We start from the raw sequence: 57,671 nt of genomic DNA on the forward strand, positions 1-57,671 counted from the left end.
CTTGCTCCGCTTGAGCGGCTAAACAGATTCCTGCAGTTAGACTCAACCAACAAAGGCTAACGATTGATATTAGGTTTCGGACTGTCACTAGAATCTCTTTCTCCACACTGATGGCATGTTCACACTCGAATAACGCATTGACGACACGTTAAATAGAGCCTTTAAACAAAGCATAACAGCTAGATTGGTAAAACCACATTTGTTCTAGATCAACTTTGATCTGGGTATGTGGAAATCCACAATACCCCGCGTACGCCCAAAATCTGACAATGAGCCCAACAGATAGAATACCCATTTATAGGTACCAACATGGACTCATTGAAAAGACGGTTTCTCAGCCAATTCGGCAAGGTTTCCGCTGGTGCTGCGCTCATTCCCATCACCGGAATCAACACCGTAGTCGCAAGCACAGCCATTCGCAATAACAACCAACCTGACCGCAAAGGCGAAGTAGGTAAACGCTACGCCATGGCGGTTGATTTACGTAAATGCGTTGGCTGTCAGGCGTGCACCGTTGGCTGTAGCGTTGAAAACCAAGCGCCAATTGGCCAGTTCAGAACCACCGTAAAACAGTATGAAGTCTCCCTTGATGATGGTTCGACTACTCAACAAGAGGTGAAGTCATTCATGTTGCCTCGTCTGTGTAACCACTGCGACGATGCTCCGTGCATTAAGGTTTGTCCTGTTCAAGCGACCTTCCAACGTGAAGACGGCATTGTAATGGTCGACAACGAACGCTGCGTAGCCTGTGCTTACTGTGTTCAAGCTTGCCCTTACGACGCTCGATTCATCAACAACGACACCCTTACCGCAGACAAATGCACCTTCTGTGCACACCGCCTTGAAGACGGCTTACTGCCTGCTTGTGTCGAAACCTGTGTTGGTGGTGCTCGTGTGATTGGTGACCTCAAAGACCCAAACAGCGAAATTAACCGCCTGCTCAATGAAAACCAAGACGACATAAAAGTGCTTAAACCAGAGCAGAATACCAACCCACATGTTTTCTATATCGGCATGAATGAGCGATTCGTTAGCCACATTGAAGGCCAACCTGCGATTTATGATCCAGCCGCCATCGATAACTCATCCTCTAGCAAACAAGAATTGGCAATCGCGACACAAGGCAAACAAGGAGAGACAGCATGAATATCACTGAGGTGTTAGTTCCCGCTCAAGAGATCGCTTGGCTACCGTGGGCGGTTCAATATTTCTTCTACATTGGTTCGGCTTACGCGGCCGCTATTCTGTTTTTGATTGCACTGATATTCAAGAACTCAACCAGCCACCAATTTCGTTCTGCCCTTGTGCTTGTGATGGCCATCGGCGCGATTGTTGGGCCATTAGCACTTACTGGTGACTTGCATCAACCCGGACGTGCGTGGCACTTCTATGCTCACATCACACCTTGGTCATGGATGTCATTGGGCTCTCTGTTTCTACCTTTATTTTCTGGTCTGGCTGTCACGACGGCTTGGGTTTACCTGCGTGACGACATCGCACAGCTTAAACAAAGTGAAAACCCATTTCTAAAACGTTTGTCTTGGCTGACGCTAGGTAAATGGCAAATATCATCAAAGCTGATGATTGCACTCGCTGCTGTGACGGCTATTTCGGGCCTAAGCATCGCGCTTTATACAGGCGCAGAGATTGCGATTTTGGCGAGCCGACCGCTTTGGCATCAACCGGCTTCTCCACTACTTTGGTTCACGACCGCATTCTTTGCTGCTACAGGTTTAACGCTGTTGATTTGGGCTCTACTGCCTTCAAGCAAGCCAAGCTTAAAACCAACAGACCTCGCTCTAGTACAAAGAACCATTACCTTAACGGGTGGCCTTACCATCATTCTTACGTCGATTTGGGCATCTAACCATGGTCACTTCAGCCTGTATGAGAACGACGCTTGGGGCATCAATTTAGGCATCATGACCACCAGCATTTTGCTGTGCATGATCTTGGTTCTTCCGCTGCAACGCCTATCGCAAAGTAAGCTAGGAATTATCTGTGTTGCGCTTGCGACCATTATTTCAGCATGGGCGGTACGTTGGGTCACCATGATGGAAGTTCAAACCATTCCTCGTTTTGATGTGGGTCCATTCCCTTATGAACTGCCGATGGGTAGTGCAGGATTACTCGGCATCGTTGGCATGTGTGGCCTGTGGCTTGCGCTTGCGTTGTTTGCTTCTGAAATCGTGTCTGCTGGATCGACAAGAGCAACTGGCTCTGCACCAAAGACAACATCGAATACAAACCAAAATACATCGTCACCACTTAACCGCTCACATAGCTTGTAGTCTGAGGAATCATCATGGATAACAAACGTCGTCAATTTTTGAAAACAGGCCTTGCTGCCGGTGGTGTTGGAGCTTTTGCTGCAGGTTATGCGACAACCACAAAGCACATGGTTCACGGTGCTATCGATGGCACCGCAGGTAAGAAAACCAATCACATTCATCACGGTAATTCGTTAGAGACGGAATACAGTGTCGATGAGCAAGGTAAGATCTCGCCGAATCCAAACCAACGCGTTGCACCATCAATGTGTTTTGGTTGCTGGACACTGTGTGGATTGCGTGTACGTATCGATAATCGCAATGATGAGATCTTGCGTATCTCGGGCAACCCGTATCACCCGCTATCAAGTGACCAACAGATCCCATTCAAAACACCGGTAAAAGACGCCTACATTGGCTTGTCTGGTGAATCAGGCATCAATAACCGTTCGACAGCCTGCGCCCGTGGCAACGGCATGTTAGAGATTCAAAACAGCCCATACCGAATCACTCAACCGTTAAAACGTGTTGGTAAACGAGGTGAAGGCAAGTGGGAGCCGATCAGCTACGAACAACTTATCTCTGAGATCACCGAGGGTGGTGACTTATTCGGTGAAGGTAAAGTTGAGGGCTTACGATCGATTCGTGACATCGAAACACCACTCGATCCAAACAACCCTGAATACGGACCAAAAGCCAACCAACTGCTTGTGACCAATGCCGGTAATGAAGGCCGTGACGACATCTTGAAGCGCTTTGCATTTAACAGCTACGGCACACGCAACTTTGGTCACCACGGCTCTTACTGTGGTTACGCGTTCCGTGCGGGTTCAGGTGCGATCATGAACGATCTAGACAAGTTCTCGCACTTAAAACCAGATTTCAACAACGCAGAGTTCATTCTTTTCATCGGTATGTCTCCGGCTCAAGCGGGTAACCCGTTCAAGCGTCAAGCAAGACAATTGGCTGAGGCTCGTACCAACGGAAAACTCAGCTACACCATAGTGACACCAAGCCTTCCGGCAGGATCGTCAAGCCTTGCGGCGGGCGATCGCAATAACTGGCTACCGATCAAACCGGGCACCGATTCAGCATTAGTTCTTGGCATGATCCAATGGATCATCGAAAACCAACGATACAATCACGACTTCTTGTCTCGCCCAAGCGCACAAGCGATGCAAAAAGCAGGCACCACACACTGGTGTAATGCATCTCACCTTGTGATCAGTGACGAGTCGCACCCACAAAATGGGCGTATGCTTCGTGCATCGGATATAGGGTTGCTAGAAACAGGCGAACCGATGTCTGACGATGACGGATTCATCGCACTCAATGTGACAACGTCACTATTATCATCGCATATTCAGGTGAATGAAGCGACTCTGTTCGTCGATCAAGATGTAGAAATCGATGGTCAGACTGTTCGCGTTAAATCTTCTCTGCAAAGATTGAAAGAAGAAGCCTTCAAATACGACCTTGCTTACTACAGTGAGCAGTGTGAGATCCCACAAGACCAGATTATTGCACTGGCAAAACGCTTCACCAGTTACGGTACAAAAGCAGTCGTGGATACTCACGGTGGAAACATGCACACCAACGGCTTCTACAACTCGTTCTCTATTCTGATGCTGAACGCGCTGATCGGTAACATCAACGCGAAAGGCGGTGCGATGGCGAAAGCGGGCGGCTACCCGACTTCGGTTGCTGGTCCACGTTACGACTTTACCAAGTTTAAAGGTAAGACTAAGCCTCAAGGTGTATTCTTGTCCCGCAGCAAGTTCCCGTATCAAAAAACTAGCGAATACAAACGTCGCGTTGCCGCAGGCGAGTCACCTTACCCGACCCGCGCGCCGTGGTACCCAATATCAGCTCCACTTTTAACTGAGCACTTATCAGCTGCGATTGACGGTTACCCTTACCGTGCAAAAGCGTGGATCAACCACATGGCGAACCCACTATATGGTGTCCCAGGCTTAGACAACCTGCTAGGCGAGAAGCTTAAAGATCCCAAACAGCTTGGCTTGATCGTGTCTATCGATGCCTTTATCAATGAAACGACTGCCTTATCGGATTACCTAGTGCCAGACACAGTGACCTACGAGAGCTGGGGCATGGCAACACCTTGGCATGGTGTCGCGACCAAAGCGATCACCGCTCGTTGGCCGATTGTTGAGCCTAAAACTTCCCGCACTCAAGACGGACGTGCCATCAACCTAGAGAACTTCTTTATTGATCTAGCGAAAACGCTTGGCCTAGGTGGCTTCGGCGACAACGTAATCAAAGACAATCAAGGTAACTGGCACGGTATTCATAGCGCTGATGACTTCTACCTGCGCTCGGCTGCTAACTTAGCGTTCGTAAAAGGTGGCGTGCCGAATGTGGATGCGGAAGATATTGTTTGGTCTGGTCTTGAGCGCCTAGTGCCTGTGATGAACAAAACGCTCAAGCCTGAAGAGATGCTCAAAGTAGCGTACATTTTTGCGCGTGGCGGTCGTTTTGAAGACGCAACCAATGCCTATACCAATGAAACCATGAAGTACAAATGGACCAAACCTTTGGCTATCTGGAATGAGAAGCTGGGGACCTCTCGCAACACCATCAGTGGCGAACAGTACATGGGTTGCCCGACATGGTATCCACAGAAGCTGGCAGACGGCACACCTTTAGCAGAGCAGTTCCCGACCAAAGATTGGCCATTTACTCTGACCAACTTTAAATCCAACATTCACAGTGCGGTGTCTAACTTATCACCACGCTTAGAGTCGATCAAAGGAGTGAACCCAGTTTACATTCACCCGCAAGACGCCTCTTCTGCTGGTATCAAAACAGGCGACGTATTTGCCATTGAAACACCGAGTTCAACCACACACGCGTTGGCGATGGTGATTGATGGCATCAAACAAGGCACATTAGGCTTTGAACACGGCTTTGGACACAAAGAACTCGGTGAGCGTGCACACTGGATTGGTGACGCACAACAACCGGTGAAAATGAAGTCAAACGATGGCGTTAACATCAATGATATTGGCTTGATTGATCCGACGAGAGAAGGCAAAGGTGTCATGTTAGATTGGGTTGTGGGCGCAGCAGCCAGACAAGCGCTTCCGGCTAAGATCTACAAGGTCTAGCTTAAACTCAGCAAGCTATAACTTAATCACTCATTCAAAACACTTCCTTATCTGATTTGCAGATGAGAACACAACAGGGCAACTTCGTCATTCGAGGTTGCTCTGCTTTTTCGTCCCCTTGATCTAGAAAAGCAGGCTATTTGGATAAACGTCCAATCTACATAAAGTACCCAATCTAGATAAAGCATCCGCTCTAGATAGAGTAATCAACCCAAAGCCATTAGGTAATCTTCATTTCACCACAACTTTTTTAGCCCGCATCCATAAAGCAGCTATGCTTATACAATCGGTGCCATAAAAGAGCCTTAACAAGCAGTTATACCGAGGCGAACATGGCAGTTCCCTTGCATTTCATAAACGGCAGTTGGATCAACCTATAGAAGTTCACATCAATACCATTATGGTGATTGAGGTTATTAATGTGAGACTCACCTCAAGTTCCAAGTGAATTAATGTGGAAATCCACAATAGCGCGAACAACCAATTATGTCGAAAATGCGTGCATTACAACCAATAGCGACGCCTCATGACTAAGCTGACAATTAAAACTCAAACTCTAACGCTTTGCATCGCTGCTCTAGGAAGCCTTTCTTTATCCGCTTTTGCACAAGCAGCACCCAATCCAATGCCAGAAGCCGCAGAAACTTGTAGCGGCTGCCATCAAGCCGACGGTAAAGGCATGCCCAACATTGCCCCTATGCTTGCAGGGCTCAATGCTGACTATCTAGAACATCAACTGGTTCTGTTCTCAAGTGGTGAGCGTCAAAGCGCGATCATGAAGGGAATGGCTGACGGTGTATCTGATCCCGCTGTTCGTCGTGAGGTCGCAGAATACTTTGCATCACTACCTTCATACGAATTTACCGATTTAGAGCAGCGCGGCTCACAGGCTGATATCGATAACCCCTATCGTAAACTTGTATTCCAAGGCGATTGGGATAGAAACATTCCAGCCTGTGCAACCTGTCATGGGCCAAGCGGTATGGGCGTGGACAAATTCCCGCGCCTAGCAAGCCAGCATGCCGACTACATTCAAACTCAGCTCAACGCTTGGAAAAATGGCACTCGTAAGGGTGATGATTTGAACATGATGGGTAATATCGCGGGCAAGTTAACCGACGATGAGATCAAAAACCTGTCTTACTACTTCGCCTCTTTCCGATACTAAAGGGCTCGCATGAAAACATTACTTCTAATTACCGCAACCCTTGCCTCTGGAATCGCTTATGCCGAAGCAGAGTTGCCCGATCGCCAAACCGAACTGCCAGCCGTTGAGAAGCCTCAAGATAACAAATATCTGGTGCCACGAGACTTGGTTGATATCCCTGCTGGGGAATTTGGCGACAAAGTAAAATTGGGTTATTCGCTGTTTGTCGATTCACAACAGATGCGTGGTACGTTCGTCGGCAATGAACAAAACTGTGTCAACTGCCACATGCAAGCGGGCATGAAGCCTAACGCTGCCCCTCTTTGGGGTGCGTACATGGCCTACCCTGCGTATCGTTCTAAGAATGACAAGGTAAACAGCTACGCAGAACGTATCCAAGGTTGCTTCACCTACTCAATGAATGGTCTGCCACCGGCTGAGGGTTCAAAAGAGATGGTCGCACTGACGGCGTATTCATACTGGCTGGCGATGGGCGGCATCTTAGACAAGAACGGCATGCAAGATACACCCGTTCCTGAGATTAGCGATGCCGACTTACAAGTCGGTGGTAAAGCGGAAAGCTTCCCTCTCCCTGAAGAGCTGTTAAGCAAATACCCAATCGATGGCCGCAGTAAGTTGGCAGGGCGTGGCTATCCTAAGATTGATAATCCTGAACAAGAGCCATCGATAGCGCGTGGTGAAAAGGTTTACCAAACCAACTGCCAAACCTGTCATGGTCAAAATGGTGAAGGTATTAAAGGGGCTGACGGACGTTCATACTTTCCACCATTGTGGGGCGAAAACGCGTATAACTGGGGCGCGGGTATGCACCGGGTGAACACCGCTGCCTATTTCATCTATGAAAACATGCCGCTTGGAAAGAGCCAGCAACTTTCGATTCAAGATGCATGGGATGTGGCTGCATTTGTGAATAGTCATGAACGCCCACAAGATCCTCGATACAAGGGTGATGTTGCTAGCAATGCTAAGCGCTACCACAATCACCAAGGTTACTATGGCAAAGAAGTTGATGGTCATGTACTAGGTACCAAAGCTTATCCGAGTGGTAAAGAAGTGATTCATGAGCATTAATAGGTATTAGTGAATATGAGCCGTTCACGCCAGCTATAGCTAAGCTTTACATTGTAAATCAGTGATAGCCGGAACAATTAAAAAGGAGCCAGATCGTGTGACGATCTGGCTCCTTTTTAGTTTGAACTATTAGAAACACAACTAACCTTGCTGCATCTTCTCCCAAATGGTCGGAGAGCCAATATAATCTTGAACTGTAGTAATAAACTCTTTGACCAGTTTGGTCTGCTTACGGTGCGGATAGACAGCGTAGATTGCAGTATCGATTGTAGAAATCGGGTAATCTGGAAGCAACGTAACCAAGCCCAGATCTTTCATTGAGGCATACAGGTTTGATTGGTCAAGGAAGCCATAGCCTAAGCCATCTTTTACGCAAGAGACCATGGTGCGAACATCACTCACCTTATAGTTGCCACGAATCGTCAGGCTCTGGAAGGTATTACCTCCCGGCTCTTCACTAATGCGCAGATGGTCGACCGTCATATCACCATTGGTATAAATCACCGCAGGTAGAGCGAGTAGATCTTGTGGCGTTTTCGGTTCACCGTGCTGCTTCACAAAATCGTTTGACGCGACCAACATGAAATTACTGTCGGCAATCTTCTTCGCAATCAAATTCGATTCAACAAGCTTACTGAAGCGAAACGCGATATCAAACTGCCCTGCAATGATGTTGGCGATCTTATCGTCTAGTGAAAGTACGATCTGAACATCTGGGTACTTTCTCATGAACTGAGTGATGATAGGTTGCAAATATTGCTGCCCAAAATAGATCGGTGAAGTAATTCGTAGCACACCTTTGGGTTCAGACTGGTATGAATCTGCAATTCCTTGGATCTGATTGATAGTGTCTTTCAGCACATAGGTTTGTGCGAGAATATCTTCCCCGGCCGACGTCAACGAAAACGAGCGTGTAGAGCGGTTAAGCAGCTGAACACCTAAATCTTGCTCAAGCTTTTTGATCTGTTTAGAGAGTGATGAGTTGTCCATGTCATGTAAGGTTGCCGCTTTGGTAAACGACCCTTGTTGAACCACATCTAAGAACAATAACAACTGATTGGTATTTGGCACTGTGCCTCTCCTGAATTAAAACTCGACTAGCGTTCGTCTTTGGGTGTATCCATCACAACCATGGTCGTAATAGATTGCACCTGAGCACATTCCCCAAGCACATCGGCATGAAACTTCTTATAGCCCGGTAGATCTTTGGTTTCTACCCTTAGCAAGTATTCGTTGGCACCGGTAATGTTGTGACACTCCACTACCTCCTTTTCCATACTGACGTGCTGTTCAAACTCCAGCTGAGCCGCTTTGCTGTGGCTTGATAACCCAATCGAAACATAAGCAATAAAACCAACCCCCATCAGTCCATTATCCAGAACCGCACGGTAACCTTGAATGATACCTTTACGCTCAAGATCTTGTACGCGCCTTAAGGTCGCAGAAGCCGACAAGCCAATCCGTTCTGAAAGCTCAATGTTGGAGATTCTGCCGTCCAATTTAAGCTCTTGCAATATCCTTTCGTCAAATCTATCCATAAGTACTTATTATTGTGCATTAAGTGATAATTGAGGAAATAAAAGCACATAATTGCCTCACTTTCCACCTACTATGTTTCTCAACACGTGAAAGTCATGACCGGTCAGTCACTTCGTTCATTTTACTGCTGGAGAACCATAATGCCTTTAGAACAACTTAGCGCACTTGCCTTGTTTGCGTTTGTCTCGACCTTCACACCAGGTCCAAATAACATCATGCTCATGACATCAGGAGCCAATGTTGGCTTTGCCCGTACTATTCCGCACATGCTGGGCATTGCTCTAGGGTTTGCTGCCATGTTGCTGCTGGTTGGTTTCGGTTTAATGGGCATTTTCAACGCTTATCCGGTTACTCACCAAATCTTGAAATACCTAAGCCTTGCTTACCTCGTGTACCTTGCAATTAAGATAGCATTGAGCGGCAAAGCCAAAAGCACCGAGGCTTATAAGCCAATGACCTTCATCGGCGCGGCAAGTTTTCAGTGGGTGAACCCGAAAGGTTGGTCGATGGCGCTGACGGCAATTTCAGTCTATAGCAGCGGCAGTTCATGGTGGGAGCTTGCGATCATCGCAGGTATCTTCACGCTCGCCAACTTACCATCCGTGACATTCTGGACAGCGGCAGGTAAACAACTGCAACACTGGTTAACAACACCAGTCCGTATCAAAAGCTTCAACTACGGTATGGCAGGCTTGCTTCTAGCATCGACCATTCCGATGCTCTAGTCGAATAACTTCTGTATTTTAACGGTTGGTACTCCTGTGCTAACCGTTATTCTCTTTATAAATAACCCACAAGTTCACTAAGCCAACGACCAAACATCGTCTGCCCGCTCGGCGTTAACGTCCACACAAACGCCGCAACATTCACTGCCACTGTCACCCAATATATGGCTCTGAACGGCTGCTTCTGCGTTTTATGACGCAGCTTATCTTGAGCGATCAACGCCCCTAGCCAGCCACCAGCAACAGAAAAAATATGCAGAGTTTTCTCTGGCACACGCCAATTGCCATTGATCGCTGCTCGCTTGTCCTTCGCGTACACAAAAAACGTCACGAAACCGATAACCAAATACCACACCAACAGCGCTTTAGAACTTTCCGCAAACAACACAGACACCGCCACCAGAACCAAATAAGTGATAACGATTTGAATAGATGAAGACAACATGACTCCTTTTGAGCAACAGCTCACATACTGTAGCAATTACGCCCTGTAGATTTTGATAAGGATGAGTAAGGCATATTGTAATTCGGTTAGCCTGCAAAGAATAAACAAGCCCTTTCATCCCTACATAACATGGTGGAAGTTAAAGGAATTATAAATATGTACAACCAAAAGTACGCCATCTACCAAGTTTTTACGCGTTTATTTGGCAATAAAAACACCCAACATGTTCCATGGGGCACAATCGAGCAAAATGGCGTCGGTAAGTTCAGTGATTTTACCGACAAAGCGCTGTCTGAAATCCGCAAACTCGGTATGACTCATATTTGGTATACCGGAGTGCCACATCATGCGCTCATCAATGACTACAAGCACCTTGGTATTTCAGACGATCACCCTAGCGTGGTAAAAGGCCGTGCGGGATCACCATATGCCGTCAAAGACTACTATTCCGTAAACCCAGATCTCGCAGACAACCCTGAATGCCGACTAGAGGAGTTCGAGGCACTAATCAAAAGAAGTCACGACAATGGTTTAAAAGTGATTATCGATATCGTACCGAATCACGTTGCGCGTCATTATAAAGGCTTAAACAACCCAGAAGGTGTCAGTGACTTCGGCGCTCAAGATGACACAACGCTGGAATACCACAAAGACAATAACTTCTACTACATTCCCAACAGCACCTTTGAATTGCCAGACATAGAGCCCGCCTTTACGCCGCTAGGTGGTGAACAGCATCCCAACCTAAACTCCCCGTTTATAGAGACGCCCGCCAAATGGACAGGTAACGGCTCACGTTTAGCCAAGCCTAGTTTCGATGATTGGTATGAAACGGTGAAAATCAATTATGGCATGCGACCAGACGGTTCAAAAGACTTCCCTGAACTACCGAGTGACTATGCTCAACGCAATTACATGGATCATTTCCGTTTCTGGGAATCTGTTTATGTGCCTAACTCTTGGGCTAAATTCCGAGATATCGCCTTGTTTTGGTTGAATAAAGGTGTTGATGGGTTTCGCTACGATATGGCTGAGATGGTTCCAGTCGAATTTTGGAGCTACCTTAATTCATCTATAAAGATGAAAAACCAAGATGCCTTTTTAATGGCTGAGGTGTACCAACCGGACTTATATCGCGACTATATCCACTTAGGCAAAATGGACTACCTCTATGACAAAGTAGATCTGTACGACGGTCTAAAAGACATCATGCTAGGCAATACTTCCACGGCTATCATCCCCAAAATCCAACATCAAATGATGGATATTGAACATCACATGCTGCACTTCTTGGATAACCATGATGAACAACGCATCGCGTCTCCTGAATTTGTAGGTGACCCAAATATAGCGAAGCCTGCAATGCTAGTCAGCGCGTTATTGAGTAGTTCTCCAACCATGATCTACTTTGGGCAAGAAGTCGGCGAACCGGGCGCGGAGAATGCAGGCTTTGGACAGCCCTCACGAACTTCCATATTTGACTACATCGGAGTCCCACAACACCAAAAGTGGATGAACCACGGCGCATTCGATGGCGGGCTATTAGACGAAAACGAAAAGCAGCTGCGTCACTTCTATCAAAAGGTAATGAACTTTTCGCTAGAGCACTCATCGATAACAGGTGATTACCAAGACTTACACCAGTGCTGTAACTTAAGTGATTCAGTCTACGCATTTCTGCGCTCTGACCACCAAGAGCTAACCATTGTTGCAGCTAATTTCAGCCAACATACCACTGAAAATATTCACTTAAAGATTCCAAGTGATGTAATCCAAAAACTCAAATTAGTTGATGGTCGTTACATACTCAATGAATATATTGAAGGCATAGCGCAACAAGTGCTCGACATTGAGAACAGTGTTGGCAGTTTTAATATTGAATTGAAACCGCTGGCGTCTTTGGCTTGGGTGTTATCCTTAAATGGATGATATACCTATCAATATAAATTACCGAACAGCTCGCTTTTAGCTAATTGATAAATAACTTAATTTCCACATTAAATTAACACTCTCTCAATTCGATATATTACTCACAATAATAAGGATGAGCTCTCATCCTTATTAACTACGCCTAGCCTCTACGCCTTACATTATTGATATTATGCAAATGAGTCATTGATCCAATTAATTTAACAATAACCAAATACAAAGCGTGATATTGACACTAGGTTTCCTATATTTACGAATTTAAAATAACTTTATACATTGCCATCACAAATAGTTGACCTTGGTTAAAGCTAGGATATTCATCTTCATAAAAAGTGAAATATGGATATCAAAACGTGAACAACATAAATATTAATAAAATTATCTCTCTACGAAATACCTTCAACAATACCAAAAAGAAGAGCTTCAAACGCTCTACATTGGCCAAAGCAATGTTACCGCTCTTCACCGCTACTTTGATCGCGGGTTGTGGTAGTGATAATGATAGCGACAACGGTACAGCCCCTGGCAACAGTGGTTTATACCCTGCAGCTGAAAACGAAGTCGTTATTTACTACAAACGCGATGTTGCCGCTGCCAGCTCATCTGGCTCAACTTACGACGGTTGGGGATTGCACCTTTGGAATGGTGAAGGCTGTACCAGCACAGATTTAGTCGGCATGGGATTAAGTGAAACCGGAACCGACTGGAACAGCCCTTACGAATATGATGGTATCAGCGATACTTACGGTGCCTATTATGTGTTGAAAGTTGACCCAGATGCCTCTGACCCACACAAATGCATGAACTTCATCTTGCACAATGGTGATGAGAAAGCATTTGGCAGTGCGAACTCAAAAGTCGAGTTAACTAAGCTTGGCGATTCACAAGGCGTATTTGGTTTCCATGGCAGCAGCGAGTTGTACTACGACCCTATTTCAGAGCGACCAGTCAATATTGATGGTCAAAAAGCACACTGGCTAGATGCAACCACAATTGGTTGGGAAGCGGCTAGCAATGCAGACTCTGTGAAGCTTTTCTATGCACTAGACAACAGCATCACAATGAACGATGACAAAGAGATTGTCGGTGGAACTGCAATTGAACTAAGCAAAGACGGAGAACTATCTTCTGAATTGAAAGAGCGTTTCCGACACCTTGCAAGCTTACCTGCCCTAGCTATCGATGTTGACGACAGCACACTTCGCACTATTTTAAAATCTCAGATAATTTTTGTTGCCTACAATGCCAATGGCGATGTTATCTCTTCAACTGAGGTTCAAAAACCTGGTGTGCTTGATGCGGTATTTGCTAGCGAAGATGCTGGTAATGCAATGGCTGAAGAACTAGGCGCAATTGTTGAAGGCAGTGCGGCGACCTTCAAGCTTTGGGCACCAACCGCGCAAGATGTAGAACTCGTTCTATACAGTGAAGATCTGCTAAGTTCACAAGTAATCCCGATGACGGAAAACACTGAGACAGGCATTTGGGCGACTGATGCCGTGTCTAATGCAGTGAACAGTTATTACCGTTACCAAGTGAAGGTTTATCACCCAACCACAGGCAATATCGAAACTCGCCTTGTGACAGACCCATACTCTCTCAGTTTGTCAAAGAACTCAGCATACTCTCAAGTGATTGACCTGAATGATTCAACCTTGAAACCAGCGAACTGGGACAACTACCAACGACCAACCGTAGAGAAAGACGAAGACCACGTACTTTACGAATCACACCTACGTGACTTTAGTTTCAGCGATAAGCTCGGCACAGCTAGCCTAAATGGCAAGTACCTCGCTCTTACAGAAGCCGATCGTGAGTCGGTCAAACACCTACAAGCTCTCCAAGAAGCAGGTTTAACTACGCTGCATATCTTACCAGCATTTGATATCGCTACCGTCGATGAAGATGCCGCGAGCCGTGTTGATATCACCGACACCGTAGGAAAACTGTGTGATGTAAAACCGACAGCTACCTTATGTGGAAGCGAAGACGAAAACAAAGTCATCGAAGACGTACTCGATGGTTATGACCCTTCAACGGGTGACGCACAAGCATTAATGAATGACCTTCGTATGCTTGATAGCTTCAACTGGGGCTACGACCCATTCCATTACACAGTTCCTGAGGGAAGTTACGCGACCGATCCTAATGGTTCTCAGCGTATTCTCGAATTCCGTCAGATGGTCAAAGCTACGCACGACATGGATCTTAAGCTGATCATGGACGTGGTATACAACCACACCAATGCGTCTGGTGTGAACGATAAGTCGGTACTGGATAAGATTGTCCCTGGGTACTACCACCGTCTTAACGTCAACACTGGTGGCGTAGAAAACTCGACTTGTTGTGACAACACTGCGACCGAAAACCTGATGATGGGTAAATTGATGGTTGACTCACTTAAGGTGTGGGCTGACGACTACAAAGTGGATGGTTTCCGTTTTGACTTGATGGGCCACCAGCCAAAAGATGTAATGGTCGAAGCATTGGAAGAAGTGCGCAAAATCGACCCGAATACTCTGTTCTACGGGGAAGGCTGGGACTTTGGTGAAGTCGCCAACAACGCCCGCTTCGATCAAGCGAACCAAATCAACATGGCAGGTACAGAAATCGGTACCTTCTCAGACCGTTTGCGTGACGCCGTTCGTGGTGGTAGCCCATTCGATGGTGGTGTCGACTCAGAAGGGAACCACCCACTTCGCTTTAACCAAGGCTTTGGTAACGCAGCGATTGCCAACGAAGAAACCAAAGTTGATCAAGATTCGATCAATGGTCGTTTACATAACCAAGACCTTGTTCGTTTAGGTATGGCAGGTAACCTCGCAGAATACGTACTGATTGATTACAAAGGCGATACCAAACTGGGTAAAAACGTTGATTACAACGGCGCGCCAGCTGGTTACACCAAGATGCCTTCCGAGAACATCTCTTACGTTTCCAAACACGATAACCAAACACTTTGGGATAACAACGCTTACAAGATCGCCACTGGTACTAGCTCTGCAGAGCGTGCGCGTATGCAGTCTGTATCGCTTTCTACCGTGATGCTAGGCCAAGGCATACCATTCATCCATATGGGTTCTGAACTGCTACGATCTAAGTCTATGCAGCGCGATTCTTACGATTCTGGTGACTGGTACAACCGCGTCATGTTTGATGGGACGGACAACAACTGGAATGTTGGCTTACCTCGTGAAGATAAAGATGGTGCGAACTGGGATCTGATCAAAACAATCATTGCTGACAGCGCGGCTAAACCAGACTCAGACGACATTGAGCTGACTAAGCAGCAATTCCTAGAGCTATTAAAGATCCGTAGCTCAAGCGAACTGTTCCGCTTAGATACAGCTGACGAAGTTATGAAGCGTGTCGACTTCCGTAACGTTGGCGAAGATCAAGTCGAAGGCCTGATTGTCATGTCGATCGATGATGGCGTGTCTGCGGGCGACGATCTTGACCCTGCAAATGATGCGATTGTGGCAGTTGTAAACTCAACTAATAAATCTCAATCATTCAAAATCACAGGAGCAACCGGCTTTGCACTGCACACCGTTCAACAAAATTCTGAAGATGACATTGTAAAAGGAGCAAGCTTCGCCGCTGAAACCTTCACAGTACCTGCATTAACCACCGCTGTATTTGTACAGGCACAAGGCGATGCGCAAGGTGTCGGTCTGCCAGTCGATAACTCAGATAAAGATGTATCTAGCATTCCGCCATACGGGCAAACAACGGTTTACGTTAAAGGTGACATGAATGGATGGGGCGCAACGGATGATTGGGCAATGAGCTTTGTTGCTAATGGGGTTTACTCTGTAACGGGTACTTTGGAAGCGGGAGACTATGGCTTCAAGTTTGCAGATGCAGATTGGAAAACACCTAACTTTGGTTGTGATTCAGTTGAACTTGCTGATGGATCAATCGACCTAGGTACTGATGCTGATGGTAACTGCCAACTAAGCGTAACAGAAGCTGGTAGCTATACATTCACTCTGAATGCGATTCACGAGCTGGATGACGACGTAGATGGCCCAGTTGTTTCAGTAACCAAGAATTAAACTATAAAGCTTAGATTCTAATAAAAAGATAATAAAACCAGCGAAAGCTAGCCTTTGGGAGACGTCAGTCTCCCTTTTTTACAACTATTGAACCCAGCAGATTTAAGCAAATAATAAACAACTGCATCGCCCATTAAAATTCGGGGCATTTCCAACCATACTTTATAGCCCCTACATTCGATTACATGGCTGAAAACTTAGAACTAAAGGGAAAGGATATTCCTTAGAACCATTAAAACCAGATCTTAACGATATATCATAGTAGGAATGCCGCTCTCCCTTAAGTGAACAGAATTAATCCTGGCAGCCTTTTTTGAAGGGTTACGCCCTACAATTACGATTAAAATACATTCAATTCTCGATGTAATATTCTATCAACAGCAAAACACCGCAGTTGTTTGCGGTGTCGTTAAATTTTGATTAGGAAAACTTCCATGAACCGTAAACATATCATCAAAACCATCCAAATGGGCATCGTGACTACAGCATTGATGGGCGGGATGGCTTTGGCTAATACCACTGATCTTGTAGAATCTACCGACGCTGCTCGCGCCCTGGCACATACTCCTAGCACTGCAACAACGCAACAAATACAAGCTGAAAATGCCGCGCACAAACAGGCACTGCAAACACTTGAAAGCAACGGTAATGTTGATCAATATATGGAAACGGATAAAGCAGGGGAAACGACTACTGGTCACGTATCAAAATGCGAAAATACAGAAGTCCCTTTAGGCGAGAAAGTTGCTGAACATTGCAAATAAAAAGCATATACATTAAAGCGGTATTCGATAGGGTTCCTTAGAAGATGCTAACCGATGCTTAACTTACAAGCATTGCACTTTTAAAGGAACCCTTTATCTATATTACTTGGCGTTGACGGCTCGCACAAAGGCTTCTTGTGCACCTTCAATACCAAGGGCTTTTGCTTCATCTAGTAGGCTCAGAGCTTTGGGAATATTATCTGCGTCTACTGCTGCTTGAATGGCATTATGGTAGTAAGTTTGTGTTTCTGGTTGAATTGTTTCAACCTTAGCTGCTGCCGCTGGTTTAGCGTTAGATTCACTGCTAGAGCCAAATGAGAAGAAGCCCACTCTATCAATAGTCACTTCTATCTTACCGACATTCGCATTTGGAACGGGAATGTCTTCTACTTCTGGCAAATAGTTACCACGGCCTTCAGCATCTAAACGTGCAGGGTGAATGACATCAGTAAAACCACCAAGATCTTCTTGCTCTGTATAGATAACTAAGTAAACAGATTCAGCAGTTGTCGGTGGGTAAAAATCATTTTCTGCAACAAGACGGTTGCCCAAATGCAACCTAGGCTTCGCGTATTCGAAGCTCTCTTTGCCATAACGCTCTAACTCGCGACCGTTTTTATCGTAAATCACGGCATTCGGCACAAATGCTGTATCACCGATCATGCTGGTGATCTTAATAGAGTATTCACCGCGATCCGCTGGTAGCTCGATCGCTACTACAGGGCTGTTTATACCCTGATAGTTTAAAATTTGACTGTCTGGTGTTACATCGAAAATTGCCGAGCTTGGAAGCTTCATCGGGGCAAATTGAAGACCAGCAATAGAGTTAACTTGTTCAGCCTGTGCCACTTGCACTTGCTCGACTACTTGTGCAGATTGACAACCGGCCAACGCAACACAACCACTCAACATTAGAGCTTTAAAATACATAACCCTTCCTTCTTGTTATTTTTTTAAGAAATTTACTAACTTTAATTACCACAAAGAGAACTATTCACCTAGGGAACGATCAACTTAATCGTACATTCCTTAAAAAAATAGCCGACGCGAGCCGGCTATGAATTAGGACAGTTTAGGATTGGTTAAGCTAGGTGTTTACCACCAAGCTTCTGCTTGAATACCGAATACGTATTCAGTATCTTCATTTGTACCAAATGCATCGTCATTTTCAGTGTCTAAGATGTAAGAACCGTAAACACGGATTTCAGGACGAGCCCAGAAGCTGTCACCCATAGCCCAAGCTTGAGCTACTGTGAATTTAGCGTTACCAAAGTCTTCTACACCAGTACCAGCGCTGTTGATTTTCTCACCAGCATTGTAACCAGCTTCAAATACTGTGCGCATTGTGTCGTTCCACTTGTACATTGGACGAGCCACTACAGAGTACTGATCGATGTCTTGCTTAGAAGCACCAATTTCAGAACCAGCTAGGTAAGCAAGTTGGTGACCCATTTCCCATGATTCGCCTAGGTTCATAACACCCCAGTTGATCAAACGATAACCTGTTGCATCATTTTGGTCGCCTGAACGGTCGTAGTATGCGCCAGCACCCCAGAAGTTAGCCGCTTGTACGCCGTAACCGTTAGTACCGTACTGTAATACAGTTTGGTTAAAGCCATTATCCATACCTTGGTGGATAATACCTGTAACTAATAGACCATCATCACCTTTCAGTGATTGGCCATCACTAGAAGTAGCGAAGTTGTAAGCTAATGCAACTTCTAGAGACGCATCAGACCACAGGCCAATGTTTGCTAAGCGAACATCTGCGATATAACCATTAACTGTTTCGCCTTTATAAGCTGTAGCATCTTCGTAATTAGTTGGGTCATCCAAAACTACTTTTTCACAAGTCGCACTACCATCACAAGCTTTTAGTGCTGCTTCTCCAGCGGCAGTTAGAACCGCTTTCGTGCCATTTTCAACATTTTGTGAACCATTATCTTGAATTAACGCAACAGAAAGCTTTTGGTCGCCAATAGATAGGTTTTCAATACCACCACCAGTACCTGATGTGTTCAGGAAATAGAAATCAGTGATGTGGATATCTTTACGTTGGTAGTATGTTTTACCAGCCCAAAGCGTTGCTTCTTTATCTGAAGCGATTACACCTTTGGCTTTAACAGCAAATTGTGCAACGTTGAAGTCACCGTCTTCCCAACCATTTGCGCCGTCTGCACCAGAAGCAATCATTGACTCTAGACGCCACGTTTGCTCACCAGTTTTTAGCTCTTCTGCAAAACCAAACTCTGAGTAGTTGTCATTTTCATTACCTAGACGACCAATACCGTTTTTGTTTACAGATACGTCACCGCCAGAATTTCCGCTAATACCAGTACCAGCACGCATGTAGCCATTAAAATCTACAGCGAACGCAGAGCCAGCAGCTAATGTAGTTGCCACTGCAGCAGCAATCAAACTTACTTTTTTCATTCTTAACTCCATTAAGGACGATTTATATTAGGTTTTTATATTTTTGCTCTCTTGCGGCAACCAAAGGCAGTAATGGTAGTCGTAAGATAGAGAGGTTTAGGGTTTCCCCTGATTCGTTTCAACGGGGTCAATATTAAGAGGGGATGACAAGTTTGACTTCCTCCACCCTGAACTAAATTAAGGGGGATGAGAAGGGAGTAGAAAATATACAGAACGGTGTTTTAAAGAGGTAGATCACTTAATCTAGGAGGAGTAGGCAGCACACAGATCTAATTATTCACCTTAAGTGAGATCTACTTCAAATATATAATTTGAACTTCATCGATGAATTATTTTTTTAACCGTAATTATTCTGTGAAGTTGCTTGACCTTACTGTGACAAAGCTTTTTACTTATAGTTCACTGATGTCGATAAACGAACAAGAAATCAAGCAATGACTAGAACGCTCGCTCGCCCTTATCCACTAGGCGCAACGCTAGGTAACACTGGCTGTAACTTTTCAATTTATTCTCCTGACTGTAAATCTCTCTCTCTCGCTCTTTTTGACGAGAACGACGAATTCACCACTTATAAATTAGAAAATGAATACGCTGATATCAGGTATGTCTTTATTGATGGTATTAAAGCGGGACAAAAATACGGCTTCATTGCAGAAACGGACAATGGCCCTATCCTGCTTTCAGACCCGTATGCCAAAGCAATCAGCGAACCGCTCGATTACGTCACGCCATATACCAATGAAAAAAGCTTTGCTATGGCGAAATGTGTCGTTGTTGATGACACCTTCGATTGGCAAGACGTAGAAAAGCCGCGCATTAGCCGCGAAGATACTGTTCTTTTTGAAACGCATGTAAAAGGCCTATCTCAACTGCACCCAGAAGTGGCAGCCAATACCAAAGGTCGTTACTTAGGGTTAGTGAGCCCTGAAATGCTTGCGTTCTACAAACAACAAAATATCAACTCTCTACAGCTTCTACCCGTTGCTGCGTGCATGCATGAGCCTCATCTCTTGGACATGGATAAAGTGAACTATTGGGGTTACAACCCATACTTGTTCATGGTGCCAGACCCACGCTACGCAGAAAAAGACGCCGTTAATGAACTCAAAACCGCAATTCGTGAACTTCACCGCAATGGCATCGAAGTCATTCTAGACGTGGTGTACAACCACACGGCAGAAGGTGGCGAAGGTGGTACAACCTTCAACCTCAAAGCGCTAGATAGCCGCTACTACATTAAACATGGCTGTCATTACGCGAACTTCACGGGTTGTGGTAACACCGTTGATCTCACCCACCAGCCTGCACTTAACCTAGTGATGGATACGCTTCGCTACTGGGTAAGTGAGTTCCAAATCGACGGATTCCGCTTTGACCTAGCAGCAACGCTGGGACGCGAGGGTGATAACTACAACCCTGAGGCAGCATTCTTTAAAGCTGTGGCTCAAGACCCTGTACTTAAAGAAACCAAGCTCATTGCAGAACCTTGGGACATCGGTCCGAATGGCTACCAAGTGGGTAATTTCCCGCTAGGCTGGAATGAGTGTAACGACAAACTACGAGACATCACTCGTAGCTTCTGGCGTGGTGATCAAGGCTATCTGAAAGAGTTTGCAACCCGTTTGATGGGGTCACGTGACATCTACAGTGCTGCGCACTGGCCGTATAAATTAACCGTCAACTACATCACTTACCATGATGGCTTCACCATGCAGGATCTTGTTTCTTACAAGCATAAGCACAACGAAGAGAATGGTGAGAACAACCGCGATGGACACGGCGACAACCGTTCGGAAAACTACGGTGTTGAAGGTGAAACCGAAAACCTGTTAGTTATCGCGACACGTGAAAAGCAGAAACGCAACTTCATGGTGAGCCTGCTGTTTGCTTTTGGTATTCCACATATTCTCACAGCCGATGTGTTATCTCATACTCAAAAAGGTAACAACAACGCTTATTGCCAAGATGGCGTGACCAGCTGGCTTAACTGGGAAGATTCAGAGCGCAAGACTTACTTTAAGACTTGGTTATCTGAAATGATCTCTGCCCGTCAGCAATACATGGTGCCGTTTATTAAGGCATTCAGTGGCGAAAAGCGTAACTCTAACCGCATCTTCTGGAGCCGTGTCGATGGCACACTGATGGAGCATGACGATTGGAACCGTTTAAGCTCTGTAGCTTTGCATTTAGGTATTGGTAAAGATGGCGACGAGTTGATTTATCTTATCAACCAAACCAATGCGCCAGCACGTTTCTCGTTACCTAATGATCGTGAACAAAACTGGGTAACCATCTGTGATACCAACTCGCGAAACGTCAAACCCGGTCATGCAGAAGGTGAAATGTTGTTGTCGCCAACTTCGATGGCCATTTTGCACTACTCGCCAGATCAGGCTGATTTGATTGAAGAAAAAGCTTAGTCAGCTTAATAAAACACCGAAAACCATAGAAGCCAGTTATATTTATAACTGGCTTTTTTGTTAGCTGAATATCACAAAAATCATTCATCCATATGGAATCATTTGCATTGATGTGGTTAATGAAACTGTTTAGTATTGCCGTACTATAAAAATGAATCTATAACGTCTTTGGATATCATGGCTTTACCTAAAACATTAATTCGGCTTTTTAAACCATACATTATTTTATTAACTGGAGGGATGCTCTATCTTGCTGTGGCTCAGCTTGAAAAAGTAGAAACAGCAGCAACAGAACAATCATCAACAAACATTCGTATCGCAAGCTCTACCATTCGTTCCAACATCGAAGCCACATTCGGCAAACTCTATTTTTTAGAAACCAGTCTAGGCTTACCTAAAACGGCTCCAATTGGTGATAAAAAATTCAGAGAATTGAGTGATAATATTCTAGAAAGAACACCAAACTTCTCTGATATCGTTCGATACCAACCACAATCCCAACAATATATATCAAGTCGTGGATTACCTCTTTCCCATGAACAAATCGACGCCATAAAATGGAGCTCAATAGACAGTGTGGTTGAAGATTTCTACATCTCTTCGATTTACCAGAAAGCAGATGGTCGTTGGGTGTTCGCAGTTAAACACACGGCGGAAAGATTGAATGAAGAAATATGGATTGAGTTTGACCTTTTACACACCACACAAGGCTTAAGAGACTTAAAAACGCTTAATCACGGCTATGTGTTTGTCGTTGACCGAGCAACAGAACGACTGGTCTTTCACCCAGATCCAAAACGTATCGGATCTAAATCAGTCAGCTATCACGCAGGTATCAGCCACCAACTCTCACAAGGTGAAACCGTTGGTAAGCACGAATACTACTATCAAGATAACTTCAAAATATCGGTGTTTGACGCAGACAACAGCTTAAATTGGGTGTTCATTGCGGGCACTGACCGCCATGACATCTTAACCAGCTCACATCAATTTACGTTGACGGGCTTAGTACTGGGCTCACTCCTGCTATTGTGGATTGGTGCCAACTATCTGGCTTATCGTTTGAACGTGTCCTTGTCGCAACTGAATAAAGTCGATGACCTTGTAAGCTTTAAGCGAGAGTTAAAATCCATACTGGATAGTTTCACCTACCAAAAAGGCATTCAATTCTGTCTCTATCAGCTTGAGAACCACGCATTCAGTACCATCGACTATCACGGAAACAAATCCACGGTACATTGTGACAAAGCCCTTGCAGAGCGATTTACACCGGACACTATGGCTTACCGAAGTGGTAAGTACGCCGATCCACTGGCGTGTAAACTCAAAATACACCAACGTCATTACTGTATTCCTTTGCACTCTCGTCAGCAGTTGATCGCAGTGTTGTACGTAAACGCAAACTTACCGATCAGCCAGAGTATTCTACGAATGATCCGTGATTACACTGAAGTCTCTTTGTCTAACTTACTGCTTCAACATCAATTGAGCAGCAAAGATCTGATGACGCAGTTAGACAATAAGAGCAGTTTCAACATCGCCATCGAAAACTACGTGAGCGAGCCCGATACCTATGTCGCTCTGCTTGATATCGATAACTTCGACCACGTAAACCGAGCCTACGGTGAAGCGGTGGGCGACAAGATGATCAAGCTGACTGCAGAATCGATACGCAGTTACTTCCCCAAGCCAAAGGGACTTTGCTTGGCTCGTGTTGGAGGAAAGGAGTTCGCAGTATTATTCAAAGCCAATGATGTGAAAGATGCCAAATTCCAGCTAGACCAGTGCAGAGTCGCAATCGCGGAGAAAACCATCGTCACTCCAGATATCACCTTATCGCTAGGGGTTAGCGTGGGATACTCGCAAATAGAGGGTGAAACAGACTCAGCTTTAGCGCTGGCGGAACAAGCGAAACTTATCGCGCAACAACTTGGTAAGAACCGAGTGGAAGGCCATATCAGAGCCGTTGCCAAAGCATCGTAAACCTATACTTACATTTCTGTAGCCACTACAAAGCACCTAGGATTCACACCCTAGGTGCTTTTGTTTTTCTAGAAAGTCATTACAATGCGCCTTCGATAAGACAACACCCCTTTTCTAACGACGCGAACCTTATGAAGCTAAGTAACCGACTGCAAACTCTCCACTCCCTTGTCAGCAATGACTACCAGCATATTTGGGACTGTTGCTGTGATCATGGCTTTTTGGGTGTTCAACTGTTATCGGATAATAAAGCACCTCAGCTTCACTTTGTCGATATTGTCCCGTCTCTTATGAGCGATTTGGAAAGCAAACTTACGCGTTACTTTCCGCAAGGTGCAATAGCAGAACAGAAAGTGACTAGCCAATGGCAAGTCTACTGTATGGATGTCGCCGCTATCCCGCTTGAGAAACATACTGGCAAACACCTGGTGATTATTGCGGGCGTCGGTGGCGATCTTACTCAAAAGCTCGTCGATGATATTCATCGTCAACACCCAGACAAAGCGATCGATTTCTTGCTTTGTCCGGTGCATCAGCAATTCGAGTTGAGAAGCCATTTAAAGGCGATCCATTTTGGTCTTATTGATGAAGTGTTGATTGAAGAGAACCGTCGTTACTACGAGATTTTATTGGTGAGTAATAGTCGCGGTGATTCAGAAAAGAGCCAAACCGTTAGCGAGATATCAAACGTCGGTGACAAGATCTGGACATCAAGTTGTGATGAACAAGTGAAGGTATCACAGCAATACAAAGCCAAAACATTGCAGCACTACTTACGTATCCATCAAGGACAAGAGAAGCAAGGCAAACCTAGCCAAGTAAAGCATATTATTGATGCTTACCAGGCGGTTAAGCCATAGTAAGTACTAACTTAATGGTTTGAATATTAAGAAAGTCAAATTAATAAAAAAGCCGATAGTTCAATGAGCTATCGGCTTTATTAATGCTATCGATTCAGTTTTAGCTTACTGTTCTTGTTTCTTATAAGCCACATCAGGCTCGTCAACTGTCTCTACCTCAGAAGGCTTATCAACCCCATAAACCGTATCAAGGTAGACGTCTTTCTCTTTCCACGTGCTGTTCAACCAATTGTGGAAGCGACGTTTAAAAGCCTTATCTTCAAAGTAATTACCGTTCACGTTCTCATCCATTGGATGCAATTTAATACGCACAACGACCTTAGTCATTTTGCCCTTCAGCATATCTTCAAACGGAGAGGTTTGGTTTTCAGGGTAAGCTAAGGTCACATCCACGATGCCATCCAAAATTGGGCCCATTGCAGATAAAGCAAATGCCACGCCCCCAGTTTTCGGCTTCAATAAGTGGCGATAAGGGGTCTTTGCTGACGCCAGTTTCTCGTGGTTTGCACGAGTCCCTTCAACAAAATTGACCAATGTTGTCGGTGCTAATTTGAACTTAGTACACGCTTTATTGATTGCATTAAAATCATCATTACGGCGTTCTGGGTTGCGTAATAGGAACTCACGAGAGTGGCGTCTCATGAATGGCATATCTAAGCCCCAGCAGGCCAAGCCAACAAATGGTACGTACAACAATTCATGTTTCAAGAAGTACTTCGTCATCGGCATTTTGTCTTTTAGGATTGAAGACAAAATCACAATATCTGCCCAGCTTAGGTGGTTAGACATCATCAAATACCACTGCTTGGTCGAAATATCTTCCCCCCCTTCCACTTGCCATTCGATATCGTTATTGGCGTTCAACATCCATAAATTAAGAGAAGCCCAACACCAGAATGTGAAGTTAGCTAAGCGAGTGCATGATTTTTGAACGACAGAAATTGGCAAAATAAGTTTGATTAGGGCAAACAGGCTCACAGCCAATGCGGTGAATGCAGTATTAATGGTCACGAACAATACGTTCAAGGCCATACGAAGATTATCAAGCATAAAACACAGTTATATTGAGAACGAAAGCCGCCATTATACGCATCTATAAATTATTCTCTTCAGTAATTGATTGAATATCCTAGGGGTCAAACCACTCAACCTATGTTAACGATGTTCAACCAGCTAAAGTCTATTAAAACGAAACCAAAACACATGCACGAGTCATTTGGACTCAAATAGTATATTGTCTTTTTGACAACATTCGACCCAATAATTAACCTTCAATCAGTATTGATAAGCATTCTCATTATTGGCGTGATACATGCAACTCTAAAGTGTAAATAGTTGAGTATCCTTAATGAGATAACTTCTCTTCTTAAAGGTGGATGATATGACAGATATTCCTCATGGTTTAGTTACAGGCAAAGTCCTAAACAAAACAGAATGGACAGATCAATTGTTCTCACTCCAGGTTAGTGCACCTGTCTCTTCTTATCAGGCAGGTCAGTTCACGAAACTTGGCTTACTTAACAGTGAGGATGAGTTCGTAAGACGCGCCTATTCGATGGTGAACGCGCCAGAGCACGAACAAGGTCATCAACATCTGGAATTTTTGATTATTAAGGATCAGAACGGTCAGCTTTCACCTCAACTTCATGAGTTGAAGATGGGCGATGACATCTTTGTCGGCAAAGACCCAAGTGGCTTTATGACCTTAGATGAGATCCCAGAGATCGCCGACGATCTATGGATGCTTTCAACCGGAACCGCGGTAGGCCCATTTATCTCAATACTTGAGAGCATGCAGATACAGCAAAATGAGTTGGCTTCAGACAAAGCCTCTTCATTCAAGAATCTGGTTCTAGTGCATGCTGTAAGAACAGAGCAAGACCTGACTTATCGAGATCGTATCACTCAACTCGTTAATCACTTTCAAGGGAGACTTAAATATGTGCCAATTATTTCTAGAGAATCAGTTACCGGAACTTTGCGCGGACGAATCCCAAATTTGTTACTTGGAGGCGACCTCGAGCAAGCCGCGTCTGTCGCTTTCAATCAAACCCGCAGTTTTTTCTACCTTTGCGGCAATCCGCAAATGGTTCGTGACACAAGCGAAGCGCTAACTAGCTTAGGTTTCGAAAAGCACTTACGCAGAAAACCCGGTCAATTCAGCAGTGAGAACTACTGGTAAATAACAACCGCCACTCGTTAGACAGAAGCACAACTTTCAAAGAACAGTTAGAGAAGAGGTTTTATATGAGTCATTTACGTATTCCGTCACACTGGAAAATTCAACGTTCCACACCCGAAAGTAATATTCATTCAATATTGATGAACTTATAAGCAAGCAACCTCGTAATGTGATTTTTAATGTTCAATAAGTGAAGACAAAAGATCAAATAACCATAGCAATTACAATGACTAATGGTGATAGACAAGAGAAAAAAACTCTAGCACTCTGAACAGAGTTGTAGGGCATGTTGACCTATCGAGCTGATTTTTGCAGCCGTTTGTGGGTTATTTATACAAGGCAGAGAATTCGACGTGTAGCTCGCCTACATGAGAATTCGATAACGCTGTAGAAAGGAACCACAAACACTGCCCGAAGGGTTCGGCTAAAATCGTTTTACTCTTTGTTGAGAGGGTTTTGCTTAGAATGATTAGGCGGCAAACCTCTCGTCGCGATTAAAACGATTTTATCTCGAACAAAACTTAACCGCGAAAGGTCAACATGCCCTTGTTTTAATCCCGTTTCAGAGAATGAATTAGTGGGTTATTTATATTTTAGGTAAGAGAGGAAGCCATGCTCAACATTGCTTTTTTTAGCTCAAAATCATACGACGAAAAATCATTCGAACTGGCAAAAGGCGAACTCAACGCTGAGTTTCATTTTCACGATTTTCGACTCACCACAACAACAGCAAAAATGGCGCACGACAACGAAGTGGTTTGTGCGTTTGTAAACGATGACCTATCGCGAGACGCGTTAGAGATTCTTGCTCAAGGCGGCACCAAGTTAATCGCGATGCGCTGTGCGGGCTTTGACAAGGTCGACCTAGACGCAGCCAAAGAGTTTGGCTTGCAAGTGGTACGCGTTCCTGCTTATTCACCAGAGTCAGTAGCAGAACATACGGTCGGCATGATGATGTGTTTAAACCGCAAGCTGCACAAAGCGTATCAGCGTACTCGTGATGCGAACTTCTCTCTTGAGGGGTTAGTTGGCTTTAACTTCCACGGTAAAACGGTCGGTATGATTGGCTCGGGTAAGATTGGCCTAGCGACGATGCGAATTCTGAAGGGTTTAGGCATGAATATCCTATGCTATGACCCATATCCAAACCCGTTAGCTGTTGAGTTAGGCGCTAAATACGTTGAACTCGACGAACTTTACCAAGAGTCTGATGTGATTTCTCTACACTGCCCAATGAGTAAAGAGAACTACCACCTATTAGATGCGACTGCGTTTGAGAAGATGAAAGACGGCGTGATGATTGTCAACACCAGCCGTGGTGAACTACTGGATTCCACAGCTGCTATCGAAGCGCTTAAACAGAGTAAGATTGGCGCACTTGGTCTTGATGTGTATGACAACGAGAAAGAGCTGTTCTTCCAAGACAAATCAAATGCCGTGATTGTCGATGATGTGTTCCGCCGTCTATCTGCTTGTCACAACGTGCTGTTCACAGGTCACCAAGCTTTCTTAACCAAAGATGCTCTGTTCAATATCGCGAACATAACACTCACCAGTGTTGATGCTTTCTTTGCTGGCAACACCAGCGGCAACGAACTCGTTTAATAACAGATTGAGTTAACAGCAGGCTGAGTTAAAAACAAACTAGGTCTACAGATACAAAGCCACGCTATTCTGAAGTGAACAGCGTGGCTTCGTCGTTTATTCAGTATTCTAAAACCGTTCCTAGACGCAGAAATGACAATCTTCGGTGTCTAAACCATACACGCCTTTTCGAATGGCAAGGTGCTCTTCACCCGCTTTAATGCCCATCTCATAACCTGCATTAAGAGTACTTTGATCCATAGTTAAACGCTTTACTGCGAACGCTTCTGGCGGCGCTATCACTTTAATGGTCGCATCTTTGGGTGGGTTACGAATGAACTCCAGAGACTGGTTGTAGTTTTCAGCACGCACCGCCATCGATTCAGCAATATTTGGGAATTTCTTTAATAGTTTCTTCAGCATCCATTGGTGCTTTTGAGGCTTCATTCGGTAGCTCAATGGGTGAGACAGAATCACGGTAATATCGCGTGCGCCACGGCGATATGCTTCACGAACCGGAATCGAATCGGCTACACCGCCATCGGTATAACAGCCACCAGAGAAACACGGAGTTTCACGGTAAGCGATAGGTAAAGCGGTGGTCGCTTCCACCACGTTAGAAAGGTTTTCTGGCTTAATATGGTAGTAGTCTGCACTGCCCGTATCGACATTTGTGACAGCAGCAATGAGTGGGATACTTGAAAACAACTCACCACAATCGAGCGGATAACGTTGATTGGATTCGTTCCATAACCATTTAACATCTACCAAGTTACCGCCTTTGGCAAAGCGAGCAGGATTAAAGAAAGTTTTATCCGTCGCCATCGTGGTGATCACATCATAACTGCGTTTTGGTGCATGAGATAAGTAGCCAACCAGATTCGACACACCTGCAGATACGCCGATGGCAAAATCATAAGGACGGAAATCGTCTTGCATGAAGGCGTCTAAAACTCCGGCAGCAAAAATACCTCTCATTGCTCCACCTTCAACGATTAATGCGCTCTTATTCATCTCAAACTCTTCTACTTTATAAACTGATAGTCGTAGAATAATCCCATCACTCTTACAAAGATAATGGGATAGATTTATCAATTCGATAGGTAAAAACTATCAATGTGGATTATTAAATTTTTCAATGGCTTAGGGTTGCTTGATATTCAGCGAGATCAAAAAAGGCCATCGAGTAATTCACTCAACGGCCTTTCAATTAACGAATCAAGATGATTGATTACGACTTAAATTCGCTCTCATCGATTTCAAGCAGTTTACCAATGCCTTCACCGTATGCAGGGTCAGCTTTGTAACAGTGTCTTAGGTGACGCAATTGAATCTCTTTTGGTACGCCGCCTAGGTTACGAGCAGTGTTATCAAACAGAATCGCTTGCTTCTCTGGTGTCATTAGGCGGAACAAGTCACCCGGTTGCGAGAAGTAATCTTCATCTTCGCGGTGATCCCAGTGTGCTGCTGCGCCATCTAGGTTCAGTGCTGGTTCAGCGAAATCTGGCTGCTCTGCCCACTGACCTTCGTTGTTTGGCTCATAACCTAGTGTGCCACCGAAGTTACCATCGACACGCATCGCGCCATCACGGTGGTAGCTGTGTACTGGGCAACGAGGAGCATTCACTGGAATGTGCTGATGGTTAACACCCAAACGGTAACGTTGTGCATCGCCGTAAGCAAACAGACGGCCTTGTAGCATCTTGTCTGGCGAGAAGCTGATACCTGGAACCACGTTCGCCGGGTTGAATGCTGACTGCTCAACTTCAGCGAAGAAGTTTTGTGGGTTACGGTTTAGCTCAAATTCGCCCACTTCAATTAATGGGTAATCAGCGTGAGGCCAAATCTTAGTTAAGTCGAATGGGTTGTAAGGAACCGTTGCCGCATCAGCTTCTGGCATAATTTGAACTTTCAACGTCCATTTCGGGAAATCTTGGTTATCGATGCTGTCTAGCAAATCGCGTTGGTGGCTTTCACGATCATCACCGATCACTTGTGCCGCTTCTTCGTCAGACAAGTTCTTAATACCTTGCTGAGATTTGAAGTGGAATTTAACCCAGAAACGTTCGTTGTCAGCATTGATGAAGCTGAACGTGTGACTGCCGAAACCATGCATGTGGCGGTAAGTCGCAGGGATACCGCGATCACTCATCACGATAGTAATTTGGTGAAGTGCTTCAGGTAAAGAAGTCCAGAAATCCCAGTTGTTCTTCGCGCTGCGCATGTTAGTGCGAGGGTCACGTTTAACGGCGTGGTTTAAGTCTGGGAACTTAAGAGGATCACGAAGGAAGAATACTGGCGTGTTGTTACCCACCATATCCCAGTTGCCTTCTTCAGTATAAAACTTCAACGCGAAACCGCGAATATCACGCTCCGCGTCCGCTGCGCCACGTTCGCCCGCTACCGTTGTAAATCGTGCAAACAGATCCGTCTTTTTACCGATTTCAGAGAATAGTTTAGCTTTGGTGTATTGAGTAATATCGTGAGTCACAGTGAAAGTGCCGTAAGCCCCTGAACCTTTCGCGTGCATACGACGCTCTGGAATCACCTCACGATCAAAATGCGCCATTTTTTCTAAAAACCAAACATCTTGAAGAAGTTGAGGACCGCGTTTACCCGCAGTTTGGACATTCTGGTTATGAGCAACAGGACAACCCGCAGCTGTAGTTAATTTTTTACTCATCATCTATTCCTTATTACCTTTTAGATGCACCATCTTTGTTGCATCTTTACTTCTGAATGGTGGCTATTCATCACACAAAACCACGCAGTAATTAAGGATATAGAATACGCCTGGGCTAAAGTAAAATATAATCGTTTGTATTTATCGTTATCATGGATAAAACCTATCAAATTAATGATCTAAATCATAATCATAATCATTCAATATTGACAATAATATTTACAATATAATAATCATGAACTTACAACACGCAGAAAACCAAAGCTAGGCGCAGCCTACCTCGTAGAAGCCACTATTTTTGAGATATTTTGTGACCTAACCGTAAAGTCGCTGCGATATTTCTTGCCGTTCTTGTTAAGTTAAGCTCCGCCTCTTGTAATACTTTTTCTAAAGTTTGTGGCGATCTTACAGTTCCAAACAAGCTGCTCATTTCGCCGTAAAGCGCTTCTACTTCGGTGCCTAAAGATCCGGCAATTCCTATGGTTGGAATGCCCTGTAAGCTCGCACGTTTGGCAATGCCATAAGGTGTTTTTCCTTGCAGAGTTTGATTGTCCATTTGCCCTTCACCGGTAATCACAAGATCTGCGCCTTTCAATACTTCATCGGCTTGCAAAACATCAAGCACCATCTCAATACCCGGTTTAATCTGCATGTTAAACAACAAACCAAGCCCCATTGGAGCACCACCAGCCGCGCCATAACCAGTACGCTTGTGAACGGGATCATCCCCACGAACACAACCTTGCGATTCAACTACTTGAGCAAAATTCTCAAGCGCCTTATCAAGCATCACAACTTGTTCTGGGCTTGCGCCTTTTTGTGGGCCGAATATATGGCTAGCACCGTTATCACCACACAACGGATTATCGACATCGCACGCCACAATTAACTCGATATCAGCATAGCGTGAATCTAAACCCGTAAGATCAATCGATGATAAATCAGCTAGTGCAACGCCACCTCGGTTAAGCTCTTGCCCTGCATTATCTAACAGTGTCCCACCTAATGCTTGAACAATACCTGCACCGCCATCATTAGTTGCACTGCCACCCAATCCAAGAATAATCGTTTGAGCGCCCTGCTCTATCGCCTCCAAAATCAATTGCCCCGTTCCGAATGAAGAAGCAATCAATGGATCACGCTGCTCTGGTTTCAACAAGTCCAAACCCGATGCAGCAGCAATTTCAACCAGTGCCGTTTTGTTCGGGTTGCTATTGGATGACTCAAGCATCGCCCATTCAGCATTAACTTGTTGCCCTAACGGCCCTTCGACTTGCCTATGTCGCTTTTCACCAACAAGCCCTTGGAGCAATACATCCACAGTCCCTTCACCACCATCAGCCAAAGGCAATGTTACGTATTCAGCGTCTGGGAAGATTTCACGAAAGCCCTTTTCAATACACGCCGCCACAGATACAGCCGATAGAGATTCTTTAAACGAGTCTGGTGCAATAACAATTTTCATACTGAGAGATCCAAAAGATTAGTAATTTTGATGAGTGCCCGATCCAAAAATGCCCCTATTGAAGATCAGCAAGCTAATCACTTAATAGGGGCAGCATATAAAGGTAAGTAGTATTAGTTAGTAACGGCTGTCTTTACTTGTGATTTCTCTTTGCTTTTTAGCCACACGAATACAGCACCTAGAACCGCAATTGGAATCAGTGGGTCGATCAACGTACCGCCTTTACCAAACACTAAGTTTAGAATCATGATGATGCTTGCACCAATCGCCCATGCGATAGTTGAAGACACAGACCAGATCTTAATTTGATCAGCAAGTTCAGTAATACCTAACGTACGGTTAATGATGTGGAAGTATGAATCGTTCAAATGAGAGAAGCCAACCGGACCTACCGCACATGCAAGTGCTACGAATACTGGGTCTAGACCTAACGTTTCAACCAATGGCAGCGTCATCGTTGCTGCAACCATCATTGATGCCGTTGCTGAACCTTGGATTAGACGAAGCATTGAAGCAATTGCTAGTGGTACAAGTAGAGGTGGAATACCGCTGCTCGCGATAGCTTCGGCTACTTGAGGGCCAGCACCTGATGCTTTAAGTACTGCACCCATTGCGCCACCACAGCCAGTTACCACAAGAATTAGACCTGTAGTAGACAGAGCATCATCCATAGAGCTAACCATGTCTTTGCGCTCAATATGACGAGTAAGACCGTATAGCGCCATAAGAACACCGATACCAACAGCAACCACTGGGTTACCAATCAACGAAATAACGTTGTGCACTGCAGTGTCACCTTGACCAACAAGCGTGTTGATTAGGATGAATGCGATTGGCAGCAGAATTGGACCGAATGATAAAAAGTTACTTGGTAGCTCTCTGTCATCTGTTTCTTTTACTTTCTCAAGGTTTGCCCAATCAGCTTGGTTAGTAATCCATGTCTCACCGTTTGGTACGCGGTAGTACTCGTTACCTACTCGGCGAATATAAATCATAGAAAGAAGCATCATAGGGATAGAAACCATCAAACCCCATAACATGTATTCACCTAGATCTACACCCAGAATTCCAGCCACAGCAACTGGACCCGGTGTTGGTGGCACAAGTGCGTGAGTGATAAGCAAGCCAAGCGCTAGAGTTACACCAAGGCCAACCGCTGACTTACCCGTATCACGTGAAATTGCGCGAACAAGAGAATGCAAAATGATGTACGCAGAGTCACAGAAAACTGGGATGGCGACAAGCACCCCTGTAAAACCTAGTGCTAAGTCTTCACGACCTTTACCACACAGCTTTACAAACGTTTTTGCCATTCGAACAGCGGCTCCAGAGCGTTCGAAACACGCGCCCATGATAACGCCGAATGCGATGATCAAACCAATACCACCAAGCACGCCACCAAAACCAGCTTTAATTGCATCAATCAACTCTGTTGGCGCCATACCCGCAAAAAGACCCATGATGATACTTGCAATAACCATAGCAAGTGCGACTGGGATTCTCGTTTTAATAATCATACCCATCATGGCTAAGATGCCAATTACGATGCCTATCAGTGCTCCATCCATTTTTATATTCCTTTTGTCTCTTTCTTCATTTTTATGAAAATTGTAGGGTGGTGCATATAGGTGATATCGGGATCACCTATTGCACTTTATCGTTATGTGTTGGCTTACCTGTAAGCCGTGTTATCTAAATCAGCTTTTACTTTTATGGTTCGTTACATATAAACGCCATTCACACCGCGCTATAAATAACTTTTTACCCAGCCAAGCCCCTCTTCTGTCGTGCCTCTTGGGTTATATTCACAACCAATCCAACCTTGGTAACCTGAATCATCCAAAACACTAAACAAGTGTGAGTAGTTCAGTTCGCCTTCCGATGGTTCATGCCTTTCTGGTACAGAAGCAATTTGGATATGACTGGTATAAGCAGCAACCTCATGAATCAAAGTACTTAAATCACCATCCATGATTTGCGCGTGATAAAGGTCGAGTTGCAGCTTTACATTTGGCCTATCGACCAACTTAATCAGTTCGACAGCGTCACGTTGATGAGCAACAAAGTAATTAGGAACATCACGGCTATTTAGCGGTTCAATCATCAATTCGATGTTATGCTCAGCAAACTTATCTGCGGCAAAACGAATATTTGAGATAAAGGTTTCAACGTGTTGCTGTCTCGTGAACTTCGCATCATGCAGACCCGACATCGCGTGAACTTTCTTGCAGTTCAGCGCTTTGGCGTACATAAGTGCGGTATCAACACTGGCTTTAAACTCATCTTCACGGCCAGGAATCGCTGCAAAGCCACGTTCGCCTGCGTCCCAATCACCTGGAGGCAGGTTGAACAGCACCTGTTCAAAACCAAATCTCTGCATTTTTGCTGCAAGCTCTTCGGCCTCAAATGCATAAGGGAATAGGTATTCAACAGCTTTGAAACCGGCTTGGTGTGCTTTTTCAAAACGCTCTAGAAATGGTACTTCTGTGAATAACATCGTTAAGTTTGCTGCGAACTTAGCCATTATTTGCCTCTCCCTTTTAAATCCATCACTTCTTCGTCCGTTAGGTAACGGATATCATTCCCTTTCAATAAGAATGCTAATTTGGCGGTCTCTTCTAGCTCTTCAGCGTTATCAACGGCATCAACAAAGTCAGTGCCTGTTACTACTGGGCCGTGGTTTGCTAACAAAAATGCTCGATAATCACCTGCTCGTTTTGCCAACTCTTCAGCGATTTGTGGGTCACCCGGACGTAGGTAAGGAATCACTGGTAACTCACCAATTCGCATCACGAAATACGGTGTGAAAGCCTTAATCGCGTTATTACGATCCAACCCTTCAAGGCAAGACAACGCGGTAAGGTAAGTAGAATGCAAATGAACAATCGCATTGCATTCTGCATTATTTCTATAAATCGCTAAGTGGAATGCCGCTTCTTTAGAAGGCTTCTTACCTGAGATGTGGTTGCCATCGATATCAACAACCGACAATTCCTCAGCGACAAGGCGACCAAATGAAGAGCCTGTTGGTGTTGCTAGAAAATGCCCATTAGGTAATTTGATAGACAGGTTACCTGCACCACCAGTGGCGTAACCTCGTTCGAACATTGAACGAGCGAGCGTGACCATTTGCTCTCTTAACTGCTGCTCGTTCATCAAAACTTTACTCATTTGAATCTCGCTTATGAAAAGAATGATTGAGCTTTAGCGAAGAAGTTTTCATCACCAAAGTTGCCAGATTTAAGTGCCAATGAAAGATCACCTTCAACCGACCTCACCCAAGGCACACCTGGTGCGATTTGAGGGCCAATATGAAAACCTTTCACAGCCAAGCTTTGGGTCACTACACCAGAGGTTTCACCACCAGCGACAATGAAGTTCTTCACTCCGTTCTGCTGCAACTTAATCGCTAGCTGGCTAAAGAACTGTTCAACCGCATAACTAGAGGCATGCGCGCCATACTCTTCTTGAATAGCTTTTAGTGCCGTTGCTTCAGCCGTCGCGTATACCAACGGTGCAAATTCACTTTGAATATGAGTCATCACCCAATCGAATACTTCATTGGCGTATTGATCATTGGTTAAGCAAGCCTTCACATCGATAGCAAAGTGAGGAGCAAGCTGTTTGTATAGCGCAACTTGTTGGTTAGTCATCACTGAACAAGAACCAGAGAATACAACCGTTGGTGCTTTGACTGGGCTACCTGCATGTTTTGCATCACTTTGGTCAGCAAGATGTTTCGTCCAATTTTTAGCAATACCAGCAGCTAGGCCTGAGCCACCTGTGATTAGTTTCAGAGATTTAGCCGCTTGACCTAACGTCACCAAGTGCTCTGCATTAAATGCGTCTACCACGGCGTAGCGACTACCTTGAGCTTTGAGTTCGTTAAGACGAGCGGTAACAGCATCAGAGCCCTGTTCAATCGTTTGAAAGTTAACTAAACCGGAAACACCTGCTGACTGTGCGTCCATTATTCGAACCACACTTGAATCCGTCATTGGTGTAACAGGGTGATAACGCATACCTGAATCACAGAGCAACTCACCAAAAACAAACAAGTGACCGTTGTAAACCGTACGACCATTTACTGGCAATGCAGGGCAAACCATCGTAAATGATTCCCCAAGTTCCGCTAAAAGCGCATCAGTGACAGGCCCAATATTGCCCTCAGCCGTACTGTCGAAAGTGGAGCAATATTTGAAGTAAAACTGTTGGCAACCTTGTGCTTGTAGCCATTTAAGCCCGGCAACGGAGTCGGTAATAGCTTCATCAACGGGGCAAGAACGTGATTTAAGGCTGATCACGACCGCATCCGCTGCAACCTCAAAATCACCAGTAGGAATGCCATTTAATTGGATAGTGCGCATACCGTTTTCAACAAGGAAACCCGCGATATCTGTCGCACCAGTAAAGTCGTCTGCAATAACGCCTAATAACATGATTACTTCTCCACTTTTGGTGTATTCACACCCGGTAGATCAATACCTTGGAATACCTTAATAACGGCGCTGTCATCTTCTTGTCCAAAGCCAGCATTGCTTGCGCTCACAAACATATTCAGTGCTGCACTGGATAGCGGAAGTGGGAATTTAAGATCCTGAGCCGTATCGGATACTAGATTGAGGTCTTTAACAAAGATATCGACCATAGATTTTGGAGAGTAGTCGCCATCCACTACGTGCTTCATACGGTTCTCAAACATCCAAGAATTGCCCGCAGCATTGGTCACTACGTCGTACATAAGATCTAGAGGGATGTTTGCGCGTGCCGCTAATGCCATCGCTTCCGCGCCTGCAGCAATGTGAACACCTGCAAGTAACTGGTGAATAATCTTCACAGTCGCGCCAAGTCCAACCGCTTCGCCAATGTTGTAGACTTTTGCTGCAGTTGCATCGAGTACAGGAGCCAGAGCTTCAAATGTACTTACTGCGCCTGAAGCCATAATGGTCATTTCACCGGCTTCTGCTTTTACTGCACCACCTGAAACGGGAGCATCAAGCATCACAAGACCGTACTCAGATAACTGAGCTTCGATTTGTTTTGCGTCTTCCGCGGAAATCGTCGCCGATACCATAATCGGTGTATTAGGTCTTAGTGCCGCCGCAAGACCAGTCTTAAACAGTACCGTGTTAACTTGAGCAGCATTCACAACTAATATCAAAACAGAATCAAGTTTGCCTGCAAACTCAACCGCGCTTGTAGACACCGCTTTTGCGCCATATTCACCCAAGTTTTCAAGCGCTTGCGGATTCAAATCGAAACCATATACATCAAGGCCTGCACGCACGCATGACTTCGCTGCGCCCATGCCCATAGAACCTAAACCGATAACACCAACAGATTGAACTTCTTTCATAGCAAGATGCCTTTCACGTAATTATTGAATTCTAGATTTGTTAATTCTTGTTTATGTTTGTGATTATATGTGAAGCAATCGAATGCGACTTAGTGACAAGTCACACATTTAACAAAAGTTAACATTAATGAGTAATTTAACCCTTTAGAGGCATTAGATAAGGGTAATTTCGGCATCAATCACAGTTCTAATTGCTATTTCACAACAGATATTCACAGATATTCACAAAACAACCAAAGATTGATAGGATGATGAAAAATAAGAACATAGAAGAAGAATCATGATTCCAGCGGAACGTCAGAGAACCATTTTGTCACTATTATCACACCAAGAAGTGATCAGTATTTCTGAGCTTGTTGAGCACTTAGAGGTGTCTCATATGACTATTCGTCGAGATATCGTAAAGCTAGAGACATCAGGGAAAGTGATTTCAGTTTCGGGTGGCGTTCAGCTGACTAAAGCACTTCACAGCGAATTGTCACACGACATCAAGGTAGAACAGCAAGCAAGCGAAAAAGCTCAAATAGGTCAACTAGCTGCTCAATTGGTTCCTGAGTATTCGACTATCTACTTAGACGCTGGAACAACCTCTTTGGAGATCGCTCACCAACTTGCAGGGCGAGATGATCTGCTTATCATCACCAATGACTTCGCGATTGCCGCATACCTAATGAACAGCACACAATCTGAGATTTACCATACTGGTGGCAAGATTGACCGTGAAAATCAATCGAGTATTGGGGGAAAAGTAGCTGAGTTCTTGGCAGGGATGAATATTGATATTGCGTTTATCTCTTCTTCATCTTGGAATCTAAAAGGGCTCTCGACACCTTGTGAAAATAAGGTATTAGTCAAACAAGCCATTGTTCAAGCAGCTCATTCAAACTATCTGATTTCAGACTCAACCAAATACGGACGTATCGCTACTTTCCACGCCTTAGATTTAAGTGCGCTTGATGGCGTGATCACCGACATTGATCTTTCGAGTAGTGTGATTGATGAGCTTCAAGACAAAGGCATCAAGGTCATTAATTCGTAACGGATCCCTCATCAAATTTCAGGCTCACCAACCAAACATTCAGAGCCTGAATACCACCACTCCAAAATCATCTGTTTATCTACTCGACAAAAATAATTCTTACAATTAAGCGTTTATATTCATTAATAATATTGGCGGCGGGCGGCATAATAGCCGCGAATCCTTCTAACGAGTTTGGTTATGTTCTACAAGCGTCTTTTGGTATTGGCTTTACCGCTTACTTTTGTGTTTCCCATCCATGCTGAAACGTTTGGTGAGCGAATGGCGCGCATCGAACAAGAGAATGTACTGGCGAAAACCATGAGTGAAGAACAAGTTGAATTGATACAAAAAGTCGTACAGACCAACCACTGCGCTAAAGTGGCGTTAACCCATCACCAACGCATTTTGGGGCAATATAAGGTTGAGACGTCTTCTTCTGAGTTATTCGTAAAATGGCGTCAACTCGGTAAGCAGTTAGACGCTCAATACGAGACAGATTACCCCGGCTACCCTAAGCACGCTTTTCAAGAATATCCTGCGGCTTCAAGCAAAGTCGATGGCTACCTTTTTGCTCTAATCGACAATGGTTTAAACGAGCAATCGTGGATCGCCAAAGAATTTAAGCAGTGTAAAAAGAATAAGCTCATATCCCGAACCTAAGCTCTAGTCTGCTCTGGTTCGAGAGTGCTCACTCGCATTAGTTCTAATAAAGTAAGAACAGCCCTTCATAAACGCCAATTTCTATTTCACTCACATAGTCACCAACGTTACCGTTAGCATCAACAGGTTTCATTGGAACATCCAGCGCGATGGTGAGTTTTGCCGCGTCATAAAAGCTCGGATTCTTACCGTGGAAATCCGTGCGATACAACACACGACCATTGCTGAACTCTCTCGCTAACACCATGTCCTCAGGGCCACCAGCAACCACCTGATTTTCAGATTGATACATAAAGTACGTGAACGTCGGTAGAACGTGAGTGATACCATTGGGCAGATCAGCATGCACCATTTCGTTCATCGAGGAATCGCCAACGATGGTGTAGTCAGCAGGCTGAGGTGTCGTTGTCGAAAGCATCAAAGGAATCGGCGCAAAGCCATGTGGGATTTGATGACTCGGCTCTCCCAAGTCAACGGCCAATAACGAACTGGGTTGGTAGGCGATGTTTTTAGGGACACCACTTTGCCAGAAAGTGTCAGCCGTCGTATTGCCACTTCCATAGACGTAACCATTGTTCCACTGATTAAAGTAGCTATGTTGAGCGTGTCGATTGAGGTGGTAGATCGCTAGGGTCGAGTATTGGTCTTGCTTCCAATTATCTTCACTATTTCCAAGATACTGAACTCGCCCATAACGCGTTGTCGCCTGAAAAATAACACTTTGCCCATTGTAGGCGAGCGCAGAATTATCCCAGAATTTTGAGATCCCCGAGTAACCACTAAACCCAGTAGACGGAAAAATGTAGTGCTCGCGTAAATACAGAGAGCCCGCCTCGCTAAGATGAGACTGTCCATTTCGACCCAGTAAGTTCGCGGTTCCGATATTCAACCCAATCGACGCATCACTTTCTAAAGCAGAAAGATTTTTGAGAAACGCTGAAAATTGTTGCTTGTAGAGATCATCCGCTTGATTCGAACCCGCAACAGCTCCTAACTCTTGAACATGCCCGCCAGAGTGAACATAGAACTGGTTCGAGCCAATGAGTTTATTTGTGTCGTCGTTGTACGCACCATTCAAACCTTGTCTTGCCCAGCTTTGCTTGTAGTAGCGATGAATAGCAGATAGATAATCCGCGTTTGCGACGTTCGTTAGCGACCAAGATGAGTTAGCGCTCCACATTCGACCAAATGGCACCACTCTTGATTCCCAACGAAAACGTGCTGTCGCGTTCTTATTGGTTCGATTTCGATACTCGCTTGGCGACAAGTAGTTATCACCATCTAGATCTGCAGACACATCAAAACCACGGATTTTTCGCCATTGGCTGATAGCATTGCGGTCCGGGGTTGAAGTCGGAGCATCGGTTAACTTGACGGTTGGAAAACTGTTTTTGAGTTTTACTTCTTTTAAACGCGGCCTGTCGTCGGCATTCTCACTTTGCCAACGAACTCTCACAACGTATAAGCGCCCACCATCTCTCAAAAAGGTTGAACCAAAATACTGGCCGCCGCCATAACTCGCACCGCTCCCATCATGAGTTGTAGCTCTTAACCAGTTATCCGGAAGGTTCCAGATCACCGATTGGTTTTTGGTCATATTGAGCGTTTTGTCTTTCTTTACATCAAGCCTTTCCCATTGTGAAACCCTACCCTGAGAATCAATAGCAGTTGGGTATTCAATCCAAAATTCACCGCTGCCAGCAAACTGTGAGAACTTAAAGGTCAGCCGTTCGAACTGTTCAGCATGATAGACATACAAAGCCCCACCCTGTTCGAAATTCTCAAACACATCGGCATCCCACGGAGGCTCTTGATACAACCAAAAACCAGCATGGTCTTCACTGGCTGTATAACCCAAGATCATAGGTTTTCGGTTTAAAAGGGTCTTTTCACCATGAGTTTTATCAACTTCGGCAATGACAGTATCTTCAGAAAAGTGCAGGAAATAGTCTTCGAAATTGAGGCCTTCTAACTCAGCTTGGTTACGGAGATCGTTCTCCAACCAACCCGAGTTCATCGCCATGACTTGGTTGTACATATAACCAATTGTCGTGGCCCGCTCATTGTCGGCTTTGTCGGCATAAGCTCCGAACACAATATCACTGTTGGAAATTTCCCAATCAATGACGGCATTCGTAGATAGTGGGGAGCCCAAAAGATCAACACCAACTTCATGTTGCCCTGGCATCACAACCGCTGTACCAACAGCAAAAGCGTAACCAGCGATTAAACATGACGGTATGAGTGCGAGCAGCCCAGAAATGTAGGTTTTCATGATTCAAATTTCCTAATCGATACTGTCATGCCTTAAATCACAAAACGAAAAGTCAGCCAACTTACGTGTCAATTTAGGAATCAAAATACGAAAAAAGTATCGACTACATGGCTCTATTGTTCAAGTGCTCGTCTGTCTTGTTTCATCGGTGGCAAGTAAAACGAGCAAATGCCGATTCAAAATCAATGCATTAAGGAAAATATAAGTTTTTGTGATTTTAATTTTATTTGGAAACCAAGTATCTCCGGCTAACGAGAAATCAGCTCAGATTTTCTCAAAATGAGAATAATACGGTTTGGAAGATGAGAAGTTATCAGAGCCTAGAACTCAGAATAGGACTTGGATTTGCTGTATCGAATCTCAGTTTGAGCGCCACACTATTGAAACTCAATTTGGATAGGCTGTCTAAACAAGAACGATGACAACGCTCCTTAAAGCCTCTTGTTCCACTTCCCTTGATGGTCGCGATCGCAATTTTCTTGCGTATCGTAGCTAACATGCTTATCGATATTCTTCAGTTGAATTCCAACTTGATTGAACGCTTGTTGAATAGCCCCTGAGACACTCTGTTGACCTTCGCCACTTAAGAAGTTCGTTCTATCCTGATTGGTATCGAATACACAGACAATTTTCAAACTTTGCGGAAAAGATGAGAAGTTGACCGAGTGAGTCACCCATAAAAAACCATCGAAGCCTTTCAGCGTGTCTTCACAAACGTCAGTTAACACGTCTCTGATTTGATTCTCGATTTTCTTATCTGATTTACGCATGCGGCAAAGGTCCTATTTAACACCTTAAAAAATAAGGTTTTTCGGTCAGTTTCGTACTAGCTGATATTGGACACTGTGGCGGTTTCAAATGCAAAGTATTTATTGGGGAGAGTCGACTGGAAGATATAGAGGAAACGCCTCATGTTTGATAGCTTACGAGGCGATCAAACATGAGACGAGTATAGAATTTACTAAAACATTAGCTCGCCGCTTGTTCCCAATCAGTTAATAACTTCATGATTACGCGAGAGTCTTGATGAGTTGCCATTGGCGCAGCAAGTTGTGTGTCACCTCGCTCAACCGCTTGGCGAATATTACGCACTTGATAATGGAAGCCATCGCCTTGCGCTTCGACTTTCACTTCACGTTTCGACGTTTCATAGATCTCTACCGTACACGTATTTTCTTCGGTCGGTAGCCATGGGTTGGTGTCGAGTGTGATGCAGCCTTTACTACCTATAATCGTAAAACCATGCTTTAAGCCGTGGTCTTCTGCGGTGTGGATTTGCGCGGTAAAACGCTCGTTGAAACGCATCATTGCCGATGACTCGCAGATGTTACCATCTTGACCACGTCGGCCAATGGCTGAGATCTGCACATCATCAAACACACTCTCACCAAACTGGTGTTGCGCGACAGAGTGAATCAGCGACATTGGGTAACAGCCAAGGTTGTATAGCGCGCCTTTGCTCGCAGGATTCACGAACTGATCAATCGCCGCAACGTAGGAACCTTGAATTGAACGCACTTCGCCAATCTCACCAGTTGCCAGTTCTTGATGAAGCTTGGTGATAAGTGGATGGTTTAAATACATCAAACCTTCAGCAAAGAATACGCCCGCTTCTTTCACGGCTAGTAAAGCTTGCTCGGTTTTTTCCATATCTACCGACAAAGACTTCTCACACAAGATCGCTTTGCCTTTTTGAGCCGCTTTAATCACATACTCATGATGAACGTGGTTTGGTAGAGCAATGTAGATAATGTCGACCGACTCATCTTCAATCAAGGCTTCATAGTTGTTGAAGGTTCGTGTTGGCTGGTATTGGGCAGCAAACTCATTGAGTGTTTTCTCTGTGCGTCCAGCAACAGCATACAGCTCACTTTGAGCATCGCCTTTAATCGCATCCGCCATTACGCCTGAGATAAAGCTGGTTCCTAGGATTCCCCATTTCATGTCTTAGATCTCCTGCTCTTGTGCTTTGATAGGCCCACGTTGCGTTTCGAATGCTTGAACCAACTCGGTAATATCACGCTCAATAAACGCTTGGGTATGAGGCATCACAAAGTGCTGATTGATCGCCTCGCGGTTTACGTATTGCTCAAGCAAGATCACACGATCGCTTTGGCTTTGATCATAGGTTGCAATTGCTTGTAGGCAGCCCGGTTCGCTTTGCATGTCTAAACAAAACTGTTCGATAGCTTCGAGCGCAGCTGCTCGTTCTATGTTGGTTTTGATCTTAAGTTCGGCAGTAACAAAGATAGTTTCATTCGTTTGAGGCATTGCACACTCTTATTTTAGTTAATTATCGGTTTGCCATTAATATAATTAACCCCTAATAATTGATAAACTCACCTTTTGTTTATTGTTTATCAACCAAGAGTGTTCAATGGATAAGTTAACCAGCATGAAAGTCTTCGTCTATGTGGTGGAACAAGGTAGCTTTCGCAGCGCCGCAAACCACTTCAACCTGTCGGCGACTATGATAAGCAAACATGTCCATTCCTTAGAAGCCAGTTTGAAGTCTCAGCTGATCCACCGCACCACGCGTAAGCAATCGTTAACCGATTCAGGACAACTTTACTATCGTGAGTGTAAGCGAATTCTCGAAGACATCAGCAATGCAGAGAACCTGATTCAGACCTTGGAAAATCAACCACAAGGCACGGTAAAAATCAACTGCCCTGTCACCTATGGAAACAAGGTACTCGCCCCTATCGTAGCTAAGTTTCTCGCGCATCACCCAACCATTAACGTTGAGCTGATGTTGAATAATGACCTTGTTGATCCTTATTCATCTGACATTGACCTGATTGTGCGAATTGGTGACCTATCCGATTCAAGCTTGGTCGCAAGGTATTTAGGGGATTATGAGATGTGTTACTGCGCGGCGCCCGCTTACCTAAACCAACATGCTGAAATCAGAGTATTGGAAGACTTGGCACAACACCCATCGCTTGGATTCAGTTACAGCAGCCAAGCTCCTCACGCCACACCGAATAAAGAACGTGTGCGCTTGATGTCGAATAATGGTGATGTGTTGCGGTATGCCGCCCTGCAGGGTGTGGGCGTGTTGTTGCAACCGACTATCTTAGTCGCAGAAGAGATTGATCGTGGAGCGCTGTTGGAAATCCTACCCGGCATGGCGCCGTTACCAAAGCCGATTCACTTGCTCTACAAAACCAAGCAACTGTCGTTGAAGAACAGAACCTTTGTCGAGTTCTTGTTAGCTGCGTTTGCTGAGTAACTAACCGCTTTCTAAACAACAAAGACCGCTAGACTGTTTGCCATTGGCTCATCAAGCGCTTGCCAAGATCAGAGGGCGTGGTGTTATGGACGATCATCTCATCACATTGGTTGAACACCATGAAGTGTTTTAGTTCATCGCATAAAGCATGAACCAACGACTCATGGTTTTTAATTCGCTCTTCCACAACCAAGTTACGGATATTGAGCAAACCACTCTTCCTGTCGACCTTGCAATCCATTCGTGCCACCAGCTCACCTTGCCACAGAATCGGTAAGCTAAAATAACCAAACTGACGCTTGGCCTCTGGAACATAGCATTCTAGGAGGTAATCAAAGTTGAACAATGATTGCATTCGCTTTCGTTGAATCAGCAGGTTATCAAACGGAGACAGTATCTTAAGCTTGGTTCTGGAAAGAGGTTGATTCAGCAGTTCAAAAGCACCTGGCAGGACATAGTAATCAGAGCCTTGAATATCTACTTTCAGAACCTGCTTATCTTCAAGCATCTGTTGGAGTGCTCTCTGAATCAAAGGCTTTGTGTTCTTGAGTAGGTAGCTCATTTCCGACGCTATTCCAACTCCGTTAGCCTCTAAATAACGTGTTATCAGATGCTCGATGTACTCTTGTTCTGTCGGCTCAGAGGTATCAATTCCGCTCGGTAAAACTCGCTCGGTTAGGTCATACACCTTATGAAAGTTAACTCGGCTTGGCACCATTAAGTCGCCTTGCATGAACAATGTTTCTAATGCTTGCTTGGCCGGTTTACCGCCCCAACCGCCGGGGTTTGGCCTATCCCCTTCAAAATCTTTCGCCATCAACGGCCCTTCATTCTCAATACGTTTGAGAACATGAGCCATCAGTGCGTCATTCTTTTTATACCAATGCTTGAGCTTACCGCTCGCAAAGCCATTCTTGCGGTGTAGGCTGAATCGGAAGTCACGCATGGGTAAATACGCGGCGGCATGCGACCAATACTCAAATACTTCTCGACGCTCTAACAGCTTATCAAGATAGTTCAGTTGGTAATCTTGATTGCGATTCCAAAGCGTGTGGTGGTGAGCTCGCTGAATCACAGAGATGGTATCAATTTGCACATAGCCAAGGTTTTCAATCGCAGACAACGTGTTCGCCAAAGCGCCCCCATTGCGTTGCTTTTTAGGTGGCAACTTCTTAGGCGGCAGCTTTTGCGAAAGCAATACCAGTTTTTGCGCTTGAGCGAGTGACAGTGATTCCATGAAATTCAGACTCTAATTGATAGCAATGATCCGTTTATGATTCAGCAATAAGCTCTTGAAGAATCTGCTTGTAGGTTTCTACCGTCTGCGCGCCCGTTACTGCACTCTTACGGTTGAACACCACAGTAGGAACCGCAGAGATCCCCATGCGTTGCCATTCAAACTCTTGCGCTTCAATTTGCTTCAAGTTGTCGGTGTTCTTTAGGCGCTTCAGTGCCTTCGTTGAGTCTAAGCCAACCGCTTCAAGCTCTTGTGCAATGACTTCAAGATCGGACAGGTCTTTTTGCTCTGTGAAGTGAGCAGCAAAGAAGCGTAGCTTTAACTCAGTCTGTTTGCCGTGCGCTAGTGCAAAATCGAGAAGTACATGTAGATGACGTGAATTGACCATTCTCATACTGTCATAGAAATTGAAATCGAAACCAACCGCTTGGCCGCGAGCCGAAAGCTGTTCTCGTGAACGTTGGCTCTCTTCTGCGCTAGAACCGTATTTTCTCATGATATGGGCACGCAGGTTTTCGCCCTCTTGCGGCATGTCAGGGTTAAGCTCAAACGGCTGCCATTCAAGTTCAATCTGGTCTTCTAAACCAAGTTCCGCAACGGCTAGCTCTAAGTTTTTGTAACCGACTACGCACCACGGGCACATTACGTCAGAAATAATATCAAGTTGAAGTTTCTTGCTCATAATCATTCCAAATATCGTTACTAAGGCGTATCCAATTCAAAGTGAATACCCATCTTTCTGGTTAGACTACAACAAGCTGAACACTCGTTCAAATTTAACTCAATACAACAGCAGCCAACAAAAAAGCCAACTCATTTTCACGAGTTGGCTTTGATAAAAATCGAATCTAGCTTAAGAGCGTTACGCTAGCAACTTCTCAAGTACTTGGAACACACCCGCGTCAACGTTACTTGGCGCTCCAAAACGCGCGATCTCTTTTAACTTTGGATGCGCGTTTTCCATCGCGTAAGAGTGGTAGCTCTCTTTAAGCATTTCCAAGTCATTTAGGTAATCACCAAAGCTCATGGTCTGCTCGTAAGTGAAACCTAATGTGTTCTGTAGATGTTTAATCGCCGCACCTTTTGACGCTTCAGCGTTCATCACATCTAACCAAATTTTTGCGCTTACAACCACTTGGTAGTTCTCACCGAATTTGGCATCAATAGTTGGGTTCACTTTCTCTTGTGAACCGTCGAAGTGACAGATAGCCACCTTGATGAAATCGTCTTCTACCGCCAGTAAGTCTTCTACTTGCTCACGGCGATGGTAGTACTTAGAGATCTCCGCCAGAGCACGCTCATCTTTGGTTTCGATGTATGCCGATTTCTTACCGCATAGCACCACATGCGCGCCTTCAATAGCTCGAGCTTCTTTAATGATCTCTTTAATGGCATCGGTATCAAGCAAGCAGCTGTAAAGTTCTTGGCCTTTGTGCATCACTAATGTGCCGTTTTCAGCAATAAACATCATGCGATCTTTAAGCGGGGAAAATGTTTCTAGCAAGCTGTAATACTGGCGGCCAGACGCGGCAGCAAAAATAATATCTTGCGCTTCTAAGCGCTCATAAAGATTGAAAAACTCAGGGTCGAGCTTTCCATGCTCATCGAGTAAGGTGCCATCCATATCAGTCGCGATAAATTTGATGTTTTGTTGGGGCATGTCGGGCGTACCTATTATTGGATTATGATCATTCGTTATCTTGAGTAACGGTTCTGGGTTCGATTATATCGCTAGAGTCGCTGGTGAATACAATGCTTATTTTACCGCCTGTCAGTCACTGTTTCACATCTTTCCAAGGCAAACGCTAACAGAAGCGCATTCCAGTTTGAAGGGTTAAGTCCTACATACAAGATGTGCGTTAGGTCACACTCCACTATATTCTTTCCTGTCTCTCCATCACTTTATTCCGACCACAGTCATTATGATTTTAGCTATTATTACGACCTTGCTTTGCATCGTTACCGTCAAGTTTCTAATCACACTTGCGAACTTAGAGCGCCATCGTATTCACATTGAACCTAAAATATCGTTCAAAAGAACTGAGTGGCCGACTGTTTCCGTCATTATTCCTGCGCGAAATGAAGAAGACAATATTGAAATCAGCCTTGGCTCTCTATTGAAGCAGAGCTACCCAAAAGACAAGTTTGAAGTCATTGTTGTTGATGACTTTTCTACTGACTCAACCCGTGCAAAAGTAGAAGCATTGATCAGTAAGTTCGACGTTAACGCGCGCTGTATTTCAGGTAGAACGTTACCGACCGGATGGCTTGGTAAGAGCAATGCATGTATGGCTGGCGCACTCAACGCGAGCGGTGAATATGTGTATTTCATTGATGCAGATACCGATTCAGCACCCGCGATGCTACAGAGCGTTATCGACTTTGCTATCCAACAAAAAACTGATCTCTTATCGTTTAATCCAAAACAAACTTTTGCGTCTGTGGCAGAAAAAGCGACCTTGCCGGGCATCTTTCTATCGATCGCATCTTATATGAACTTTAAAAACTCGAACGACATGACTAAGGAAGAAGCGATTGCTAACGGTCAGGCGATGTTGTTTACCCGAAAATCCTACGACGCAGTCGGTGGACACGCCGCAGTAGCAAACGCGATATCGGAAGACATCGCCTTTGCAAAAGTCATGAAGGTCAATGGATTTAAGATTTTCTGGGCATTTGCAGACAAACTAATGAGTACGCACATGTATTCAGACTTCAACTCAATCTGGGCTGGCTTTTCCAAAAACATGAATCTTATTGTGAATTGTCAATCGCAAGCACAAGCTTTAAAAGTCTTCATCAAAGCCAACATCATCGCATGGGCGGGACCGCTTTTGATGCTGGTATCGGCGAACGCCTTCATCAGTGACATGTCTGCCATTCATGCTTATTCGCTCATTGTCAGCTCTGTGATGCTCTTGGTGTCGATCGTCACCTACTTCATTTTGGTTAAGGAACTGTTTGTTCCCGCAAAATTTGCGTTAACCGTACCCTTCGGTATTTGTGTTCAAAGCCTACTCGTGCTGAACAGTTACCGCTTATCTAAAACCAATAAAATCAGCTGGAAAGGGCGCTCATTAACATGATGAATAAGATTATTACTTTGCTTCTTCTTGCTTGTTCAGTTTCGGTGTTTGCATCAGACACCGATGGCTGGTCACTGGCACGCGATAAAAAAGGCATCGAGGTTTATAACCGTAAAATTGAAGGCAGTCACTTTAAAGAATTTCGAGCAGAAGGCGACATCAACGCGTCCCTCACTTCTATTATCGCACTCTTTATCGATACCTCTGTTGGCACGCAATGGGTAGAAAACATCGATGACATGGAAGAAATAGAGCATTTTAGTGCGGCGCACACGATCACCAAAACCTATACCAAGGCACCTTGGCCAGTTGCCGATCGTGAAGCTATCGTAGAGAACGTCATCACTCAAGATCCAGAGACGATGGTTGTCACCATTGGTCAGCATGGTAGGCCTGATTACCTGCCAAACAATAATAAAAAAATCATCAGAGTGGCTGAATTAGAGGCGAGTTGGATCCTGACACCAATCGACGAAAACACCACCCATATCTCTTATCGAGTATTGAGTGATCCAGGTGGCGATATTCCGTATTGGCTCATTAACATGGTGGCCGTTTCTCAGCCTTACAACACGCTTCGCGGGTTATCTAAGATGTTGGATTCTGGTGAGTACACCGATCGTCGCCTTGATTTCATCGAGAACTACACGTCACTTTAACAATGCAATGAATACTCTAGAGGTCTATATTGTGAAATTTCCATTCTCTCCAATCGCAGCGATATTGCTTGTAGCATCAAGTTCAGTATTTGCTAATCAAATTATTGTCGATACTAAAGGTGTTGATGAAACACAGTATCACGCCGATCTGTATGAATGTGAGCAATACGCTCAACAAGTGAAGCCTGAAGAGGTCGATTCTCTTGGCAGCGATATTGTCGGTTCAACCGCTAAGGGTGCAGCGCTGGGTGCGGTTGGTGGAGCCGTCTCTGGCGGGAGTGGTCATGATGGTGCAAAAATTGGTGCTGGCATCGGTATTATCAGCGGCGCTTTAAAGCACGGTGCTCAAAAAAGACAATCCGCCGAGCTATCTGAGCAGCAGAAGTTTCAAGTGAATCGTAACTGTATGATCAACCGAGGCTATACCGTTCTTAACTAGCGGATAACCGAGCAAAATGGCGTTTAATCGATGTTCACGCCATTTTGCGTAGCTGAGTCAAAGCAGAGTTCAACCATAGTCCCTGAATCGCCACCTTAAAGTTCGTTCAAATAGACAGTGAGCATTGACCCCTATTTAAAATAGGCTTATCATTAATCGTCTTTTAACGATTAATGAAAGTGAGACGTCAATATGAACTCAACTTGCTCGACATCTGGTGGCTGTTCTCTGCCCATCGAACACGGTGATGCTAAAGCAGAAAAGCAAATGGCCGCACTGGCGAAAGCACTCGCTCACCCAGCAAGAATACGTATATTGAGTATCCTTTCCACGTTAGAAAAATCGGGCGGCTGCTTGAACAGTGATCTGGTGAGTGAATTGGGTTTAGCTCAATCAACGGTATCAGAGCACTTAAGAATATTGAAAGCCTCAGGTTTTATTACGGCTGAGTCGATTCCGCCGAAGATGTGTTACCGCATCGACCGCGACAATATTCAACGCTTCGAATCGATATTTAACAGCATTTTAAAATAGAAGTTCACGCTTGAATGATCGGCTTTGATAGCCTTTACTTTTAAGCGTGTTTTTTTGCCACAACCAATCGTTTTTCGACGATTTACGATATCAACTAAGAGAGATTATCATGAAACCAAAGTTAGGTTTTCTAGATCGCTACTTAACACTGTGGATTTTTATTGCCATGGGCCTTGGTGTACTACTCGGCACCCTATTCCCACAGATCGAACAGTGGAACGATTCAATGTCTGTTGGCACCACTAACATTCCGCTTGCGATTGGCCTTATCTTAATGATGTACCCACCTCTGGCTAAGGTTAACTACAACCTGCTAGGCACTGTGGTAAAAGATAAGAAAGCCATTAAGCTCTCTTTGATCATGAACTGGATCGTTGGTCCAATTCTGATGTTTGTATTGGCACTAACTTTCTTGGGAGACCACCCAGGTTACATGGTTGGGGTGATTCTGATTGGTCTTGCTCGTTGTGTGGCGATGGTTCTGGTTTGGAACGACATCGGCGGCGGTAACAAAGAGTACGGCGCGGCATTGGTTGCTCTAAACAGTGCATTCCAAGTGGTGAGCTACAGCTTTATGGCGTGGTTGTTCATCAGCGTTCTTCCACCAGTATTTGGTTACGAAGGCATGTTGGTTGATATCTCGATGATCGACATTGCACACAGTGTACTTATCTACCTAGGTATCCCATTCCTAGCGGGCTTCCTAAGCCGTAAGATCCTTGTGTCGATGAAAGGCGAGCAGTGGTACAACGACGTATTTATTCCACGCATCTCTCCAATCACACTGATTGCACTACTGGCGACTATCGTTCTGATGTTCAGCCTGAAAGGTGAAATGATTGTTGAACTGCCAATGGACGTTCTATTAATTGCGGTTCCACTGACTATCTACTTCACTGCGATGTTCTTCATCAGTTTCTTCATCGGTAAAAAGATGGGCATCGAGTACGACAAGAACGCATCAATTGCATTTACAGCAACAGGTAACAACTTCGAGCTAGCGATTGCCGTGGCTATCTCAGTATTCGGTATCAACTCAGACCAAGCGTTTGCAGGCGTTATCGGTCCACTGATTGAAGTCCCTGTGCTGATTTACCTTGTGAACGTGGCGCTTAAGATGAAAGACAAGTACTACAACGGTCATACGGTTAAACCTAGCGTATAGCATCTACGTCTACACCTAGAACTAGAACTAACAAAAAGCAGCATCACTTTGAACAGAAAGGCTCACACGTTAAACGGTGAGCCTTTTCTTTATTCAGTTTCGTCTAATAGGCCTTTCAATGCTTGTTCAAGCCAAAGTAATGCAGGACCTCTTGAGCGTGTTTTAGACAGAACAAGATCAACCGGAGGCGACCAAGTTTTATGGTCAAATGACACATTCACCTCTACCAAGCGCTGTTTAATAAGCTCTTCTTCAACAAGGTGTTTCGGTAAGTATGCCCAACCGATATCGCTACCAAGAATCATCTCTTTAATGACGATAAAGCTGTTTGACCACCATACCTTTCCGGCAATCAGCGGAAACTGATCCATCACCTTACCTTTGTCTCCCCTCAACATTAACTGACGATGCGGGAGTAAGTCAGAGAGTTTCGCCACACCTGTTTTTGCGAGCGCATGACTTGGATGACACACAGCAATAAACGGTAAGTGACCGATAAAGCAAGGCTCAGAACCGACATCAAAAGCCAAGTTAGTAAACATTAATCCAATGTCGGCCCTCTCTTCGATAATTAACGGATTGACCTCTGTTGTGGTACACGCAACCAGTTCAACTTCAGTAGCAGGGAATTGTTGACTGAACTGACTAAGGATCTTAGATAAGTTCGGAACCAGTAATGAATCATCTAATGCAATTTTGATGAGCCCCTCTTCGCCGCTACCCATCGCGTTAACCGTCACATTCAGATCTTCAACCTGAAGCACGATCGCTTTCACCTGTTTAAATAACTGCTCGCCCGCTTTGGTTAGTGAAGGCTTTCGAGTCGAACGATCAAAAAGCTCAACATTAAAATCTATTTCAAGATTACTGATGCCTTGGCTCACCGCCGACTGCACCTTACCCAAATGACGAGCACTGGCAGAAAATGACCCTAATTCAACGGCATACACAAACATTTTCAGCTGTTCAATGTTGTACATTCGGTTTCTCCCAAATCTTACTATCACAAGATGTGATGCTAACTATCTTTATATTATCACTTAAGTAGATATTATCTAGCCAAGTCATTTGCCCATCGGCGGCTATTTAATCGTAAAGAGAGTTAGAAAAATGTCACATAAAGAACGCATGTTGCACATGGTGCTATTTGAAGTGTTCGCACTGATCATGATGGCGGGGCTAGCAACCTATATTACAGGAAACGGCGCAGGTGAAATGGCAGGCTTAGCGCTCGCAATATCATTGATAGCAATGGCTTGGAACTACGTTTACAACTATGGCTACGACAAAATTTACGGAACAGACCGAAGCAAAAGAACCACGAAAACACGGCTGCTACACGGGCTTGGTTTTGAGTTAGGTTTGATGACGGTAACACTGCCTGTATTAATGTGGATACTTCAACTCGATTTCCTCACCGTTCTGATCATGGATATCGGCTTGGTTATTTTCTTTGTTTTGTACGCGATTGGGTTCAACTGGGCGTATGATTCAGTGCGAGATCGGTTGGTTGAAAAAGGAAAAGTGGCAGCTCTGGTTTAGAGCGGTAAGTTCGTCTCGTATAACAAGAACATACACCCAAATGAAAACTGCCAAACTACAAAATAGTTGGCAGTTTATTCATTTATGCATATAAGCTCATTTGTTAACTCCCTTGTTACATAGCAAAAACATCACACAGCCCTCCCTAATTAAGTCTAATAATCCGCCACTCACGAAGTAGCATCACAAATCCAAACATAAACTCCTCGTACCAGTTGCGCATTCATTTACATATAGGTAGTTTGAGCGGCTTCGCAACCTATCAATTCGAGCAATGACGTTCATGCGAGCATCTTTTTCGAGCAAAAGTGTTCGAATTAACATTTCAAGTGACTTTAATTAACAATTTTATGCTCAAACGCTCACTTTTGATGTTCGTTTATTTTCGAGTTCGCAAATATATGCACAATACACGTGCTAGATAAGCAAAACTAAAAAGGACTCGAACATGACAACAAACAAACACCCTTCTTTATTTGGGCAATGCTTGGCTGAATTTATCGGTACAGGATTACTCATATTCTTTGGCGTTGGCTGTGTGGCCGCTCTGGTATTAACTGGTGCGACATTCGGACAATGGGAAATCAGCATCATCTGGGGCTTCGGTGTTGCGATTGCAATTTACTGTACTGCCGGCGTTTCAGGCGCACACATCAACCCAGCCGTAACGATTGCACTGGCCATGTTCCATGGCTTTGATAAAGCAAAAGTGGTGCCTTACATCATTTCGCAACTGCTTGGCGCTTTCTGCTCTGCAGCATTGGTTTACAGCCTGTACAGCAACCTATTTACTGATTACGAAATCGCACATAACTTTGTTCGTAGCAGCCAAGACGCACTATCAACAGCAGGTATTTTCTCAACATACCCACATGCTTCACTTTCTTTCTTTGGCGCTTTTGCTGTGGAATTTGTGATTACTGCTGTTTTGATGTTCGCTATCTTAGCATTAGGTGATGAAAACAACGGCGCATCTCGCGGCGCAATGAACCCTCTACTGATCGGTATTCTTATCGCAGTAATTGGTGGTTCTTTAGGTCCACTGACTGGCTTTGCAATGAACCCTGCTCGTGACTTTGGGCCAAAACTTTTTGCTTACTTTGCAGGTTGGGATTTCGCACTAAGCGGTGCTCGTGATATTCCTTACTTCATCGTTCCAATTCTTGCTCCAATTGCTGGTGCGTGTTTTGGTGGTTGGTTGTACCCACGTGTTATCGGTGCTTACCTACCAGTAGAAGGCCAAGGCTGCACAATTCCAAACCAATGTGAAACAGAAGAAGAAGCTGAACAAGCTCAAGCTTAATCCCTAAGCGACCTTACATTTACTAAAATATAAATAACGAAAGAAAAAGGATTCTTACCATGACCGAGCAAAAATACATTGTTGCCCTAGACCAAGGCACCACAAGTTCTCGCGCTGTAATCCTCGACCACGATGCAAACATCGTTAGCTCTTCTCAAAGAGAATTCACTCAGATTTACCCGAAAGCGGGTTGGGTTGAGCACGACCCAATGGAAATCTGGGCAACTCAAAGCTCTACATTGGTTGAAGCACTTGCTAAAGCAGGCATTCGCAGCGACGAGCTAGCGGGTATCGGTATCACTAACCAACGTGAAACCACCATTGTTTGGAACAAAGAAACTGGCAAACCGGTTTACAACGCAATCGTATGGCAATGTCGCCGTACAGCAGATATCTGTGAAGACCTTAAAGCACGAGGCCTAGAAGACTACGTACGTGACAATACAGGTTTAGTCCTTGACCCGTATTTCTCAGGTACCAAAGTAAAATGGATTCTAGACAACGTTGAAGGCGCTCGTGAAGACGCTGAAGCTGGCAAACTATTGTTCGGTACGGTTGATACTTGGTTAGTTTGGAAGATGACTCAAGGACGTGTTCACGTTACGGATTACACCAACGCGTCACGTACTATGTTGTTCAACATCAACGACCTATGCTGGGACCAGAAGCTACTTGATGAAATGGGCATTCCAGCAGTCATGATGCCTGAAGTGAAGCGCTCTTCAGAGGTTTACGGTCAAACGAACCTTGGTGGTAAAGGCGGTACGCGTATCCCAATCGCGGGTATTGCGGGTGACCAACAAGCTGCACTTTACGGTCAAATGTGTGTAGAAGCAGGCCAAGCTAAGAATACTTACGGCACGGGTTGTTTCCTTCTAATGAACACAGGCCAAGAGAAAGTAACATCGAAGAACGGTCTACTAACAACGCTAGCATGTGGTCCTAAAGGTGAGCCTGCATACGCACTTGAAGGTGCAGTATTCATGGGCGGCGCATCAATCCAATGGCTACGTGATGAAATGAAGCTGCTGGCTGGTGCAGAAGACTCTGAGTACTTCGCAACCAAAGTAGACTCTTCAAACGGCGTTTACGTGGTTCCTGCATTTACTGGCCTAGGCGCACCATACTGGGATGCTTATGCTCGCGGTACGATTGTTGGCCTAACTCGTGGTGTTAACTCTAACCACATCATCCGTGCAACGCTGGAAGGTATTGCTTACCAAACTCGTGACGTACTAGACGCGATGCAAGCTGACTCAGGCATCAAGCTAGCGAAACTACGTGTTGATGGCGGCGCAGTAGCGAATAACTTCCTAATGCAGTTCCAATCAGACGTGCTTGATACTGAAGTTCACCGCCCTGAAGTAACAGAAGTAACCGCTCTGGGTGCCGCTTACCTTGCCGGCCTAGCGGTTGGTTTCTGGGACAGCATTGATGAGCTTCAAGACAAAGCCGTTCTTGACCGCACCTTCATGCCGCACCACGACGAAGAGAAGCGTAACCGCCGTTACAAAGGTTGGAAACGTGCTATCAAGTGTGCACAGGTTTGGTCTGAGCTACACGATGACGATGACAACGAGTGATACTGAGTACTCAGCTAATCGTTAATCATTAGCCGCTGATCTAGGAACTCGAGTAATCTAATCGACTAGATTGTTCGAACCTCAGCAAACGAAACTAAAAAGAGCACTATTTTGTGCTCTTTTTTGCGTTTCAGGCTCAAATTCCGCGTTTTGCGCAGCGTTTTTGCGGTTTAGACATGATTCCTTACCATCATTACTTCTCTCTTTTCATCAATTCGAGCACAATAGCGTGAGTTTATATTTTCGATTTTGACGCGCTAGAGCCCTTTGCGCGCAGGGAGTGGTAAGTTAAGTGAAGCAGATACCAAGACACCAGCAGATTGTAGATCTGGTAAAAACACAAGGATATGTGAGTACCGAAGAGCTCGTTGAAAAGTTCGATGTCAGCCCACAAACCATCAGACGAGACCTCAATGAACTTGCCGATAGCAACAAAATTCGTCGCTATCATGGTGGTGCAACCATTCCTTTAAGCTCAGAAAACACCTCGTATAACACGCGTAAAGCGCTTAACTTCAACGAAAAAGACGTGATCGCCGACGAACTAGTTAAGCACATCCCAGATGGTGCAACCCTATTCGTTGATATCGGTACCACGCCAGAATCGGTAGCACGCGCCCTCAACAAAAACCACAAACAACTAAGAGTCGTCACCAACAACATCAATGTTGCCAGCATCCTTCTGCCTAACCCAGAGATCAAGGTTATCTTGGCGGGTGGCGAAGTGAGAAACCGTGATGGCGGTATAGTTGGCGAAGCGACACTCGATTTCGTGAAGCAGTTCCGCCTCGATTTCGGTATCTTGGGCATCAGCGGCATCGACTTTGATGGCTCACTGCTCGACTTTGATTACCACGAAGTTCGTGTGA

Annotated in this window: 49 protein-coding genes and 1 pseudogene (2 of these 50 cut by a window edge); 27 read left to right on the plus strand and 23 right to left on the minus strand. The window is 44.8% G+C overall.

Annotated elements, in window-relative coordinates; genetic code table 11:
* Window positions 1-88, minus strand: the start of a protein-coding gene (locus AB4558_RS14590) for a PhnD/SsuA/transferrin family substrate-binding protein (protein WP_372158882.1). 1,784 nt of this gene lie to the left of the window's left edge; 88 of the gene's 1,872 nt are visible here — the first part of the coding sequence; it begins with the start codon at window positions 86-88; its stop codon lies off the left edge, out of view.
* Between the two features lie 221 nt (window positions 89-309).
* Between AB4558_RS14590 and dsrO the strand changes: the two genes are divergently transcribed.
* From dsrO to AB4558_RS14615, 5 genes are all read left to right on the plus strand, one after another.
* The gene (gene dsrO / locus AB4558_RS14595) at window positions 310-1,146 is read left to right on the plus strand and encodes a sulfate reduction electron transfer complex DsrMKJOP subunit DsrO (RefSeq protein ID WP_372158883.1); all 837 of its coding nucleotides are present in this window, start codon (window positions 310-312) and stop codon (window positions 1,144-1,146) included.
* Window positions 1,143-2,291, plus strand: a complete 1,149-nt coding sequence (gene nrfD / locus AB4558_RS14600; protein ID WP_372158884.1) for an NrfD/PsrC family molybdoenzyme membrane anchor subunit — start codon at window positions 1,143-1,145, stop codon at window positions 2,289-2,291. The genes dsrO and nrfD overlap by 4 nt, the downstream gene beginning before the upstream one ends.
* A 14-nt stretch (window positions 2,292-2,305) precedes the next feature.
* Complete coding sequence (locus AB4558_RS14605) at window positions 2,306-5,398, plus strand: tetrathionate reductase subunit A (protein WP_372158885.1); 3,093 nt, start codon at window positions 2,306-2,308, stop codon at window positions 5,396-5,398.
* Between the two features lie 526 nt (window positions 5,399-5,924).
* Window positions 5,925-6,566: a c-type cytochrome gene (locus tag AB4558_RS14610; protein WP_017064226.1), complete on the plus strand. Its 642-nt coding sequence runs from the start codon at window positions 5,925-5,927 to the stop codon at window positions 6,564-6,566.
* A gap of 9 nt (window positions 6,567-6,575) precedes the next feature.
* A complete protein-coding gene (locus tag AB4558_RS14615) occupies window positions 6,576-7,637 on the plus strand; it encodes a c-type cytochrome (RefSeq protein WP_102320676.1) in 1,062 nt (353 codons plus the stop codon).
* A gap of 141 nt (window positions 7,638-7,778) precedes the next feature.
* Here AB4558_RS14615 and AB4558_RS14620 read toward each other — a convergent pair whose 3' ends face one another.
* Window positions 7,779-8,708: a LysR family transcriptional regulator gene (locus AB4558_RS14620; RefSeq protein WP_372158886.1), complete on the minus strand. Its 930-nt coding sequence runs from the start codon at window positions 8,706-8,708 to the stop codon at window positions 7,779-7,781.
* 26 nt (window positions 8,709-8,734) lie between these two features.
* Window positions 8,735-9,175, minus strand: a complete 441-nt coding sequence (locus tag AB4558_RS14625; protein ID WP_009845852.1) for an Lrp/AsnC family transcriptional regulator — start codon at window positions 9,173-9,175, stop codon at window positions 8,735-8,737.
* Window positions 9,176-9,316: 141 nt separating this feature from the next.
* On the opposite strand from AB4558_RS14625, the gene AB4558_RS14630 reads away from it, so the two are divergent.
* Window positions 9,317-9,901, plus strand: a complete 585-nt coding sequence (locus AB4558_RS14630; protein ID WP_017058847.1) for a LysE family translocator — start codon at window positions 9,317-9,319, stop codon at window positions 9,899-9,901.
* Between the two features lie 55 nt (window positions 9,902-9,956).
* On the opposite strand, the gene AB4558_RS14635 is transcribed toward AB4558_RS14630, so the two are convergent.
* Window positions 9,957-10,346: a DUF1294 domain-containing protein gene (locus AB4558_RS14635; RefSeq protein WP_017064222.1), complete on the minus strand. Its 390-nt coding sequence runs from the start codon at window positions 10,344-10,346 to the stop codon at window positions 9,957-9,959.
* Window positions 10,347-10,502: 156 nt separating this feature from the next.
* Here AB4558_RS14635 and AB4558_RS14640 point away from each other — a divergent pair, with 156 nt between their 5' ends.
* From AB4558_RS14640 to AB4558_RS14650, 3 genes are all read left to right on the plus strand, one after another.
* Window positions 10,503-12,275 carry an alpha-amylase family glycosyl hydrolase gene (locus AB4558_RS14640; RefSeq protein ID WP_017064221.1) on the plus strand — a complete coding sequence of 591 codons (1,773 nt, stop codon included), beginning with the start codon at window positions 10,503-10,505 and terminating at the stop codon, window positions 12,273-12,275.
* A gap of 353 nt (window positions 12,276-12,628) precedes the next feature.
* Window positions 12,629-16,333, plus strand: coding sequence for a pullulanase-type alpha-1,6-glucosidase (gene pulA / locus AB4558_RS14645; protein WP_372111688.1), 3,705 nt, complete (start codon window positions 12,629-12,631; stop codon window positions 16,331-16,333).
* A gap of 434 nt (window positions 16,334-16,767) precedes the next feature.
* Window positions 16,768-17,097, plus strand: coding sequence for a hypothetical protein (locus tag AB4558_RS14650; RefSeq protein ID WP_017058851.1), 330 nt, complete (start codon window positions 16,768-16,770; stop codon window positions 17,095-17,097).
* A 102-nt stretch (window positions 17,098-17,199) separates the two neighbouring features.
* Here AB4558_RS14650 and AB4558_RS14655 read toward each other — a convergent pair whose 3' ends face one another.
* Window positions 17,200-18,027: a MalM family protein gene (locus tag AB4558_RS14655; RefSeq protein WP_017058852.1), complete on the minus strand. Its 828-nt coding sequence runs from the start codon at window positions 18,025-18,027 to the stop codon at window positions 17,200-17,202.
* 165 nt (window positions 18,028-18,192) lie between these two features.
* Window positions 18,193-19,530, minus strand: a complete 1,338-nt coding sequence (gene lamB, locus AB4558_RS14660) for a maltoporin LamB (RefSeq protein ID WP_372111691.1) — start codon at window positions 19,528-19,530, stop codon at window positions 18,193-18,195.
* Between the two features lie 434 nt (window positions 19,531-19,964).
* Between lamB and glgX the strand changes: the two genes are divergently transcribed.
* The 3 genes from glgX (at window position 19,965) to AB4558_RS14675 (ending at window position 24,793) form a co-directional block, all read left to right on the plus strand.
* The gene (gene glgX / locus AB4558_RS14665) at window positions 19,965-21,950 is read left to right on the plus strand and encodes a glycogen debranching protein GlgX (protein WP_372111693.1); all 1,986 of its coding nucleotides are present in this window, start codon (window positions 19,965-19,967) and stop codon (window positions 21,948-21,950) included.
* Between the two features lie 240 nt (window positions 21,951-22,190).
* Complete coding sequence (locus AB4558_RS14670) at window positions 22,191-23,933, plus strand: diguanylate cyclase domain-containing protein (RefSeq protein ID WP_372111695.1); 1,743 nt, start codon at window positions 22,191-22,193, stop codon at window positions 23,931-23,933.
* Between the two features lie 131 nt (window positions 23,934-24,064).
* Window positions 24,065-24,793 (plus strand): tRNA (adenine(22)-N(1))-methyltransferase TrmK, encoded by a 729-nt coding sequence (locus AB4558_RS14675; protein ID WP_029236367.1) that lies wholly within the window; start codon window positions 24,065-24,067, stop codon window positions 24,791-24,793.
* 105 nt (window positions 24,794-24,898) lie between these two features.
* Here the strand turns inward: AB4558_RS14675 and AB4558_RS14680 are convergent, their stop codons facing one another.
* On the minus strand, window positions 24,899-25,843 hold the full coding sequence (locus AB4558_RS14680) for an acyltransferase (protein WP_017063993.1): 945 nt from the start codon (window positions 25,841-25,843) through the stop codon (window positions 24,899-24,901).
* Window positions 25,844-26,174: 331 nt separating this feature from the next.
* Here AB4558_RS14680 and AB4558_RS14685 point away from each other — a divergent pair, with 331 nt between their 5' ends.
* The 3 genes and pseudogenes from AB4558_RS14685 (at window position 26,175) to AB4558_RS14695 (ending at window position 28,580) form a co-directional block, all read left to right on the plus strand.
* Window positions 26,175-26,975: a ferredoxin--NADP reductase gene (locus tag AB4558_RS14685; protein ID WP_017058858.1), complete on the plus strand. Its 801-nt coding sequence runs from the start codon at window positions 26,175-26,177 to the stop codon at window positions 26,973-26,975.
* 65 nt (window positions 26,976-27,040) lie between these two features.
* A pseudogene (locus AB4558_RS14690) lies at window positions 27,041-27,121 on the plus strand (cytoplasmic protein); the annotation flags it as partial.
* A gap of 466 nt (window positions 27,122-27,587) precedes the next feature.
* Window positions 27,588-28,580: a 2-hydroxyacid dehydrogenase gene (locus AB4558_RS14695; protein ID WP_372158887.1), complete on the plus strand. Its 993-nt coding sequence runs from the start codon at window positions 27,588-27,590 to the stop codon at window positions 28,578-28,580.
* Between the two features lie 120 nt (window positions 28,581-28,700).
* Here AB4558_RS14695 and AB4558_RS14700 read toward each other — a convergent pair whose 3' ends face one another.
* The 8 genes from AB4558_RS14700 to ltnD form a co-directional block, all read right to left on the minus strand.
* Window positions 28,701-29,573 (minus strand): patatin family protein, encoded by an 873-nt coding sequence (locus AB4558_RS14700; RefSeq protein ID WP_017063996.1) that lies wholly within the window; start codon window positions 29,571-29,573, stop codon window positions 28,701-28,703.
* 217 nt (window positions 29,574-29,790) lie between these two features.
* The gene (locus AB4558_RS14705) at window positions 29,791-31,242 is read right to left on the minus strand and encodes a catalase (protein WP_372111699.1); all 1,452 of its coding nucleotides are present in this window, start codon (window positions 31,240-31,242) and stop codon (window positions 29,791-29,793) included.
* 292 nt (window positions 31,243-31,534) lie between these two features.
* On the minus strand, window positions 31,535-32,707 hold the full coding sequence (locus AB4558_RS14710; RefSeq protein WP_372111702.1) for a glycerate kinase: 1,173 nt from the start codon (window positions 32,705-32,707) through the stop codon (window positions 31,535-31,537).
* 113 nt (window positions 32,708-32,820) lie between these two features.
* A complete protein-coding gene (locus AB4558_RS14715) occupies window positions 32,821-34,275 on the minus strand; it encodes a GntP family permease (RefSeq protein WP_372111704.1) in 1,455 nt (484 codons plus the stop codon).
* Window positions 34,276-34,454: 179 nt separating this feature from the next.
* On the minus strand, window positions 34,455-35,231 hold the full coding sequence (gene otnI / locus AB4558_RS14720; RefSeq protein ID WP_372111706.1) for a 2-oxo-tetronate isomerase: 777 nt from the start codon (window positions 35,229-35,231) through the stop codon (window positions 34,455-34,457).
* A complete protein-coding gene (locus tag AB4558_RS14725; protein WP_171349682.1) occupies window positions 35,231-35,878 on the minus strand; it encodes an aldolase in 648 nt (215 codons plus the stop codon). The genes otnI and AB4558_RS14725 overlap by 1 nt, the downstream gene beginning before the upstream one ends.
* Window positions 35,879-35,889: 11 nt before the next feature.
* A complete protein-coding gene (gene otnK, locus AB4558_RS14730; RefSeq protein WP_372158888.1) occupies window positions 35,890-37,146 on the minus strand; it encodes a 3-oxo-tetronate kinase in 1,257 nt (418 codons plus the stop codon).
* Window positions 37,147-37,148: 2 nt separating this feature from the next.
* Entirely contained in the window at window positions 37,149-38,063 is a 915-nt protein-coding gene (gene ltnD, locus AB4558_RS14735; RefSeq protein WP_372158889.1) for an L-threonate dehydrogenase, read from the minus strand.
* A 280-nt stretch (window positions 38,064-38,343) separates the two neighbouring features.
* On the opposite strand from ltnD, the gene AB4558_RS14740 reads away from it, so the two are divergent.
* Window positions 38,344-39,102 carry a DeoR/GlpR family DNA-binding transcription regulator gene (locus AB4558_RS14740; RefSeq protein ID WP_017072299.1) on the plus strand — a complete coding sequence of 253 codons (759 nt, stop codon included), beginning with the start codon at window positions 38,344-38,346 and terminating at the stop codon, window positions 39,100-39,102.
* Window positions 39,103-39,282: 180 nt separating this feature from the next.
* Window positions 39,283-39,744, plus strand: coding sequence for a hypothetical protein (locus AB4558_RS14745; protein ID WP_017060924.1), 462 nt, complete (start codon window positions 39,283-39,285; stop codon window positions 39,742-39,744).
* 43 nt (window positions 39,745-39,787) lie between these two features.
* Here AB4558_RS14745 and AB4558_RS14750 read toward each other — a convergent pair whose 3' ends face one another.
* The 4 genes from AB4558_RS14750 to AB4558_RS14765 all read right to left on the minus strand — a co-directional run bounded on the left by AB4558_RS14750 (window position 39,788) and on the right by AB4558_RS14765 (window position 44,290).
* Window positions 39,788-42,019, minus strand: a complete 2,232-nt coding sequence (locus tag AB4558_RS14750) for a hypothetical protein (RefSeq protein ID WP_372158890.1) — start codon at window positions 42,017-42,019, stop codon at window positions 39,788-39,790.
* Window positions 42,020-42,450: 431 nt separating this feature from the next.
* Window positions 42,451-42,789: a hypothetical protein gene (locus AB4558_RS14755; protein ID WP_017060926.1), complete on the minus strand. Its 339-nt coding sequence runs from the start codon at window positions 42,787-42,789 to the stop codon at window positions 42,451-42,453.
* A gap of 199 nt (window positions 42,790-42,988) precedes the next feature.
* Entirely contained in the window at window positions 42,989-43,963 is a 975-nt protein-coding gene (locus AB4558_RS14760) for a Gfo/Idh/MocA family protein (RefSeq protein ID WP_372111714.1), read from the minus strand.
* A gap of 3 nt (window positions 43,964-43,966) precedes the next feature.
* Complete coding sequence (locus AB4558_RS14765) at window positions 43,967-44,290, minus strand: putative quinol monooxygenase (protein ID WP_229648088.1); 324 nt, start codon at window positions 44,288-44,290, stop codon at window positions 43,967-43,969.
* Window positions 44,291-44,396: 106 nt separating this feature from the next.
* Here AB4558_RS14765 and AB4558_RS14770 point away from each other — a divergent pair, with 106 nt between their 5' ends.
* Window positions 44,397-45,254, plus strand: a complete 858-nt coding sequence (locus AB4558_RS14770) for a LysR substrate-binding domain-containing protein (RefSeq protein ID WP_017069718.1) — start codon at window positions 44,397-44,399, stop codon at window positions 45,252-45,254.
* Between the two features lie 28 nt (window positions 45,255-45,282).
* Here AB4558_RS14770 and AB4558_RS14775 read toward each other — a convergent pair whose 3' ends face one another.
* The 3 genes from AB4558_RS14775 to AB4558_RS14785 form a co-directional block, all read right to left on the minus strand.
* Window positions 45,283-46,491 carry a winged helix-turn-helix domain-containing protein gene (locus AB4558_RS14775; RefSeq protein ID WP_372158891.1) on the minus strand — a complete coding sequence of 403 codons (1,209 nt, stop codon included), beginning with the start codon at window positions 46,489-46,491 and terminating at the stop codon, window positions 45,283-45,285.
* A gap of 34 nt (window positions 46,492-46,525) precedes the next feature.
* A complete protein-coding gene (locus tag AB4558_RS14780) occupies window positions 46,526-47,173 on the minus strand; it encodes a DsbA family oxidoreductase (protein ID WP_017060931.1) in 648 nt (215 codons plus the stop codon).
* 180 nt (window positions 47,174-47,353) lie between these two features.
* A complete protein-coding gene (locus AB4558_RS14785) occupies window positions 47,354-48,151 on the minus strand; it encodes a Cof-type HAD-IIB family hydrolase (protein ID WP_017069716.1) in 798 nt (265 codons plus the stop codon).
* Window positions 48,152-48,413: 262 nt separating this feature from the next.
* Between AB4558_RS14785 and AB4558_RS14790 the strand changes: the two genes are divergently transcribed.
* The 5 genes from AB4558_RS14790 to arsB all read left to right on the plus strand — a co-directional run bounded on the left by AB4558_RS14790 (window position 48,414) and on the right by arsB (window position 52,374).
* Window positions 48,414-49,577 (plus strand): glycosyltransferase family 2 protein, encoded by a 1,164-nt coding sequence (locus tag AB4558_RS14790; protein WP_017064013.1) that lies wholly within the window; start codon window positions 48,414-48,416, stop codon window positions 49,575-49,577.
* The gene (locus AB4558_RS14795) at window positions 49,574-50,236 is read left to right on the plus strand and encodes an START domain-containing protein (protein ID WP_017069715.1); all 663 of its coding nucleotides are present in this window, start codon (window positions 49,574-49,576) and stop codon (window positions 50,234-50,236) included. Before AB4558_RS14790 ends, AB4558_RS14795 begins: the two co-directional genes overlap by 4 nt.
* Window positions 50,237-50,267: 31 nt before the next feature.
* On the plus strand, window positions 50,268-50,675 hold the full coding sequence (locus tag AB4558_RS14800; RefSeq protein ID WP_029235181.1) for a glycine zipper family protein: 408 nt from the start codon (window positions 50,268-50,270) through the stop codon (window positions 50,673-50,675).
* Between the two features lie 192 nt (window positions 50,676-50,867).
* Complete coding sequence (locus AB4558_RS14805) at window positions 50,868-51,209, plus strand: helix-turn-helix transcriptional regulator (protein WP_017064015.1); 342 nt, start codon at window positions 50,868-50,870, stop codon at window positions 51,207-51,209.
* A gap of 109 nt (window positions 51,210-51,318) precedes the next feature.
* On the plus strand, window positions 51,319-52,374 hold the full coding sequence (gene arsB, locus AB4558_RS14810; RefSeq protein WP_136975877.1) for an ACR3 family arsenite efflux transporter: 1,056 nt from the start codon (window positions 51,319-51,321) through the stop codon (window positions 52,372-52,374).
* Window positions 52,375-52,463: 89 nt separating this feature from the next.
* Here the strand turns inward: arsB and AB4558_RS14815 are convergent, their stop codons facing one another.
* Complete coding sequence (locus tag AB4558_RS14815; RefSeq protein WP_136975879.1) at window positions 52,464-53,354, minus strand: LysR family transcriptional regulator; 891 nt, start codon at window positions 53,352-53,354, stop codon at window positions 52,464-52,466.
* A 130-nt stretch (window positions 53,355-53,484) separates the two neighbouring features.
* Between AB4558_RS14815 and AB4558_RS14820 the strand changes: the two genes are divergently transcribed.
* The 4 genes from AB4558_RS14820 to AB4558_RS14835 all read left to right on the plus strand — a co-directional run.
* Window positions 53,485-53,916 (plus strand): PACE efflux transporter, encoded by a 432-nt coding sequence (locus AB4558_RS14820; RefSeq protein ID WP_136975880.1) that lies wholly within the window; start codon window positions 53,485-53,487, stop codon window positions 53,914-53,916.
* A gap of 448 nt (window positions 53,917-54,364) precedes the next feature.
* Complete coding sequence (locus AB4558_RS14825) at window positions 54,365-55,219, plus strand: MIP/aquaporin family protein (RefSeq protein WP_004732234.1); 855 nt, start codon at window positions 54,365-54,367, stop codon at window positions 55,217-55,219.
* A gap of 59 nt (window positions 55,220-55,278) precedes the next feature.
* On the plus strand, window positions 55,279-56,802 hold the full coding sequence (gene glpK, locus AB4558_RS14830) for a glycerol kinase GlpK (RefSeq protein ID WP_065206658.1): 1,524 nt from the start codon (window positions 55,279-55,281) through the stop codon (window positions 56,800-56,802).
* A gap of 292 nt (window positions 56,803-57,094) precedes the next feature.
* A protein-coding gene (locus AB4558_RS14835) for a DeoR/GlpR family transcriptional regulator (protein ID WP_004732237.1) crosses the window boundary here: on the plus strand, window positions 57,095-57,671 show its 5' portion. The gene runs 209 nt beyond the window's last position; the window shows 577 of its 786 coding nt (coding positions 1-577); it begins with the start codon at window positions 57,095-57,097; its stop codon lies beyond the right edge, outside the window.

Origin of the sequence: Vibrio sp. 10N.222.51.C5 (assembly GCF_041474575.1) — a bacterium.
GTDB classification, from domain to species: domain Bacteria; phylum Pseudomonadota; class Gammaproteobacteria; order Enterobacterales; family Vibrionaceae; genus Vibrio; species Vibrio crassostreae_C.

Coding starts and splice junctions, on each gene's coding strand:
- AB4558_RS14805 (WP_017064015.1), top strand. CDS start 50,868: ATGAACTCAACTTGCTCGACATCTGGTGGCTGTTCTCTGCCCATCGAA.
- AB4558_RS14725 (WP_171349682.1), bottom strand. CDS start 35,878: ATGAGTAAAGTTTTGATGAACGAGCAGCAGTTAAGAGAGCAAATGGTC.
- AB4558_RS14815 (WP_136975879.1), bottom strand. CDS start 53,354: ATGTACAACATTGAACAGCTGAAAATGTTTGTGTATGCCGTTGAATTA.
- AB4558_RS14610 (WP_017064226.1), top strand. CDS start 5,925: ATGACTAAGCTGACAATTAAAACTCAAACTCTAACGCTTTGCATCGCT.
- AB4558_RS14650 (WP_017058851.1), top strand. CDS start 16,768: ATGAACCGTAAACATATCATCAAAACCATCCAAATGGGCATCGTGACT.
- lamB (WP_372111691.1), bottom strand. CDS start 19,530: ATGAAAAAAGTAAGTTTGATTGCTGCTGCAGTGGCAACTACATTAGCT.
- arsB (WP_136975877.1), top strand. CDS start 51,319: ATGAAACCAAAGTTAGGTTTTCTAGATCGCTACTTAACACTGTGGATT.
- AB4558_RS14640 (WP_017064221.1), top strand. CDS start 10,503: ATGTACAACCAAAAGTACGCCATCTACCAAGTTTTTACGCGTTTATTT.
- AB4558_RS14775 (WP_372158891.1), bottom strand. CDS start 46,491: ATGGAATCACTGTCACTCGCTCAAGCGCAAAAACTGGTATTGCTTTCG.
- AB4558_RS14795 (WP_017069715.1), top strand. CDS start 49,574: ATGATGAATAAGATTATTACTTTGCTTCTTCTTGCTTGTTCAGTTTCG.
- AB4558_RS14780 (WP_017060931.1), bottom strand. CDS start 47,173: ATGAGCAAGAAACTTCAACTTGATATTATTTCTGACGTAATGTGCCCG.
- AB4558_RS14695 (WP_372158887.1), top strand. CDS start 27,588: ATGCTCAACATTGCTTTTTTTAGCTCAAAATCATACGACGAAAAATCA.
- AB4558_RS14715 (WP_372111704.1), bottom strand. CDS start 34,275: ATGGATGGAGCACTGATAGGCATCGTAATTGGCATCTTAGCCATGATG.
- AB4558_RS14675 (WP_029236367.1), top strand. CDS start 24,065: ATGAAGCTAAGTAACCGACTGCAAACTCTCCACTCCCTTGTCAGCAAT.
- AB4558_RS14710 (WP_372111702.1), bottom strand. CDS start 32,707: ATGAAAATTGTTATTGCACCAGACTCGTTTAAAGAATCTCTATCGGCT.
- AB4558_RS14605 (WP_372158885.1), top strand. CDS start 2,306: ATGGATAACAAACGTCGTCAATTTTTGAAAACAGGCCTTGCTGCCGGT.
- nrfD (WP_372158884.1), top strand. CDS start 1,143: ATGAATATCACTGAGGTGTTAGTTCCCGCTCAAGAGATCGCTTGGCTA.
- AB4558_RS14625 (WP_009845852.1), bottom strand. CDS start 9,175: ATGGATAGATTTGACGAAAGGATATTGCAAGAGCTTAAATTGGACGGC.
- AB4558_RS14820 (WP_136975880.1), top strand. CDS start 53,485: ATGTCACATAAAGAACGCATGTTGCACATGGTGCTATTTGAAGTGTTC.
- AB4558_RS14655 (WP_017058852.1), bottom strand. CDS start 18,027: ATGTATTTTAAAGCTCTAATGTTGAGTGGTTGTGTTGCGTTGGCCGGT.
- AB4558_RS14825 (WP_004732234.1), top strand. CDS start 54,365: ATGACAACAAACAAACACCCTTCTTTATTTGGGCAATGCTTGGCTGAA.
- AB4558_RS14755 (WP_017060926.1), bottom strand. CDS start 42,789: ATGCGTAAATCAGATAAGAAAATCGAGAATCAAATCAGAGACGTGTTA.
- AB4558_RS14630 (WP_017058847.1), top strand. CDS start 9,317: ATGCCTTTAGAACAACTTAGCGCACTTGCCTTGTTTGCGTTTGTCTCG.
- AB4558_RS14760 (WP_372111714.1), bottom strand. CDS start 43,963: ATGAAATGGGGAATCCTAGGAACCAGCTTTATCTCAGGCGTAATGGCG.
- AB4558_RS14745 (WP_017060924.1), top strand. CDS start 39,283: ATGTTCTACAAGCGTCTTTTGGTATTGGCTTTACCGCTTACTTTTGTG.
- AB4558_RS14790 (WP_017064013.1), top strand. CDS start 48,414: ATGATTTTAGCTATTATTACGACCTTGCTTTGCATCGTTACCGTCAAG.
- glpK (WP_065206658.1), top strand. CDS start 55,279: ATGACCGAGCAAAAATACATTGTTGCCCTAGACCAAGGCACCACAAGT.
- AB4558_RS14765 (WP_229648088.1), bottom strand. CDS start 44,290: ATGCCTCAAACGAATGAAACTATCTTTGTTACTGCCGAACTTAAGATC.
- AB4558_RS14670 (WP_372111695.1), top strand. CDS start 22,191: ATGCTCTATCTTGCTGTGGCTCAGCTTGAAAAAGTAGAAACAGCAGCA.
- AB4558_RS14750 (WP_372158890.1), bottom strand. CDS start 42,019: ATGAAAACCTACATTTCTGGGCTGCTCGCACTCATACCGTCATGTTTA.
- otnI (WP_372111706.1), bottom strand. CDS start 35,231: ATGGCTAAGTTCGCAGCAAACTTAACGATGTTATTCACAGAAGTACCA.
- AB4558_RS14685 (WP_017058858.1), top strand. CDS start 26,175: ATGACAGATATTCCTCATGGTTTAGTTACAGGCAAAGTCCTAAACAAA.
- AB4558_RS14700 (WP_017063996.1), bottom strand. CDS start 29,573: ATGAATAAGAGCGCATTAATCGTTGAAGGTGGAGCAATGAGAGGTATT.
- AB4558_RS14785 (WP_017069716.1), bottom strand. CDS start 48,151: ATGCCCCAACAAAACATCAAATTTATCGCGACTGATATGGATGGCACC.
- AB4558_RS14705 (WP_372111699.1), bottom strand. CDS start 31,242: ATGAGTAAAAAATTAACTACAGCTGCGGGTTGTCCTGTTGCTCATAAC.
- dsrO (WP_372158883.1), top strand. CDS start 310: ATGGACTCATTGAAAAGACGGTTTCTCAGCCAATTCGGCAAGGTTTCC.
- AB4558_RS14680 (WP_017063993.1), bottom strand. CDS start 25,843: ATGCTTGATAATCTTCGTATGGCCTTGAACGTATTGTTCGTGACCATT.
- ltnD (WP_372158889.1), bottom strand. CDS start 38,063: ATGAAAGAAGTTCAATCTGTTGGTGTTATCGGTTTAGGTTCTATGGGC.
- AB4558_RS14740 (WP_017072299.1), top strand. CDS start 38,344: ATGATTCCAGCGGAACGTCAGAGAACCATTTTGTCACTATTATCACAC.
- AB4558_RS14615 (WP_102320676.1), top strand. CDS start 6,576: ATGAAAACATTACTTCTAATTACCGCAACCCTTGCCTCTGGAATCGCT.
- AB4558_RS14635 (WP_017064222.1), bottom strand. CDS start 10,346: ATGTTGTCTTCATCTATTCAAATCGTTATCACTTATTTGGTTCTGGTG.
- AB4558_RS14770 (WP_017069718.1), top strand. CDS start 44,397: ATGGATAAGTTAACCAGCATGAAAGTCTTCGTCTATGTGGTGGAACAA.
- otnK (WP_372158888.1), bottom strand. CDS start 37,146: ATGTTATTAGGCGTTATTGCAGACGACTTTACTGGTGCGACAGATATC.
- glgX (WP_372111693.1), top strand. CDS start 19,965: ATGACTAGAACGCTCGCTCGCCCTTATCCACTAGGCGCAACGCTAGGT.